The organism is Streptomyces sp. NPDC127068, from assembly GCF_042724695.1.
Lineage (GTDB): Bacteria > Actinomycetota > Actinomycetes > Streptomycetales > Streptomycetaceae > Streptomyces.
The window spans coordinates 43028-99097 of the sequence record NZ_JBHXEN010000001.1 but is presented as its reverse complement, the minus strand read 5'-3'; the positions used below and the strand labels follow the sequence as shown (position 1 = coordinate 99097).

Sequence of the window (56070 nt, the reverse complement as noted above, 5' to 3'; positions counted from 1 at the left end):
TCCGTGAGGTCGAGGCGGCGCAGCAGCGGGAACGGGGCCTGCTGCGGGTGGACCTGGAACGGCACCGGGCGCGCAAGGAGGAGCTGGAGGGGGCGTGCACCCGCCTGCGGGACAAGGTCACCCATCTGGAGAAGCGGCTGCGCGAGGCCGAGCAGGAACGGGACGGCGTACGGGTGCGCTGCAAGTTGCTGGAAGCGGAACTGGCCGTCGCCCAGGAGGCGGCCGAGCGGGAGGAACAGCAACGGCAGGAGCGGCAGGAGCAGCGGCGCCGGGCCGAGGCCGCCGAACGGGCCGACCGGCACCGGGAGGACCTGGAGAGCGCCGAGCGGGAGGCCCGGCTGGTGCGTCAGGCAGCCGCCCGCCAGGCCGCCGCCCAGCTGGAGGAGGCCCGGGCCCGGGCGAACGACCTGGTGCAGGAGGCGACGTTACGGGCCACGAAGGTCCGCCCCACGGTGCTCAAGCGTTCCACCGCATTACGTCAACTGCGGGAAGCCGCCGAGGAGATGGCCGAGCAGCGGCTGCCCGAACTGGCCGAGAAGCTCTCCTGGGCCGAATCCGACGACGTGGACGCCTTCGTGCGTTCCGTCGGCATCCACAGCCAGGACGACGTCGGGCAGGCGGCCCGGGCTTTGGACTCGGTGCACCGCGCCTCGGTGCAGATGGCCGTCGACCAGGCCGTGCTGCGCCGGAACCTCAACACGATGCTCGCCAACCTCTCGCGGCGCTGCCTGGACCTGGTCCGGCGCCAGCTCACGGTGATCTCCGCGCTGGAGTCCCGCGAGGCCGACCCCCGCCAACTCGCCTCGCTGTTCCAACTGGACCACCTTGCGACCCGCATGCGCCGCAACGGCGAGAACCTGCTCGTCCTCGCGGGCGAGGAGCCCGGCCGCTACTGGACCCGTCCGGCGCCACTGGTCGACGTGTTGCGCGCCGCGGCCTCCGAGGTGGAACAGTACGAGCGGATCGCGATGTGGCTGGTACCGGACACCGAGGTCGCCGCGCGCGTCGTCAACGACCTGGTGCACCTGCTCGCCGAACTCCTGGAGAACGCCACCTCGTTCTCCTCGCCGCAGACCAAGGTCAAGGTCACCGGGCACGCCCTGCCCGACGGTCGGGTGCTCATCGAGATCAACGACACCGGCATCGGCCTCTCCCCGGAAGCACTGCTCGCGATCAACGAACGCCTGGCCGCCCCGCCGACCGTGGACGTGTCGGTCTCCCGCCGCATGGGCCTGTTCGTGGTCGGCCGACTGTCCCAACGCCACGGCATCCGCGTCCAGTTGCGCCCCTCGGACTCCGGCGGCACCACGGCCCTGGTGATGCTCCCCGCCGGCGTCATCCGGGCTCGGGGCGACGGGACGGCGACGCGAACCGGCCCTTCCCCGACGGAGGCGTGACCGGGCGCCAAGATCATCTACCCGACAACGCGCATATCGGCGAAGTGTCATAGACCGGCCGTCTGCGGTGGGCATACCGTCCTCGTGGCAGCAGGGACCCGCCCTGCGATCGAGGAGGGACGACATGGCGCGTGAGGAACTGATCCGCCTCACCGGCAACACGGGCGGACCCACCTGTGACGACGATGATTGCCCGAACGTCTACCGGACCAGGAGGGGGTCGTTCGTCGTCCAGGGCGACGCGTCCGACGCGTTCACCCCGTCTGCCGGGGAAGGGCTGGTCGAGATCCCCGAGCACGTCCTGAGGGAGGCCGTCCGTGCTCTTGGCTGGTGAGGACTGGCGTCGCTTCTTCGACGCCTTCGAGCGCGAAGCGTGGCGGTTCGAGGCGCAGCCCACGTACACCATGCCCAACGAGCAGGAGAACGTGGCCCGCTTCCTGCGAGGTGAGGACAAGCCCGCGGACCACAACGCCCGCTGGCACGAACGGGTGCGCGGATACGTGGAATCCGGCAAGCGCATCGGCCGGGTCCGCATCGTGCAGCAGTCGCTCACCGACTACCAGCGGTACCAGTTCGCCTGGGGCATCCCCGGGAACATCGCGGCCGGTGAAGACATTCGTATCCTGGATGTGACGGAAACTGATTTCCGGTTGCCGATCCCTGGGCAGGATTGGTGGATGTTCGATGACGTCCGCATCGCCCACCTGAACTTCCGCCCGGACGGAACCCAGATCAATCGTGAATCATACGAAGGCGATCTCGGGCCCTATCGGGCGTGGCAGCACACGGCCCTGGAGCACGCAGTTCATTTCGAGGAGTACGTGAAGGGTCTTGACGCTTGACCCCAGCCAGCTAGGTCGGTCAAGAGGAGACCTGGCAGAAACACTCCGCAGCATGCGCGAGCGGGCTGGCCGCACCCAGGTCTGGCTCGCTCGCCGCTGCCATTTTCGGAGTGGCAGGGGAAGCGGGCATCCTGGCGCAGAGGTCTGGAGAAACGGCAAGCAGAGCTGGCCGGTCTCGAAGGCGAGGCCACGGTGCTTCGCTACTTCCTGCCCGCGATGGAGGTGCGCCCCTGCCGCGAACGGCAGGGGCGTCATCGTGAGGGTCTGACCTCCGTAGCCCCTTACGGAAGGTTCCGGGCCATGACGATCCGCTGGATCTGATTCGTGCCCTCGTAGATCTGCGTGATCTTCGCGTCCCGCATCATCCGCTCCAGCGGGTAGTCACGGGTGTACCCGTAACCGCCGAGGAGCTGCACCGCGTCCGTGGTGATCTCCATCGCCGCGTCGGAGGCGTAACACTTGGCCGCCGCGCCGAAGAAGGTCAGCTCGTCCTCGGTGCCGCCCAGGGCGACCCGCTCCGACTTGGCCGCCGCCGCGTAGGTGAGTTGGCGGGCGGCCTCCAGCTTCATCGCCATGTCCGCCAGCATGAACTGGACGCCCTGGAAGTCACCGACCGGCTTCCCGAACTGCTTGCGCTCGCGGACGTAGCCCTTCGCGTAGTCCAGGGCGCCCTGGGCGATGCCGAGGGCCTGCGCGGCGATGGTGATGCGGGTGTGGTCCAGGGTCTTCATCGCGGTGGCGAAGCCGGTGCCCTCCTCGCCGATCAGACGGTCGGCGGGGATGCGGACGTTGTCGAGGTACACCTCGCGGGTGGGGGAGCCCTTGATGCCGAGCTTCCGCTCGGGGGCGCCGAAGGAGACGCCCTCGTCGGACTTCTCCACCACGAACGCCGAGATGCCGCGGGTCCGCTGCTCGGGGTCCGTGACCGCCATCACCGTGTAGTACTCGGACACGCCCGCGTTGGTGATCCAGCGCTTCACGCCGTTCAGCACCCAGGAGTCGCCGTCCCGGACCGCCCGGGTCTTCATGCCGGCCGCGTCCGAACCGGCGTCCGGCTCGGACAGGCAGTACGAGAACATCGCGTCGCCCTTGGCCAGGGGGGCGAGGTACTTCCGCTTGAGCTCCTCGGAGCCGGCGAGGATCACCGGCAGCGAACCGAGCTTGTTGACGGCCGGGATCAGGGAGGACGACGCACAGGCGCGGGCGACCTCCTCGATGACGATCACCGTCGCGAGGGCGTCCGCCCCGGCGCCGCCGTAACCCTCCGGTACGTGGATCGCGTGGAGATCGGCGGCGACGAGCGCGTCCAGCGCCTCCCGGGGGAAACGGGCCTCCTCGTCCACTGCGGCGGCGAAGGGGGTGATCTTGGCCTCCGCGAGCGCGCGGACCGTCTCGCGGAGCATGTCGTGCTCTTCGGACGGCCGGTACAGGTCGAATGCCGGGTTGTCTGCCGAGCCAGCCACGGTTCACGCTCCCAGTTTGCTAACTACCGTTAAGTAACTCGTTGAGTACCCCGAATTCTAGGGGCCCGGGAGTGGGGGGACCAGGTGACCTCGGCGACACGTCGTCCCGGCCGTCCACCGCGTGACCTCGACGCGGACGACGGCCCCGTTCGTCGCCCCACTATGCTCGGCCGGGCGTGACCGGCACCCCGGATCGCCGCAGACCACGACCTTCGCTACGTACCGGAGCACTCATGGCCCCCCTCAAGATCACCGTGATCGGCACCGGGTACCTCGGTGCCACCCATGCCGCCGCCATGGCGGAGCTGGGCTTCGAGGTCCTGGGTCTCGACGTCGTCCCCGAGAAGATCGCCCTCCTCGGCGAGGGACGCGTACCGATGTACGAGCCGGGCCTGGAAGAGCTGCTGCGCAAGCACGTGGCCGGGATCGAGGGGTCCACCGGGCGGCTGCGGTTCACCATGGACTGGGCGGAGGTCGCCGCCTTCGGGGACGTGCACTTCGTCTGCGTCAACACCCCGCAGAAGCACGGCGAGTACGCCTGCGACATGTCGTACGTCGACGCCGCCTTCGCCTCGCTCGCCCGACACCTGGAACGGCCCTGCCTGGTGGTCGGCAAGTCGACCGTGCCGGTGGGCAGCGCGGACCGGCTCGCCGCCCGGCTCGCCGAACTGGCGCCCGCCGGGGACGGCGCCGAGCTGGCCTGGAACCCGGAGTTCCTGCGCGAGGGGTTCGCCGTCGGGGACACCCTGCACCCGGACCGGATCGTCGCCGGGGTGCGCAGCGCGTCCGCCGAGAAGCTGCTGCGCGAGGTGTACGCCACCCCCATCGGGGAGGGGGCGCCCTTCGTCGTGACGGACTTCCCCACCGCCGAGTTGGTGAAGACCGCCGCGAACTCGTTCCTCGCGACGAAGATCTCCTTCATCAACGCGATGGCGGAGGTCTGCGAGGCCGCCGGCGGGGACGTCGTCAAGCTCGCCGAGGCCATCGGCTACGACGAGCGGATCGGGAACAAGTTCCTGCGCGCCGGGATCGGGTTCGGCGGCGGCTGCCTGCCGAAGGACATCCGGGCGTTCATGGCGCGCGCCGGTGAGCTGGGCGCCGACCAGGCGCTGACGTTCCTGCGGGAGATCGACTCCATCAACATGCGGCGGCGCGGCCAGATGGTGGAGATGGCCCGCGAAGCGCTGGGCGGCGGGTCGTTCCTCGGACGCCGGGTCGCGGTGCTGGGCGCCACGTTCAAGCCCGACTCGGACGACGTACGGGACTCGCCGGCGCTGAACGTCGCGGGGCAGATCCACCTCCAGGGCGGCCAGGTGACCGTGTACGACCCGAAGGGGATGGACAACGCGCGGCGGCTGTTCCCGACGCTCGGTTACGCACCGACCGCGGTGGACGCGGTGCGCGGGGCGGACGTGGTGCTGCACCTCACGGAGTGGCGGGAGTTCCGCGAGTTGGACCCGGCCGAGTTGGGTGCGGTCGCTCGGGAGCGGGTGGTGCTGGACGGGCGCAACGCGTTGGAGCCTGCGGTGTGGCGCGCTGCGGGGTGGGCGTTCCGGGCGATGGGGCGGCCCGCGGCGTAAGCCTTCGGGCTGCGGCCTTGCGGGGTCAGGTTTGTTCTATGTGTAGGGGGGTGCCGATCACCAGGCGTTGGATTCCTGGGATGCCGGCACGTCTGGTCTGCTGCTGTTGCGCTTCGACCACGGCCACGGTGACCGCGATGCCCCGCACGGTGGGCAACGGGATCTTGTTCTGACCGTTGGTCCGCATGATCGCCTGCCACGCGTACGAGGACGCCCCGCTGAGGTCCCCGCGGACGCGGGCGGAGTCGCCCTCCGCCTTCTCCGTGATGGCCCGGAGCGGATCGACACTGGGGCTGAGCGCGCTGGGCGAGCTGAACGCTCCGGTGGCGTGACGGGCCGCACCCACGAGTACGAGGGCGGCCCCGCCGACGTGACCGGCCACCCAGAACCCCCGCTCCTCCACCAACCGCGCGGCAGGCGTGTCGAAGGAGAAGAAGGGCGGCAGCTGCGCCTCCTCGGTGCTCAGGCATTCGAAGTCCAACGGGGCCGCGTCCTGCACGATCCGCTTCTCCACCCGGCGCACCTCGCTCACCAGGCCCGGGCCGGCGTTGGTGAAGCGGAGTTCGGCTTCGGCGACGGGGGTCTTGAACTTCAGGGCGAGTCCACGGAAGGAATCCAGGACGCTCCTGTCGTACTGCTCGGAAAGGAGTTCCAGCTTGGAGCGGGACACGTACCAGAAGTAGCTCACGTCCGCGTCCTCTCCAGTGCGACGTACTCCTGCCTCGACCCGGCCGCGTCTTGCAGGACGAGGGGGTACTGCTCCAGTGCCGTGCGGTCGGGGGGATCGGTCCGTTCGAACTCCGAGCGGTCGGCGCGCAGGTCGAGGGGCTGGCGGGAGAGGCCGTCGAGGAGGGCCAGCAGGGTCTCCGCGTGATGGGGCCCCAGCCAGGTCGAGGGCGATTCGACCCAGTCCACCGGTTGGTAGAGCCGGTACAGCGCGAGCACGTAGACGAGGTCGTGCACGGTGATGTTCATCCGGAAGAACGGACACGACAGCGAGGCCTTGACGTCGTCCGGGGTGAACGTGCCGGCCAGGACTCCGTACATGATCCGCAGGACTGCGGATTCGTCCAGTTGCGGCCCGACGGGCAACCCGTCCGTCGGGCGAAGCGCGATCAACGACCGTACATGGGGCGGGAGTTCGCTGAGGTCGAGGGCGTCGGCGAGTGCGGGATTGCGGGGCAGGAGCGCTCCCCAGCGGTGCAGCCACTCGGTCTCGCTGAGGTGCCCGCTGCCCAGGAAGTGGCAGTCCGCCGCGAGCAGGTGCTGGACCCTCTCCCAGAAGAGCGTCGTCCTCGTCAGGGCGGCGGGAACGTCCAGGACCCTTTCGAAGGAGAGGGCCCCTTTCCTCCGATGGGTGTTGCTGGCCGGGAGGAGGTAGCGGTCCTCTCGCACCCCGTAGAGCTGAATGGTGGAGAAGGCCACCCGCTGCCCGTCCACGCTGATTTCGAGGTCGTCGTAGAGGTCGTTCGCCACGGCGGACCCGCGGGCGTTGGGGTGCTCGATCAAGGCGTTCACCGGCGGCAGCAGGGGGGTGTCCCGCTCCCACAGCGCGTCCTCCGCGGCCGGTAATCGCATGACGTAGGAGCGCCGCGTCGGCGCGTGCCGACAGAGGAAGACCTCGGCGTCGGCCCCGGAACCGAGGTGCTGCCCGATGCCGAACCACGCGAAGTCCCGGCCGACGTAGTCATCCGCAGTGATCATGGGGAACTCGCAAGGGGCGGGTGGGCGGGGGCGTTTCCCAGCGTTGCAGCGCAGGAGGGAAACGGCAAGGGAGTGCCCCCGCTCCGTACGCGCACCTGGTCCGAACGTCTACGGGCCGTCCAGGTCCTGACGGGTCGCGTGCGAAGGGGCCCGTCGCGCGGCGAGGTCCCGCCCGACCGCCTCGCCGTCCGCCAGGACCCGCACGGAGTTGGACCACGTCAGCTTCGCGAGGTCCGCCCGGGACCACCGCCGCAGCCGCAGCTCCGCGATCAGGTTCGGATAGCCGGACACGTCGGAGAGGCCGTCCGGCGTGAACGCCGTGCCGTCGTAGTCGCCGCCGATGCCGAGGTGGTCGACGCCCGCTACCTCCCGCATGTGGTCGAGGTGGTCCGCGACGTCCGCGACCCGCGCCACGGGCCGGGGCCGCTCCGCCTCGAACGCGCGGTGCGCCCGCATCGCCTCCGGGGAGGTGTCCAGGTGGTGGAAGCCGTGCGCCCGCAGGTTCTCGTCGGCGGCGGCCGTCCACGCGACGGCGGCCGGGAGGACGAACTTCGGCACGAAGGTCACCATCGCCACGCCCCCGTTGGCCGGCAGCCGCTCCAGGACGTCGTCGGGGACGTTGCGGGGGTGGTCGCAGACGGCCCGTGCCGAGGAGTGGGAGAAGATCACCGGCGCGACGCTGGTGTCGAGCGCGTCCCGCATGGTCGTCGCCGCCACGTGCGAGAGGTCCACCAGCATCCCGAGGCGGTTCATCTCGCGGACCACCTCCCGCCCGAACTCCGTGAGGCCGCCCGCCGCGGGAACGTCCGTGGCCGAGTCGGCCCAGGGCACGTTGTCGTTGTGGGTGAGCGTCATGTACCGCACGCCCAGCGCGTACAGGGCCCGCAGGGTGGCGAGCGAACTGTTGATGGAGTGGCCGCCCTCCGCCCCCATGAGGGAGGCGATCCGCCCCTCGCGGCGGGCCCGTTCCAGATCGGCCGCGGTGCTCGCCGGCATCAGATCCGTCGGGTGACGGTCCATCAACTGGCGTACGCAGTCGATCTGTTCGAGCGTGGCGCTGACCGCGCTGTCGCCGGTGAGGTCGGTGCGGACGTACACGGACCAGTACTGGGCGCCGACCCCGCCGGCCCGCAGCCGGGCGAGGTCGGTGTGCAGGTGGGCGCTCTGGTCGGCGGCGAGGTCCCGCGCGTCGAGGTCGTAACGCACCTGCTCGCGCAGCGCCCACGGCAGGTCGTTGTGACCGTCCACCACCGGGAAGTCCGCCAGCAGGGCCCGCGCCTCCTCCCGCGCCCGGGCCCGGGCGTCCGCGTCCGTCCCGTCGGTGGTGCGGGGGGCGGTCACTTGTTGCCCGCGAAGCCGAAGCCGCCGGTGGCCCCGCCCTCGACCTTGGCCCGCAGCCGCTTGCCCTTCTCGGTGGCCTGGTCGTTCAGCTGCTGCTGGAACTCCCGCATGCGGGTGAGGAGTTCCTCGTCGTGCGCGGCGAGGGTGCGGGCCGCGAGCAGCCCGGCGTTGCGGGCGCCCCCGACGGACACCGTCGCGACGGGCACCCCGGCGGGCATCTGGACGATGGAGAGCAGGCTGTCCATGCCGTCGAGGTACTTCAGCGGAACGGGCACGCCGATCACCGGCAGCGGGGTCACGGAGGCCAGCATGCCCGGCAGGTGGGCGGCGCCGCCCGCACCCGCGATGATCGCCTTCAGCCCGCGGTCCGCCGCCTGCTCGCCGTACGCGATCATCTCGTGGGGCATGCGGTGCGCGGAGACCACACCGACCTCGTAGGGGATCTCGAACTCGTCGAGGGCCTGGGCCGCGGCCTCCATGACGGGCCAGTCCGAGTCGGAGCCCATCACGATGCCCACGAGCGGGGCGGTGGACGGACGGCTGAGCGTGGCGGTGGGCGACGGCGGGGTCATTCGGTGATCGTTCCTCTGAGGTAGCCGGCTGCGTGACGGGCGCGTTCCAGTACGTCGGCCAGGTCGTCGCCGTGGGTGTTGACGTGACCGACCTTGCGGCCGGGCTTCACGTCCTTGCCGTACATGTGGATCTTCAGGCCCGGGTCGCGGGCCATGCAGTGCAGGTACGCGGAGTACATGTCCGGGTAGTCGCCGCCGAGGACGTTGCACATGACCGTCCAGGGCGCGCGCGGGCGCGGGTCGCCGAGCGGGAGGTCGAGCACGGCACGGACGTGGTTCGCGAACTGGGAGGTGATCGCGCCGTCCTGGGTCCAGTGCCCGGAGTTGTGGGGCCGCATCGCCAGTTCGTTGACGAGGACCCGGCCGTCGGCGGTCTCGAACAGCTCCACCGCGAGGTGCCCGACCACCTCCAGCTCCTTGGCGATCCGCAGCGCCATCTCCTCGGCGTGCAGGGCGAGCTCGGGCTCCAGGTCGGGCGCGGGGGCGATGACCGTGTCACAGACCCCGTCGACCTGTCGGGACTCCACCACCGGGTAGGCGACGGCCTGGCCGTGCGGGGAGCGCACCACGTTCGCGGCCAGCTCCCGGACGAAGTCGACCTTCTCCTCGGCCAGCACCGGCACCCCGGCACGGAACGGCTCCGCGGCCTCCTCGGCGCTGCGGACCACCCACACGCCCTTGCCGTCGTAGCCGCCGCGCACCGTCTTCAGCACCACGGGGAAGCCGTCGGGGGAGTCCGCCGTGGCGCCCTGCGCGGCGAAGGCCACCACGTCCGCGGGGTCCGCGACGATGCGGTGCCGGGGGCAGGGCACGCCGATCTCGGTGAGCCGGGCGCGCATGACCCCCTTGTCCTGGGCGTGCACCAGCGCGTCCGGGCCGGGGCGCACGGGGATGCCGTCCGCCTCCAGGGCCCGCAGGTGCTCGGTGGGCACGTGCTCGTGGTCGAAGGTGATCACGTCACAACCGCGTGCGAAGTCCCGCAGGGTGTCCAGGTCGCGGTAGTCGCCGATGACGACGTCGCCGACGACCTGGGCCGCGGAATCCTGCGGGGTGTCGCTGAGGAGTTTGAACCTGATGCCGAGCGGGATGCCTGCTTCGTGGGTCATGCGCGCGAGCTGGCCCCCGCCGACCATGCCGACTACCGGGAATGTCACGCCCCCAGGGTATCCGCGTGGCCGAAACGGATGCCCACGGGCGGGTCGGTAGGGAGCTGGTTAGCATGGTGGGGTTGACGAACGTGACGGCGCGACCGACTGAGCGGGGACTGGGCGGCACCATGACCAACGGTGGTACGGGGGCCCCGGCGCGGTCGGAGGGTTCGTTGTGGCGACGGGTGGAACGCCTGCGGCGCGAGTTGTTGAAGTTCGGCGCGGTCGGCGGCGCCGGCATCGTCGTCAACCTGCTCGTCTTCAACCTGGTGCGTGCGGTGTCCGAGCTGCCCGTGGTGCGCGCCGGCATCATCGCGACGATCGTCGCGATCGCGTTCAACTACTTGGGGTTCCGGTACTTCACCTACCGTGACCGCGACAAGAGCGGGCGCACCCGGGAGATGAGCCTGTTCCTGCTGTTCAGCGCGATCGGTCTGGTCATCGAGAACGGCGTGCTCTACGCGGCGACCTACGGCTTCGGCTGGGACACCCCGTTGCAGAGCAACTTCTTCAAGTTCTTCGGCATCGGCGTCGCGACCCTGTTCCGCTTCTGGTCGTACCGCACCTGGGTGTTCCGCGCCCTGCCGACGGGTTCCGCGGTCACCGCGGCGGAACGTTTCCTTGAGGAGCAGCCGGTGCCGGACCCCCGAGCGGCGGGCGGCGTCCGCGGCGCCGGCGCGACCCCGCTGTCCGGCCAGCGCACGCGGTAGCTCACCTGACCTGCTTGTCGCCGCCCCGCGGCGGCCGGGCGACCTGGCTCCGGGACAGGAACAGCCCGAACACCGGCGGCCTGAGCTGGAGCATCTCCAGCCGCCCGCCGTCCGCCTCGGCGAGGTCACGGGCGACCGCGAGGCCGATCCCGGTGGAGTTGTGGCCGCTGATCGTCCGCTCGAAGATGCGCGAGCCGAGGTGCGCCGGGACGCCGGGGCCCTCGTCCGTCACCTCGATGACCGCCTGGTTGCCGGTGACCCTGGTCCGCAGGGCCACCGTGCCCCCGCCGTGCACCAGGGAGTTCTCGATCAGCGCGGCGAGCACCTGGGCGACCGCGCCGGGGGTGCCCACCGCCCGCAGGTGCCGCTTGCCGGAGCTGACGACCGCCCGGCCCTCGCTCCGGTACGCGGGACGCCATTCGGCGAGCTGCTGGGTGATCACCTCGTCCAGCTCGAAGGAGACGGCGGAGCCCGTACGGGGGTCCCGGGAGTTGGTGAGCAGGCGCTCCACCACGTCGGTGAGGCGTTCCACCTGGGCCAGGGCGATGGACGCCTCGTCACGGGCCGTGGTCAGGTCGTCGGTGACGGTGATCTCCTCCAACCGCATCGACAGCGCGGTCAGCGGGGTCCGCAGCTGGTGGGAGGCGTCGGCCGCGAGACGGCGCTCGGCGGTCAGCATCCGGGCGATGCGTTCCGCGCTGGAGTCCAGCACGTCGGCGACCCGGTCCAGCTCGGGGACGCCGTAGCGGCGGTGCCGGGGGCGCGGGTCGCCCGAGCCCAGGCGCTCGGCGGTCTCCGCGAGGTCCGTGAACGGGGAGGTCAGACGGTTGGCCTGGCGCACGGCGAGCAGGACGGCGGCGACGATCGCGAGCAGGGCGACGCCGGCGATGATCACCAGGGTGCGGCCCACCTCGCGGGTCACCGCGGAGCGGGACTCCTTGACGGTGACCGTCTCGCCCTGTTCCCCGTGAGCGGTCTCGGTGATCACGTCGCCCGTGGGGGGCTCGCCGATCTCCACGATGCCCTGGTCGGGGATGTCGATGCGGGCGTAGCGGCCGGAGCCGACCTGGGCGCTGAGGGCTGCGCTGGTGATGCGTTGGTCGCCGAGGAGGCGGCTGTCCACGATGCTCGCGAGTTGGATCGCTTCGGCTCGGACGCGTTCCTGGGCGCTGTCGCTGATCGTTCGGGTCTCGACGATGACCAGGGAGACTCCGAATACCGCGATGACCACGAGGACGACCGCGAGGGTGGAGTGGATCAGCCTTCTGCGCATGCTCGTAACGTAGTGGTTGCGCCTTCCCGTGCGGGTGCGTGGTCGTTTTCGCGCAGTTCCCCGCGCCCCTGATCAGGTGCGTTCACCTGGCGGTGCGTTGTTCGGTGCGGGTGCGCTGGTCTTTCGCGCAGTTCCCCGCGCCCCTATCGGGTCCGTTCGCCTGGCGGTGCGTTGTTCGGTGCGGGTCCGTTGGTCTTTCGCGCAGTTCCCCGCGCCCCTGAAGGGGCACGTCTTCCCCTGCGGGCCACGGGACGGCGCACCCGAGGCCGAACGCACCCGATAGGGGCGCGGGGAACTGCGCAAAACAACAGCGCACCCGCACGGGACGGTGTACCTGAGGCTGAGTGGGCCCGATAGGGGCGCGGGGAACTGCGCGAATCAACAGCGCACCCGCACGGGACGGCGTACCTGAGGCTGAACGCACCTGATCAGGGGCGCGGGGAACTGCGCGAAAGACCAGCGCACCCGCACCGGACAGCGCACCGCAGGGGGGACGTACCGGACGGTCAGCGTAAGGGCCCCGCCGCGGGTAGCGGTCAGTTCTTTTCGAAGCGGAACCCGACCCCCCGAACCGTCGCGATGTACCGCGGATTCGCCGCGTCATCGCCCAGCTTCTTGCGCAGCCAAGAGATGTGCATGTCCAACGTCTTCGTGGAGGACCACCACGTCGTGTCCCAGACCTCCCGCATCAACTGGTCCCGGGTGACGACCCGCCCCGCGTCCCGGACCAGCACCCGCAGCAGATCGAACTCCTTCGCCGTGAGCTGGAGCTCCTCCTCCCCCATCCACGCCCGGTGCGACTCGACGTCGATCCGCACCCCGTGCGTGGACGGCGGCTGCTGCGGCTCGGCCGCGCCCCGCCGCAGCAGCGCCCGGACCCGGGCCAGCAACTCGGCGAGCCGGAACGGCTTGGTGACGTAGTCGTCCGCGCCGGCGTCGAGCCCGACCACGGTGTCCACCTCGTCGGCCCGCGCGGTCAGGATCAGGATCGGCACCGTGTGCCCCTCCGCCCGCAGCCGTCGGGCGACTTCCAGGCCGTCCATCCCGGGGAGCCCCAGGTCCAGGACGACCAGGTCGACGCTGCCCTGCATGCCGGCTTCCAGCGCGGTGGGTCCGTCCTCACGCACTTCGACCTCGTAACCCTCCCGGCGCAGGGCGCGGGCCAGCGGCTCCGAGATGGACGCGTCGTCCTCGGCGAGCAGTACACGGGTCATGACCCGATGGTAGTCCGGTGGGGGGCCGCCCAGGGAGACGCCGGGAGCCGGGGACGGGGCGGGATTTCGGACCTGCGGGTGTGGGGTGGCACTCTGGGTCGGACCTTTGAATGCGTGTCGATAGGGCATGTGCCCCTGTGTTCCATCTCTCAGGTACGGGCATAGGCTTCCGAATTCCCGCAAGTCGTGTCGTATGGTGTGAGAACGCCTGTAGCACGTACTGAGGACCCCGTGGCCGCTATGGCGCGCCCGGGGTCCTTCGTCGTGCGGGTCGACCGCCCGTCGGCCTCGAAAGGAATGACCTGTGGCCGGGCCCCGGTGCGAGAACGCGCGCGGGGCGTGGCTCCCGGTGTCTCCCGTCCTTCGTTCCCGCCGGTCCACCCGGACGACCGGAACGGATCCCCCCTTGGGCGTAAGGGTGGGCGGTGCGGCGCCGGTGCCGGCCAGCCCCCCACCGGGCGCGCTCCCGTTCCACGCCGCGCGTCCCGAACACCAAGGATCGACCCATGGCGTCCAGCCTGACGAAGGAATCACCCGGCATCCCCGGTGAGAAGACCTTCTTCGGCCACCCCCGTGGCCTGGCCACCCTGTTCATGACCGAGATGTGGGAGCGCTTCAGCTTCTACGGCATGAGGGCCCTGCTTCCGCTGTACCTGGTCGCACCCGGAGGTCTGAACCTCAGTGCGACCACCGCGACCGCGATCTACTCGATCTACCTGGCGATGGTGTACCTCCTCGCCATGCCCGGCGGCTGGTTCGGTGACCGCGTCTGGGGTCCCCGCAAGACCGTCGCCGTCGCCGCTTCGGTGATCATGGCCGGGCACATCACCCTGGCCCTGCCGGGCCAGGCCCCGTTCTTCGCCGGTCTGGCGCTCGTCGCGATCGGGTCCGGGCTGCTGAAGGCCAACATCTCCACGATGGTCGGCCATCTGTACGACGGCCCGGACGACCCCCGTCGGGACGGCGGCTTCACGGTCTTCTACATGGGCATCAACCTGGGTGCCTTCGCCGCTCCGCTGATCATCGGCACCATCGGCGAGAGCGTGAACTGGCACCTCGGCTTCGCGCTCGCCGCGCTGGGCATGGCCATCGGCCTGATCCAGTTCCTGCTGGGCACCCGTCACCTGAGCGCGCGTTCCAGCGTGGTGCCGACGCCGCTGACGGACGTCGAGCGCCGGTCGACCCTGCGCAAGGGCCTGATCTTCCTCGCGATCGCCGTCGTCTTCTACGGCGTCGTGGGCGGTGCGGGCCTGTACACCCTGAACTGGGCGCTGGTCCCGATCACCCTCGCCGGTCTGATCATCCCGATCGTGGTCCTCACCCGGATCAAGCGGGACAAGGACCTGTCCGCGACCGAGCAGACCCGGATGACCGGTTTCATCTGGTTCTTCGCGGCGGCCGCGGTGTTCTGGATGATCTACGACCAGGGCGGCTCGACGCTGGCGCTGTTCGCCCGGGAGTCCACCAACACCACGGTGCTCGGCTTCGACTTCCCCGTCTCGTGGTTCCAGTCGATCAACCCGGTGCTGGTGATGGCGCTGGCCCCGGTCCTCGCCTGGTTGTGGCTGGCGTTGAACCGGATGGGCAAGGAGCCCAGTACGGTCGTCAAGTTCTCGTCGGCGCTGATCCTGGTCGGCGCGTCGTTCCTGGTCTTCCTGATCCCGCTGACCATGTCGGGGGACGGGACGAAGGTCGCCGTGTGGTGGATGGTCGCCATCTACTTCGCGCAGACGCTGGGCGAGCTGTGCCTGTCCCCGGTCGGCCTGTCGGTCACCACGAAGATGGCGCCGGAGAAGTACGGCTCCCAGATGATGGGCGTCTGGTTCCTCGCGGTGACCGCGGGCGACTGCACCACCGGCCTGCTGTCGATCGCCGGTGTCGACCTCAACAAGTCCGGGATCGTCGCCCTGGAGGCGACGCTCGCGATCCTCGCCGGCGTGGGCTTCTTCCTGTACCGCAAGCAGGTCAAGACCCTGCTGGGCGGCGTGCGGTAGGACGCGCGGGAGCACGACGTTCCTCCGGGGGCGTGACCGGGACCATCGGGTCGCGGTCACGCCCCCGGCGGCGTTCTCGGGTGGGGGGCGGGTCAGCCCGGTGCGCCGAGTTCCGCCCACACGGTCTTGCCGGAGACGCCGGGGGTGCGGACCACGCCCCAGTCCAGGCAGAGCCGTTGGACGATGAACATGCCGTGTCCGCCCGGCCGTCCGGCGCGGTGCGGGGTGCGCGGTGCGGGCGACCCGCTGCCCCGGTCGACCACCTCGACCCGCAGCACCTTGCCCCGGTGACAGATCGTCATCTCTTCGGGCCCTTCGGCGTGCAGGCACGCGTTGGTGACCAACTCCGAGACGACGAGGAGCACGTCCTCGGCGGCTGCCCGCCGGTCGGCGCCCGAGGCGGGGAGCCACCCCCAGTCGTAGAGGGCCTGTCGGGCGAAGTCCCGGGCCAGCGGTACGACCCCGGGGGCGTCGCGCAGGGCGACCCGGCGCAGACCGGGGGCGCCCGCGTCCGAGGTGCTCGGTGCGGGCGCGCCGGGGGGCGCCGGGGCCGGGGCGGTACCGGACACGGAGTTCCGTGGCTCCGGGCCGCGGTCGCCCGGCGGACGGGGCCGGGTGGTGCTCATCAGCGCTTCACCTCACCGATTCACCGGTTCACCAGTTGCAGCATGTGCCAAGTTCCCAAGTTCCCACATGATCCGGCCGGGTGGCGGGCCTACCGTACGATCCCGCCCCGTCTGCGCGTGTGGCGTCCGGGGCCGAGTGGTCTCCTGCCCGGCGTATCCGTGAGAACACCCACTTTTCCCGCCCACATGGTCATGCCGGGTGTGACTCCGGCAACTTCACGGGGGAAGTGCACGGCGCGGGGGAGGGGGGACACGGGAGGCCGGGGTCGACGGAGACCCGTGCGGTCATTCGCGCAGCGCGTCGTCCACGGTCGCGTGCACCGTGAACACGGCATCGGCTCCGGTGATCTCGAACACCCTCGCCACCACGGGCAGCATGCCGGCGAGGTGCACTCCGCCGCCGGCGGCCTCGGCCCTGAGCCGGGCGCCGAGGAGGACGTTCAGCCCCGTCGAGTCGCAGAACTCCAGGCGGGAGCAGTCCACGACGAGGCGGGTGACGCCCTCGTCGACGAAGGCGTCGAGGGGTTCCTGGAGCAGTTCGGCGGTGTGGTGGTCAAGCTCACCCGCCGGGGTCACGACGGCGCTCGATCCGTGCGTGTGCACGTCCACCAGAAGGCGGTTCGTATGCGCGCTGCCGACCGTCCCGCGGTCCATGCCGTCTCTCTCTTTCGGGCCCTCCGTGATGCGTCCGGGCCCTTGGGGATGGGGGTGGATGTGAGGGGGTGACGCCCTTGCACAGTACGCCCTACGCGACGCACGGAACACCCGAACAACCGCAACAAAAGGGACATTTGCGAATCTAAGAAAACTTGCAAGTGATTCAACAAAGCGGGTAGGGCTAGTAGAGACCGCACTCGAAACGGCCGGCACGGAGGCAAGCCAGACCGCAGGATCGCATGGCACCGGCAGCCTCATGCCCGGACACGATGGAGGACGACATGTCACCCCGGCTCGACGTATCGCAGCCCCTCGAAGCGACGTCGGCATCCCGTCCCGCAGTTCCCGACGACACCGCAACACCCGCTGGACCCGCCGCGACGCGCCCGGCGGCCGTCGCCGTGGCCGACCGGCCCGCCGACGTCCGGCCCGACACCCTGGCGGACCTCCCGCCGATCCCCCCGTTCGACGAGGTCGCCCCGTCCGACGCACGGGCGCTGTCGAAGACCCTGTTCGCCCGGCTGGAGACCCTCGAAGAGGGCACCCACGAACACGCCTACGTCCGCAACACCCTGGTCGAGCTGAACCTCGCCCTGGTGAAGTTCGCCGCCTCGCGCTTCCGCACCCGCAGCGAGCCGATGGAGGACATCATCCAGGTCGGCACGATCGGTCTGATCAAGGCGATCGACCGCTTCGAGCTGAGCCGCGGAGTGGAGTTCCCCACCTTCGCGATGCCGACCATCGTCGGCGAGATCAAGCGTTTCTTCCGGGACACCAGCTGGTCGGTCCGGGTGCCGCGCCGGCTCCAGGAACTCCGGCTCGACCTCGCCAAGGCCGGCGACGAACTGGCGCAGCGACTCGACCGCGCACCCACCGTCGCCGAACTCGCGGCGCACCTGGAGCTGTCCCGCGACGAGGTCGTCGAGGGCATGGCCGCGGCCAACGCCTACACGGCCAGCTCGCTGGACGCCCAGCCCGAGGAGGACGACTCGGAGAGCGCGCTCACCGACCGGATCGGCTACGAGGACCACGGACTCGAAGGCATCGAGTACATCGAGTCCCTGAAGCCGCTGATCGCCGGTCTCCCGCAGCGCGACCGGCAGATCCTCTCGCTGAGGTTCGTGGCGAACATGACCCAGTCGGAGATCGGTGAGGAACTGGGCATCTCCCAGATGCACGTCTCCCGACTGCTCTCCCGGACCCTGGGCCGGCTGCGCAAGGGGCTCACCGCCGAGGGGTAGGCCACGGCAGGACGGTCGTCGTCGCCCGGGCGGTGTCGTCGGGGCGGGCAGCGGAGTGCGCCGCTGCCCGCCGGACGGCACCCCCCGCCCCCGGTGCCCGCCCCGGCCCCGGGGGGGGTACACCCAAACCGGGGCCCCCCCCCCCCCCCAGGGGGTACGGCCCCGCATGGCCGGTCGTGTACCCCGGGGCGGTGAGCTCGGGGCGGCAAGCGGAGTGCGCCGCTGCCCGCCGGACGGCACCGCCCGCGCCGTTGCCCGGCCCGGGCACGTGTCGTGTTCAGACCTTCCGGGCGCCGCGCCGCCACACCTGGGAGACCAAGGGCACCCCCGGCCGGTACGCCAGATGGACGTGGCTGGGCGCGTCGAGGAGCAGCAGATCCGCGTACGCCCCCGGCGCGATCCGTCCCACGTCCTCGCGGCGCAGCGCCCGCGCGCCCCCCGCGGTCGCCGCCCACACCGCCTCGCCCGGGGTCAGGCCCATGTCCCGCACGGCGAGGGCGATGCAGAACGGCACGGACGAGGTGAACGAGGAGCCGGGGTTGCAGTCGGTGGACAACGCCACGGTGACCCCCGCGTCCCACAGCCGCCGGGCGTCCGGCCACTCGGCGCGGGTGGAGAACTCCGCGCCCGGCAGCAGCGTCGCCACCGTGTCGCCCGCAGCGAGCGCGGCCACGTCCGCCTCACTGAGGTACGTGCAGTGGTCCGCGCTGGCCGCACCCGTTTCCACCGCGAGCTGCACCCCGGGCCCGTGGCCGAGCTGGTTGGCGTGCACCCGCGGCACGAGGCCCCGGGCGGCGCCGGCCGTCAGCACGGCCCGGGCCTGGTCCGCGTCGAAGGCGCCCCGCTCGCAGAACACGTCCACCCAACGGGCGTGCGGGGCGCAGGCGTCCAGCATCGGGCCGGTGACCAACGCGACGTAGGCCGCGGGGTCGTCCGCGTACTCGGGCGCCACGACGTGGGCGCCGAGGTAGGTGACCTCGTCGGTGTGGCGGGCGGCGATCCGCAGGGCCCGCTCCTCGTCCGCGACGGTGAGCCCGTACCCGGACTTGGTCTCGAAGGTCGTCGTCCCCTGCCGCAGCGCCTCGCCCAGGTACCGGACGAGGTTGGCCTCCAACTCCGGGTCGGTGGCGGCCCGGGTCGCCGCGACCGTGGTGCGGATGCCGCCGGCGGCGTACGGGCGGCCGGACATCCGGGCGGCGAACTCCTCGGTGCGGTCCCCGGCGAACACCAGGTGCGAGTGGGAGTCCACGAACCCGGGGAGGCCGGCCCGGCCCTGCGCGTCGAACACTTGGTCGGCGTCCGGCGCCCGGTCGGCGGGACCCACCCAGGCGATCCGCTCGCCCTCGACCACGACGGCGGCGTCCCGGAGCAGCCCCAACGGGGACCCGTCGCCCACGCCGGGGTCGTTGGTGACGAGGGAGCCGATACGGGTGATGAGGGTGGTACTCATGGGGTCCTCTCCGGGCAGCCGCGGATCACAGGGCGTCCCCAGGCTCCCACGCCCCGCCAGCCGCAGCCCGGGCCCGTCCCCGGTCAGCGCAACTGCGTCGCCAGGTCGCCCAGCGCGGCGGTCGTCCGGTGCAGCAGACCCGGACCGAAGGTGATCCGGGTGGCGCCGAGTCCGCCCAGCTCCCGGAACGACCCCCGCAGGGCGTCCGTCGGTCCGGTGACCTCCGCGACCGCGTTCAACGGTCCGTCCACACCCGCCCGCAGCACCGGCAGCGCCGAGCGGGGCGCCAGGATCGGGTACACGCAGTCCGCGCCGGCCGCCACGTACGCCCGGGCCCGCTCCACCGCCGCCGCGGGGTCCTCGACGCCCCGGACGAAGGTGTCCACCCGGGCGTTGAGGAACAGCCGGTCGCCGGCCGCCGCCCGGACCTCGGCCAGCCAGTCGGCGTGCTGCCGGGGGTCCCTGAGGGTGCCGTCCGGGCCGGTGTCCTCCAGGTTGCAGCCCACGACTCCGGTCTCCAGGAGCCGTTCGACCAGCTCGGCGGGCGGCAGCCCGTAGCCGCCCTCGACGTCCGCCGAGACGGGCGGCGCACCCAGGGGCCGCACCGCGCGGACGATCCGGGCCACCGCCGCGAACATCTCGGCGGGCGGGGTGCTGCCGTCCTCGTAACCGAGGCTCGCCGCGATCCCGGCGCTGGGGGTGGCCAGCGCCGGGAAGCCCGCGGTGACCAGGGCCCGGGCGCTGGCCGCGTCCCAGGGGCCCGGGAGGACCAGCGGGTCGTCGGCGGAGCGGTCGTGGTGCAGGGCCCGGAAGACGTCCACCGGGCGCGGCGTTCCCCCCGCGGCGGGAGCGCGGTCCGTCGTCGACACCTCAGACGCCCTTGTACTGGCCGGGCGTGTAGTGGCCAGGCGCCACCCGGGCGGTGACGTTGAGCCGGTTCCAGGTGTTGATCACGGCGATGGACGCGATCAGCTGGGACAACTCGACCTCCTCGAAGTGGGCCGCGGCCTTCGCGAACACCTCGTCCGGCACGCCGTCCCGGAGGTCGGTGACCGCCTCGGCCAGTTCCAGCGCCGCCAACTCCTTCTCCGTGTAGAAGTGTCGTGACTCCCGCCAGGCGCTCAGCTGGACCAGCCGCTCCGGGGTCTCCCCGGTGACCAGGGCGTCCTTGGCGTGCATGTCGAGGCAGACCGCGCACTGGTTGAGCTGCGAGGCCCTGATCTTCACCAGCTCCAGCACGACGGGGTCCACGCCCTTCGCGGAGGCTGCGGTCAGCTTGATCATCGTCTTGAAGACCTCGGGGGAGTGCGTCCCCCACCGCAGTCGCGCGGGCTCCTCGGGCGCGTACTCGGTGACGGTGGCTGCGGTCGGCGCTTCGTTCTGTGTCGTCGTCATGAGGACGAGCCTAGGGACGGAGCAGCCCAGGAGTAGGGTCCATTCGGCGCCGGAGATCTTGGGCCACTTTCGTGGTCGGCCCGGCTCGCTGCGGCGACCGCGACGGACCGACGGGAGGGGCGGGACATGGGTACGGAACCGGGGGCGGAGAGGGCGCGGGGCGGCGGGCTCGGCATCGATCTGCACATCGACCCGGCCGGCCCCGGCGGACTCCGCAGGGGCCTCACCGGCGCACTGCGCGAAGCCGTCCGCGGCGGTCGCCTCACCCCGGGCACCCGGCTGCCGTCCTCCCGGACCCTCGCCGCGGACCTCGGCATCGCCCGCAACACCGTCGCCGACGCGTACGCCGACCTCGTCGCCGAGGGCTGGCTCACCGCCCGCCAGGGCTCGGGCACCCGGGTCGCCGACCGGGCCGTACCCCGCCCCGAGACGCCCGTCCGGGGCCGACGCGTCCCCGGGCGCCCCGAGTTCACCCTCCAGCCGGGCACCCCCGACCTGTCCGCCTTCCCCCGGGCCGCATGGCTGCGGGCCGCCCGCCGCGCCCTGGCCCGGGCCCCGCACGACGCCCTCGGTTACGGGGATCCGCGCGGCCGTCCCGAACTGCGGCAGGCCCTCGCCGGGTACCTCGCCCGGGTGCGGGGCGTACGCGCCCACCCCGACCACGTCATCGTCACCGCGGGCTTCGCACAGGCCCTGCTCGTCCTGGGGCGGCTGCTGGCCCGGCGGGGCGTGCGCGAGGTGGCCGTGGAGTCCTACGGGCTCGACTTCCACCGGGACCTGCTGACCGACCCGGGGCTGCGCACCCGCGCCCTGCCCTGGGGGCCGCGCGGCACCGACACGGGTGCGTTGGACGACCTCGCGCCCGGCGCGGTGCTGCTCACCCCGGGCCACCAGTTCCCCATGGGGCTCCCGCTGTCGCCCGAGGGCCGGTCCGCCGCCCTCCGCTGGGCCCGGCGGACCGGCGGACTGCTCCTGGAGGACGACTTCGACGGCGAGTTCCGCTACGACCGGCAGCCGCTGGGAGCGCTCCAGGACCTCGACCCCGACCGGGTGGTGTACCTCGGCTCGGCCAGCAAGGCCCTCGCGCCCGGGCTGCGGCTCGGCTGGATGGTGCTGCCCGGGCGGCTCGTCGCCGAGGTCACCGCGGACAAGGGCCCCGGCTGGGCGTGCGGGGCCCTCGACCAGCTCACCCTCGCGGAGTTCCTTACCTCCGGCGCCTATGACCGGCACGTGCGCGCGATGCGGTTGCGCTACCGCCGCCGGCGGGACCAGCTCGTCGCCGCGCTCGCCGAGCGGGCCCCCGACGTCCGGGTCACCGGGATCGCCGCCGGTTTGCACGCCGTGCTCGAACTGCCGCCGGGCACGGAGCGGTCCGTGCTCCAGGCCGCGGCCCGGCAGGGGCTCTCCCTCTGCGGGCTCGGCATGTTCCGGCACCCGGAGGCCGTGGCCCACCGGCAGCCGGACGCTCTGGTCGTCGGTTACGGCGTCCCCTCCGACAGTGCGTGGCCGGGCACGCTGGACGCGCTGTGCGCGGTGCTGCCCTGACCTCCCGGAGTCCGTTCGTCCTGTGCGGGTGCGTGGGGGGTGCTCGCGCAGTTCCCCGCGCCCCTTGTTGGTGCGACCTGGCGGGCGTGCGCTGTTCCGTGCGGGTGCGCTGGTGTTGTGCGCAGTTCCCCGCGCCCCTATCGGGGCACACCGCGCCCTCGCACCCCCCCGCCCCGACAAGCAGCGCGAGCAACCCCCACCCGCCCCGATAAGGGGCGCGGGGAACTGCGCAACACCCACGACGCACCCGCACAGGACAGCGCACACTCACCAGGCCGCCCCGACAGGGGGCGCGGGGAACTGCGCGAAACACCAGCGCACCCGCACGGGACAGCGCACGTCTGCCAGGTCGCCCCGACAGGGGGCGCGGGGAACTGCGCGAAACACCACGCACCCGCACGGGACATCGCGTCGCTAGCCGACGACCTCCCGCAGACGGTCCAAGCCCCAGTCGAGGTCCTTCTCCGCGATGACCAACGGCGGGGCGATCCGGATGGTCGACCCATGAGTGTCCTTGACCAGGACGCCCTTCGCCAGCAGCCGTTCGGAGATCTCCCGCCCGGTGCCCCGCGCCGGGTCGACGTCGACGCCCGCCCACAGGCCGCGCCCCCGGATCTTCCGCACCCCGCTGCCCGGCTCCCCGACCAGCGCCGCCAGCTCCCGGTGCAGGTGCCCGCCCAACTCCGCGGCCCGCTGCTGGTACTCACCCGTCCGCAGCATCGCGATCACCTCCAGGGCCACCGCGCAGGCCAGCGGGTTCCCCCCGAACGTCGACCCGTGCTCGCCCGGCCGGAACACCCCGAGCACCGCCTCGCTCGACACCACCGCCGACACCGGCACCACCCCGCCGCCCAGCGCCTTGCCCAACAGGTAGACGTCCGGGACCACGCCCTCGTGCTCACAGGCGAAGGTCCGCCCGGTCCGCCCCAGACCCGACTGGATCTCGTCCGCGATCAGCAGCACGTCGCGCTCCCGGGTCAGCTCCCGCACCGCCGGCAGGTACCCGGCCGGTGGCACCAGCACCCCGGCCTCGCCCTGGATCGGTTCGATCAGCACGGCGACCGTGTTCTCCGTCAGCGCGTTCCGCATCGCCGTCGCGTCCCCGTACGGCACGATCTCGAAGCCCGGCGTGTACGGCCCGAAGTCCGCCCGGGCATCGGGGTCGGTGGAGAAGCTCACGATGGTCGTCGTCCGGCCGTGGAAGTTGTCCGCGGCGACCACGATCTTCGCCATGTTGTCGGGCACGCCCTTCACCCGGTAGCCCCACTTGCGGGCCGTCTTCACCGCCGTCTCCACCGCCTCGGCGCCCGTGTTCATCGGGAGCACCGTCTCCATCCCGCACAGCGCGGCGAGCTCGGCGCAGAACCGCCCGAACAGATCGTGGTGGAAGGCCCGCGAGGTGAGGGTCACCCGGTCCAGCTGGGCCTTGGCGGCGTCGATCAGCCGCCGGTTGCCGTGCCCGAAGTTCAGCGCCGAGTACCCGGCGAGCAGATCGAGGTAGCGCCGCCCCTCGACGTCCGTCATCCAGGCGCCCTCGGCGGTGGCGATCACCACGGGCAACGGGTGGTAGTTGTGGGCGCTGTGCGCCTCCGCCGAGGCGAGGAACCGAGCTGTCGGACTTTCGGTGCTGGACACGGGTTCTCCGTTCATCCTGCGGCCGGCGGGCGCGGTGGCACCCCTTCCTGCCGCTTCTTCCCTGTCGACCGGGCGTTCTTCTATCGTCGCGCGGATCGCAGCCGATCAAACCTCCCCGGTCGACACGTGTGCGCCACCCGCTACGCTGGCCCCGGGCACGGCGACTGGCGAACAGGGAACCAACCCTGGGGGAGCCGGGCCCGGTCGGGGCGCCGCGCCCCGCCGCACGAGGTGTCGTCCGCCTGGGCACCCCGGGACCACGACGGATGCAACCGCTCGCCCCGGAGGACACCATGCCGCTCCCGTTGCCCCATCCCGCCCTCACCGCCGCGGACCCGGAACTCGCCGGGCTCATCGCCGCCGAGGAACAGCTCCAGGCCGACACGCTGCGGCTGATCCCCAGCGAGAACTACGTCTCCGGCGCCGTCCTCGAAGCCACCGGCACCGTCCTCCAGAACAAGTACAGCGAGGGCTACCCCGGCCGCCGCTACTACGAGGGCCAGCAGGTCGTCGACCAGGTGGAGCGCCTCGCCACCGACCGGGCCACCGCCCTGTTCGGCGTCGACCACGCCAACGTCCAGCCCTACTCGGGTTCCCCCGCGAACCTCGCCGTGTACCTCGCCTTCGCCGAGCCCGGTGACCCGGTCATGGGCATGGCGCTGCCGATGGGCGGTCACCTCACCCACGGCTGGGGCGTCTCGGCCACCGGCACCTGGTTCCGCGGCGTCCAGTACGGGGTCCGCCAGGACACCGGCCGCATCGACTTCGACCAGGTCCGCGACCTCGCGCTCAAGGAACGCCCCAAGCTGATCTGGTGCGGCGGCACCGCGCTGCCCCGCACCATCGACTTCGCCGCGTTCGCCGAGATCGCCGCGGAGAGCGGGGCCCTCCTCGTCGCCGACATCGCCCACATCGCCGGGCTGATCGCGGGCGGCGCCCACCCCTCGCCCGCCCCCTACGCGGACGTCATCTCGACCACCACCCACAAGACCCTCCGCGGCCCCCGGGGCGCCATGCTGATGTCCCGCGCGGAGCACGCCAAGGCCCTCGACAAGGCGGTCTTCCCCGGTCTCCAGGGCGGCCCCCACAACCACACCACCGCCGCCATCGCGGTCGCCCTGCACGAGGCGGCCCAGCCCGCGTTCCGCAGCTACGCGCACGCCGTCGTCGCGAACGCCCGGGCCCTCGCCGAAGCGCTGCTCGCCCACGGCCACGACCTGGTCTCCGGCGGCACGGACAACCATCTGATCCTGATCGACCTGACCGCGAAGGACGTCCCCGGCAAGCTCGCCGCCCGGGCCCTGGACCGGGCCGGGATCGTCGTCAACTACAACACCGTGCCCTTCGACCCCCGCAAGCCCTTCGACCCCTCCGGCATCCGCATCGGCACCCCGTCGCTCACCTCCCGCGGCCTCACCCCGGAGCACATGCCGACCGTCGCCGCCTGGATCGACCGGGCCGTCACCGCGGCCCGCACCGGTGACGAGCAGACGCTCACCACGATCCGCGCCGAGGTGGCGGAGCTGATGGCCGCCCACCCGGCCCCCGGGCTGCCCACCGGCGACTGAGCAGCCGGGCGGGCCGGTCGGCCACCCCCCGACGGCCGACCGGCCCGCCCCTGGCCCCCGGCGGTACGGGGTCCTCAGCGAGCCCGGCCCGACTCAGAGGTCCCGCAGTTCCTGCCGGGGCTCCCGTGCGCCCCGGGCCCCGGCAGCGGCGCCCGTCGCCGTCGAGGTGCGCAGCCGCCCGGCGAACGAGCGCAGCAGCAGCGCCGACGGCGCCCCCACGGCCACCCCCGCGCCGGCCCACCACCAGGGCCGCGCCGGCCCCGGGCCGGTCGCCGCCACCGGAGCCGTCCGCACACCCTCCCCGGCGGTCGCCGGACCGGTCGTGGTGTCGGCACCGGCCCGTCCCAGCAGCCCCAGGGACTTCAGTGCCGCCAGCAACTCCGCCGGGTACACCGCCCGTTGCCACCGGGCGTGCGCGAGGGAGCCGTCCCAACCCGTCTCGATCCACACGTCCGGGGCGTCGCCCCCGCGGTCCGCCGGCAGGACGTGGACCCGGTCGACGCGCCAGGGGGACACGTCGTGCGCCATCCAGGTGGCGGTGATCTGCCGGGCGCCCTCCCACTCCTCATCGGACAAGGGGCGTTCCCTGCCCCGGCCGGGTGACTGCGGCAGCAGGCCCAGCAGCTGCGCGTACCGTTCGTCCGCCGCGAGCAGGGCCGTCGCCTCCGAAGAGCGCACGGCGACCAGCAGCACGCTGGTGTCTCCGCCCGCCGCCGCCGGTGACACCCCCGGCCCGAGCAGCAGCGCCAGCGCCGCGGCCACCGTCGCGAGGAGCGTCCCCGCCCGTGACCGCGCCGCCGAGACCCCCCAGGGCACCCGCCCCCGACTCGGCCCCCGCCGCCTCCGTGTCCCGTGCACCCCGTGCATCCGCTTCCCCGTCCGCTCCGCCGCGCGGCCTTCCGCGCGGACCCGTCTGAGGTACACCGCCGGGGCGTCCGGGGTTCCCGTTCCCCGCGGACGGGTCGGCGGGCCGGCTACTGGGGGTCCAGCCGAGGTGAGCCCAAAAGGGGCAGTGGGATGATCTTGAGGTGAAGCAGCCCGCCCCCTGATCTCAGAACGTCCTCCTTCCCACTGCCGGGACCGCCAGAATCTTGGTCATGACGAATGACGACAGCCAAGAGCCAGTCGTGGTGAGCCGTATGGTCCCTGGGATCGACGGCCCGGTGACGTTCCATCACGGCCCGGTGGATCGGGAGAGCGCGACGCAGCCCTTCGAGGTCGTGCGGTTCACGGGCGCGGAGGAGAGCGACATCCTCCATGCAGCTGGCTGGTGGCCAGACAAGGGGCCATTTCCCCGCGCTGGCGGACCGCGGCGAGCCATTGAGTGGTGTGCATCGTGAAGTGGCAGGTCACGATGCACACCACTCATAGGGACACCCCCCCGAGGGCTCGTCGGTGTCGGTCAGGCCGACCGTGAGAAGTCGGAGTCTCATTACTGACACGGTGTCAGCAGCGAGGGTGCGGCGGTGCCGTTGTCGCTGGACCGTGACGAGGCCATGGCGCGGCCGGGACGGGGAGTCGGCGGTCGGCGCGCGCACGGGCGGAGCGTCTGTGCGCGCATGCTCCGCCGACGCCACGGCCCTGCGCCCCACCGGCAGGAGCCCTCCCCCCCCCGCACGCGCCCCTCGGAAAAGTCCAGCAGCGGCCCGGAGGGGCGGGCGTCCAGCCGGTGCGCCGCGGTCGACGGACTGCCCGGCACCGGCCCCTGGGTCACTCGGCCGGTGCGCGGGCCGAAGGGCCCGGTCGCTCAGGTTCCGCCGGGTTTGCCCGTCGAGACCAGCAGGAGGACGGACGAGCCCGGTGCCACCGGTTCTGCGCCGCCCCGGGGCTGACTGCTGATCACCTGCCCGGCGGGAGCGTTCCAGTCCGTGTGCCGCATGATCGTGCAGCTCAGTCCGAGTCCGCGCAGCAGGCTTCCGGCCTGTTCGACCGGCATGCCGGCCAGGTCCGGCAGCGCGATGCCCGCTCCCGCGGTCTGCTCCTGCTCCTGTGTCGGAGTCGCATCGGCGCTTCCGCTCTTGGGGGTGCCGGTGGCGAGCGGGGTGCACGCCCCGTTCGCTGGTGGGGACAGGGACGGGGAGGCGCCGGGCGCGGGCGACACGGGCTTCAGCGCGAAGAACCCCACCGTGGCGCACGCCAGCACGCAGCACGCCGCAGCGGTGCCGAGGAGCGCCCGGCGGGTGCGGCTGCGGCTGACGGCTCGCTCGATCCCGGCCGCGTCGACGACCGGCGCCGTCGGCCCGTCGGCGAAGGAGGCCACCGCGGCACGCAGCTCGGCTTCGAGGCCCGGCTCGAACGGGGCCGGTCCGGACGACGTGTTCCTCACTTCGTACCTCCGAAAGCGGCCGACGGCGTGTGCGGCGCCTGGGCGCCCGATACGGAATCGCGCAGCTTGGCCAGGCCGCGGGCGAGCTGGGACCTCACCGCACTCGAAGAGATGTCCAGGACGTCGGCGACCTGCCGGGCGTCCAGATCGTGCAGGTAGTACAGGACCACCACGCTGCGCATGCCCATCGGCAGCCCGAGCAGTGCCTCGATCAGTTCCGCGCGCAGATCCACCTGCCCGAACCGGTCCCGGGGGTCGGCCGTCTCGGGCACCCCCGACAGCCCGGGGCGCTCGCCCCGGCGCGACAGCCGCCGCCAGCGGTCGTTGGCCAGGTTGACCAGCACTTTGCGCACGTACGCCTCCGGCGAGTCCGCCACCGCGACCTTCCGCCACTGTCGGCACGCCCGCTCCAGCGTCTCCTGCACCAGATCCTCGGCCACGTGCACGTCACCGGTCAGCGCATACGCGGTGCGGAACAACGCTCCCGACCGCTGTGCGACGAACTCCGTGAATCCGATGCCCGGACCGCTCCTGCGAAACCTCACCCGCCGACCTCCTCTCCTCGTCCCGTCCCGATCACTGCCCCCATGACGGCGGAACGGGGCCGGGTGCTGCACCGAGCCGCCGGCAGTGACGTGAATCACAGCCGGGACGGAAGGGGGTCCCAGGACCTCGCGCCGCTGCCGCCCGGGGTGCGGGCGGGGCCCGGCGAAGCGGAGGGCCGCCGGGCGGGCGGCCCGCAGTCGGCCGAGAAGAACGGGGGCGCCTCTTGCCAGATACTACGTTCGCCGACGTCGGCGACGCGCTCGGCACCAGCCGACAGGCCGCCGAGCAGCGCTTCGGTCATGTCCGCCACGGCAAGAAGGTGGCCGCGGTGATCTCGCGGCGGGGCCGGGTTCGGGAGGACCCCGCCGACCCGCGCGGCGCGTACGGCGAAGTCGGCGACGCCGGGCAGTACGCGAGCGACCGGGGGATCTGGCCCATTGGCAAGAGGGTCCGTGCTGAGGCCCAGTACGCGATCGTGGCCGTGGACGGCCTCGTGCGCCGCGTCTACGAACTCGACCCGGACGGCTGGAGCGAGGTCGAGTCCAGCAAGTGGGAGTTCACCGCTGTCGGAAACCGCGAGCTGACGAAGGACGAGATCGACGCCGCGTACGAGGCCGGGAACCTGCCGTTGCGGCCTGGAGACGACTGCCCCACCCGCGCGGGCGGCGCCTACCGCCCCCACTGGTTCTGAGGAGGAGCCACGAGGTTGCCTACGCTCTCGCCCACGGCACCGGTCATTCTCACGCCGACCGGCGACCCGACCCCGGTGGAGAAGGCCGTGGTCGACGGCATCGCCGCCGACTTCGGCCCGGAGATGTTCCTGTACACGGTGTTCTACCGGCCGGACGGCTCCTGCCGGATCTGGTACGCCTGGACCGCCGGAGGCCACCAGCTCGGCGACCGCACCGACCAGACCGCACTCGCTGCGGGCTTGGACTGCGCGGACAACTTCTCCATCGCGAGGCGGCACCTCACCGAGCACCAGCGAGGCCGTGTCCGCGTAGAGGCCCATCCGCTCCGGCTGATCATGGCCGACGTCCAGTCCGGGGTCCGTGCGCCCGAGCCCGAGCGCGACAAGGTACGGCGGCTGATCGGCATCGCCGCCGAGGACTCCGGCCAGCCGGAGCTCGCTGACAGGCCCGTGCCCCGCTGGATGGGTGTTGGACCGACCCGGCGCAACCGCTGAGGCCGCCCTTCGGCGCTGACTCGCGGCCGGAAGAGTTTCGGTCGAAACTCTTGGCCCGGGCGTTCGACGGCGAGAGTCATTCCTGGGGCATCCACGCACCGGCGGGCCAGATCCGGGCGAGGATCTCGAACTCGTTGAAGTCCCTGTACTTGCCGGTGGGGCGGCTGCGGGCCGGGCCGGACCGTCCTCCGTCCCCGCCCGGCACCCGGTCGCAGTCGGCGGACAGCGTGGCCAGACGCCGCGGTTCCTCGGCTTCGGCCCGGCGGCGTGCCTCTTCGGCCTCGCGGGCCTCGCGGGCCTGGCGCTAGACGTAGGCGGCTGCTTCGGCGATGTCCTTCGGGGTCGCCCAGACCCATGACCAGCCCGGCCGGGTGGACCAGTCGTCGCGGGCGGGGCAGGTCACCCGGTGCGCGACGAGTTCGCCGGTGAGCACAGCACGCACGAAGTCCGTCAGCCGTGCCGGTGTCCGGCTCTCTGCGGCGGGGGTCCGGCTGCTGATCAGGTACGTCCAGTGGCCCGCGCGTACGGGCCGGGTGGGGCCGGTTTGTGCTTCGGCCTGGATGGTGGGGACGGCGCCCAGCCAGGCGCGGGAGCCGGTGGTGACCCACGCGGCCGGCACACCGGCCTCGGTCATGCGGGCGGTGCGCTCGGTCAGGCCGCGGGGGCCGTCGATGCCGATCGTGGACAGCTGGGCCTCGAAGGCGTACCGGCGGCCGGTCGCGGTGTGGGTGGCGAGGACGTCGGCCCGCCAGGCGCGCTCGGGTCCGGCCTGTTCGAGTTCGGCGCTCCAGCCCGGCACCCGGCGGCAGCACTCGGCGAGGTCGCGCTTGAGCTGGCGGTGCTGCTCGGTCTCCTCCCGCAGCGAGCACTCGGGCGCGTCGGGGTCGTGGGCGAAGTAGCGCAGGCCCGACGGCATGACCGGGCCCCGCCTTTCACGCTGCTGCTGCCTTGTCGTCGTCGCCGAGGACGCTGAAGTCGACGTCCAGGCGGGCGTCGTAGGCGTCGGGGGTGATGCCGAGTTCGTGGGTGGAAGTCTCGCCGAACCGCTTGATGTGCTCGGTCAGGTACGGGGAGACCTGGGCGAGGTCGAGCGGGTCGACCGGGTGGCCCTCGGCCTGGAGGTCGCGGACGACGTCGGCGATGTCCAGGGTGTTGTGGAAGATCACCAGGTTGGCCAGCAGGGAGGTGAACTTGACGTCCTTCTCCTGCTCGACCGGGTCGTTGGCCGCGACCGTGCCGTGTTGGCCGAAGCGCACCCAGTCGGAGAAGCCGTTGAACGCCTCGACCTTGTTGGTCGCCGCCGTCACCCGGGACCTGAGCGGCGCGTCCGAGAGGTAGCGCAGGAGCTGGACGGTGCGGATCACCTTGCCGACCTCGCGGAAGGCGGTGCAGGTGGCGTTACGCCGGGAGCCGGAGCGCAGGCGCCGCAGCAGCAGGACGGAGGAGATGGTGCCCTCGCGGATGGAGATGATGACCCGCATCAGGTCGCGGAAGTGGGTCTCGATCAGGCGCCAGTCGATGACGTTGCGCCCCGCCTCGCCGAACAGGGCGTCGATGTGCTCGTACTGGGCGGTGCGCGAGGGGCGGAAGAACAGCAGGTCCTTCCAGTTGCGGATGCGGGGCATCAGGTCGATGCCGAGCAGGTGGGCGAGGGCGAAGACCGGGTAGCTCTGGCCCTGGGTGTCGGCGTGGATGGTGGTGGGCTTGACCTCGGAGGTGTTCTTCAGGAGGCCCTCGATGATGTAGACGGCCTCCCACACCCCGCAGGGCACGAAGTGCGTGAACAGCGCGATGTACAGGTCGGAGACGTGGTTGCACGCGATGCCGCCGACCGCCCCGTACCGAACGCTGGTCTCGGCGAGCAGCTCGTCGGAGTCCGCGGCCTCCTCCGCCCACGCCCGCTCCTCCTCGGACGGGGTGAAGAACACATGCAGCTCGCGCGCGGTGATCAGCCGCTTGAACCGCGGATACGCAGTCCGCTCGATCGAAGTCATCCCCACCCCACCCGATGCCCAGCCCCTGCCGGACGCGCCGTACACGTCCGCGCGGGATCATCGCGGCGTCAGCGCCGGTGAAGGATCAGAACAGCGGAACCCGGGACAGGGCCAAGCCCTCGGTGGTAGGCCCGGAACGCGGGCTCACGCCTTCAAGATCGTCTCACTGCCCCTTTTGGGCTCACCTTGGCTGGACCCCTACTGCACCGACTCGGCGATGCGCAGCGCCCGGGCCCGGGAGGCGACGCCCTCCAGCCGCAGGGTCGTCCCGTCCGTCGACCACAACAGGGTGGGCCCCGCGATCCGCTCGGCGCGGACCCACTGGTCCTCGGAGCCGTCGCCCAACCAGAACGTCAGCCGGTGGGGCGCCCGGAACCACAGCGCGGGTTCCTGCCCCGTCGAACCGTCCGCCCGGCGCAGCCGGAGCGCCTCGGGCTGGTCGGTGACCGTCTTGAGGAAGCCCGTGTTGAGCGAGGAGGGGAACTGGTCCAGCCGGATCGTGCCCTCGTCGGTGACCCAGCAGAGGCTGATCCGGAAGCTGCCGCGGGGCGCCTTCGCGACCTGGACGCCGTCCGGGCTGCCCAGGGCCTCGGGGACGAGGGGCGTGAAGCGGGCGCGTTCCGCGGCGGTGCGCAGCGGCAGCGCCGCGCCGCATCCGGGGACCGGCTCCGAGGGGGCCGCCGGAGCCGAGGGCGCGTGCTGGACGGTGACCCCGCCGAAGTCGAACCAGTCGCTGACGGCGGCCCGCACCGGCGGCGTCAGCACCGCGACCGCGAGCAGTCCGCACAGCGCGGCGCAGGCCGCCCGCCAGCGGGCCCGGAGCCGGTGACTGAGCCTGCCGGGCCACCCGGCCCGCGCGGGCGCACGCCCCGGGGCGCCCGCGCGGTGCGCGCCGTGCGCGTCGTCGGCCAGGAGGTCGGCGAGGACGCGGGCGGCCATGTCCTCGGCGTCCGCCGCCCGCTCGGGCTCCGCCCGGTCGTACGCCCGGCCCAGCTCCCGCAGTTCCCGGGCCAGGTCAGGGCGCACGTCCCCGCCGGCGCCGCCCGCCCCGTGCCGTTCACGCACGCGCCCCACCCCCCTCCGGCCCGTTCCGACGCGCCCGGTCAGCCCGCTGCTCAGCCTGCCGATCCGTCCGCTGATCTTTCCGTGCGTCCGGCTGCTGATCGGTGGCGGGGCGGTCGTCCTCGGACAGGTCCGGCGGCAGCAGCCGGCCGAGTCTGCGCAGGGCGCGCGCCAAGCGGGACTTCACCGTCCCCCGCGGCCAGCCCAGCGCCTCGGCGGTCTCGGCCTCGTCCATCTCCAGCAGGTAGCGGTACGTCACGACCAGCCGGTGCGGATCGCTGAGCTGGCGCACCGCCGCGCGCAGGGCCCGGTTCCGTTCGCTCGACAGCGCGGCGACGGCCGGGTCCGCCGACTCCGGCACCGGGGGCGCCGCCGTCGACAGCGCCGACTCGCCGTCGTGGACCAGGCGCCGACGGACCGCCCCGCGCACTGTGTTGTTCGTCTCATTGGTCACGATGCGCAGCAGCCACGGCCGGAACGCCCGCCCCGCGTCGAACCGGTCCAGGGAGTAGTACGCCTTGAGGAACGCCTGTTGCACCACGTCCTCCGCGTCGGCCCCGGCGCCCAGGGCCCGGGCCGCGCGCAGGGCGATCGGCGTGTGGGCGCGCACGAGCTCGGCGTATGCCCCCGGATCTCCCGAACGCACCCGCGCGATCACTGCGCGCTCGTCCGGCGCGCGCCCGCCGTCGGCGATGCGGTTCCCCTCCCGCGTCGTGCTCACGTCCTTGCTACACCGCCGGACGCCGGACGGTTCCCCCTTCGACGCGCCCCGGGCGCCCGCGGCCCGCAGGCCGGCCGGATACCGACCGTGCGCCGGCCGGATGTCGCTGTGACACCGTCCGGACGGGCGGCGCGGGGGGTGGACGGGGCGCCCGAACGGAACCGGACGGCGACGCTCTACCGGATCGGTTCCCCCGCCGTCGCGGACACCTGAGAGAATGCTGCGCATGGCTTCAGATCGTCCTCGCGTGCTCTCGGGAATCCAGCCCACGTCGGGCTCGTTCCACCTCGGCAACTACCTCGGCGCCGTGCGCCAGTGGGTGGCCCTCCAGGAGTCCCACGACGCGTTCTACATGGTCGTCGACCTGCACGCGCTCACGATCCACCCGGACCCGAAGGAACTGCGGGCCCGCACCCGGCTCGCCGTGGCGCAGCTCCTCGCCGCCGGGCTCGACCCCGAGCGGTGCACCCTCTTCGTGCAGAGCCACGTGCCGGAGCACACCCAACTCGCCTGGATCATGAACTGCCTGACCGGCTTCGGCGAGGCGGCCCGGATGACCCAGTTCAAGGACAAGTCGGCCAAGCAGGGCGCCGACCGCACCAGCGTCGGGCTGTTCGCGTACCCGATCCTCCAGGTCGCGGACATCCTGCTCTACCAGGCCAACGAGGTGCCGGTCGGCGAGGACCAGCGTCAGCACATCGAGCTGACACGTGATCTTGCCGAGCGCTTCAACGGGCGGTACGGCGACACCTTCACGGTGCCGGCCCCGTACATCCTCAAGGAGACGGCCAAGATCTACGACCTCCAGGAGCCGTCGATCAAGATGAGCAAGTCGGCGTCCGCGCCGAAGGGCCTCGTCAACCTCCTCGACGAGCCCAAGGCGACCGCCAAGAAGGTCAAGAGCGCCGTCACCGACACGGACACCGTGGTCCGCTACGACCTCGTGGACAAGCCCGGTGTGAGCAACCTCCTCACCATCTACTCGACCCTCACCGGGGCGGGCATCGGCGAGCTGGAGCAGCGCTACGAGGGCAAGGGGTACGGTGCGCTGAAGACCGACCTCGCCGAGATCGTGGTCGACTTCGTCACCCCGTTCCGCGAGCGCACCCAGCAGTACTTGGACGACCCCGAGACGCTGGACTCGATCCTCGCCAAGGGAGCGGAGAAAGCACGGGCCGTGGCGGCGGAGACCCTGTCGCAGGCGTACGACAAGGTGGGGCTCCTCCCCGCCAAGCACTGAAGCGGTCCTCCTGAGGCACCCGGGGTCGTCCCCGGGCCGCCCGGAACCGACCGCCCATCGCGACGAACGCACCAGTGACCAGCCATGCCCAGCCACGACGACGGGAGACTGACGTGGGGACCGTAACGATCGGTGTGTCGATCGCGGTCCCGGAGCCCCATGGCAGCCTGCTCCAGGAGCGGCGTGCGGGCTTCGGGGACCCCGTGGCGCACTGCATTCCCACCCATGTGACGCTGCTCCCGCCGACCGAGGTCGACGCCGCCGCGTTGACCGCGATCGAGGCGTACCTGGGGCGGGTGGCGTCCGCGGCCCGGCCCTTCCCCCTGCGGTTGTCGGGGACGGGCACCTTCCGGCCGCTCTCCCCGGTGGTCTTCGTGCAGGTCGTCGAGGGCGCCTCGGCCTGTGCCTGGCTCCAGAAGCGGGTACGGGACGAGTCGGGCCCGCTGGCCCGCGAGCTGCACTTCCCGTACCACCCGCACGTCACCGTCGCGCACGGCATCGACGAGGCCGCGATGGACCGGGCCCACGAGGAGCTGTCCGACTACGAGGCCCAGTGGGCGGTCACCGACTTCTCCCTCTACGAGCAGGGTGCCGACCAGGTGTGGCGCAAGCTCCGCGACTTCGCCTTCGGCGGTCCGACGGTGCCCCAGCAGCCGGCCGCCCCCCACACCCGCGGGACGCTCCCGACCCGGTGATGCGACCGGGCGGGGGCGGCAGCCTCAGCTCAGAGGGCGAGTCGGCGGAAGACGGCGCGCGGTAGGTGGCGCAGCGCCGACATCACCAGGCGCAGCGCGCCGGGCACCCAGACCGATTCCGCGCCCCGGCGCAACGCCGCCTCGATCGCGGTCGCCACGGCCTCCGGGGTGGTCGACAGCGCGGTCCGCTCCGCGCGCGTCCCGGGGGCCCCCGCGACGCGCACCTGACCGGGGCGGACCAGCATCACGTGCACGCCGGTGCCGTGGAGGGCGTCGCCGAGCCCTTGGGTGAAGGTGTCGAGCCCGGCCTTGCTGGAACCGTAGATGAAGTCGGTGCGCCGGGCCCGCTCGGCGGCGACCGAGGACAGCACCACCAGCGAGCCGTGGCCCTGGTTCTGGAGCGCTTGGGCGCAGACGAGACCCGCGGAGACCGCGCCGGTGTAGTTGGTGGCGGCGATGGTGGCGGCGGCCACCGGGTCGCTCTCGTCCCGGGCCTGGTCGCCGGTGAGGCCGAAGGCCAGCAGCACCGTGTCGACGTCCCCCTCCGCGAACACCTTGCCGAGCGTCGACTCGTGGTCGGCGGGGTCGAGGGCGTCGAAGGCGACGGTCCGGGTGTCGGCGCCGAGACCGCGCAGCTGCTCGGCGGCGGCCTCCAGACGGGGTGAGGGGCGGCCGGCCAGCCACACCGTGTGGGTGCGGCGGGTGACGAGCCGTCGGGCCGTGGCGAGGGCGATCTCGGAGGTGCCGCCGAGGATCAACAGGGACTGGGGGAGGCCGGGGGCGTCCTTCATGGGAACCACACTCCGATGGGCGCGGGCGGGACGGTGGGCGGTCGGGGCCGGTTCCGGGGCGTGCCGGGTGACCGGGAAGGCTCGAACGTGCGGTCGAGCCGTGGGGGAAACGTTCCGGGGCGGTCGGCGCGGTGGGGACGGACGGTCGGGGCGGCGGACGGAACGTCAGGTGTGACCGCCCGTTGAGTGGGGAAGGAGACGTGGATGGGCCGGTCACGGGCCGTCAGCCAGCGGTCCTGACGCGATCGGGTCGGTGCGACGCGGTCCCGCGGGGTGCGGTGGGTGGGGGACAAAGCGGTGCGGTGGCCGGGGGAGAATAGCGGGGCGCAAATGCGACCGTATCGGTACGTAATGTGAGCTTTGGGTAACTTTCGAGCGCGGCTCACTGGAATGGGCGACTGGTGGAGTGTCCTCCAATAGGGTCGCCGTCTTTGCCTGTTGCGTAGGGGCGTCAGATGTAGGAACAAAGCTGGGGACCCTGTGCAAGAGTTGGATCAGCGGTTGTTGTCGGCACTGCGTGATTGCGGGCAGTTCCCGCCAGTGTTGACGGCCGCGCGGTTGTTGTCCTGGAGCGGCGAGCACGGCGCGTTGTGGCTCGCCGCCGGGCTGGTGGGAGCCGCGGTGGACAAGGAGCGGAAGGGAGCTTGGCTCCGCGGCACCACGGTGACGTTCGCGGCGCACGCGGTGAGCATGGGAATCAAGATCGTGGTGCGGAGGCCGCGCCCGGGTGAGGCCGCGCCGCTGGTGTGGACCTCCGGGCGGCACTCCTTTCCCAGTTCGCACGCGACGGCCGCGGCAGCCGCCGCGGTCGCCTTCGGCGCCTTCTCGCCGACCGGCGCCGTGGTGCTGCCGCCCCTCGCGGCGGCCATGTGCGTGTCGCGGATGGTGGTCGGCGTGCACTACCCGACGGACGTGGTGGCAGGTGCCGCGCTGGGCGCGGTCACCGCGAAGTTGGGCGCGCCCTGGATGTTCCGGGCGCTGGTGACGGCGGGACCGATGTCGGCGGCGCTCACGTCCGCTCCGGTCACCGCAGCGGTCCGGGGCGCCTCGGAAGCGGGCGCGGCGGTGGCCTCGCGGGCCGGCGCCTCGGTCGTGTCGCGGGCGGCCCGCTGGGTGGACGCCGCGCGGGAGGTCTCGCAGGCGGTACGGCTGTTGAACGCGGCCCGGGAGGTCTCGCAGGCGGTCACCGCGGCGCCGCAGGCGCGCAGGGCGCAGACGGCCACGGCACCGACGGCACCGTCTGCGGCGCCGCGGACGGCCGCGGTGCCGAAGGCGGCCACGGCGGTGGCGTCCGCCGCCGTGACGCGGGTGCGGACCGCGGACGTGCTCGGTCGGGCCGTGCCGAGGACCCGGACGGTCGGCGCGGTGCCGCGACGCCGCCGGCCGGTGCGCAGGACCGCGCCGCGCCTGCTGGCGTGCGCGGTGCTGGTGCCCGTGCTGGGCGCGCTGCTCGGTCCCGTCGCCGGGCCGGTGACGGGCGCGTGTATGGCCCGCATGCGATGACCGCGGTCGACGCGGTGCGGCCACCGGCTGACGGTTCGTCGGCCTGACGCCGTGCCGGTCAGGGGCCCGGGCGCTCGCCGCCCGGGCCCCGCGCGTCGCCCGACGGGCCGGCGCGTCGTCCGACGGCCCGGGCGCCGATGCATCGGGTCGCCGGCCCGCTAGGGGGTCACCTTCGGTGCTGTGGAAGTGAAGGTCCACTTCCCCTGCTCCCGGCGCACTGTTTCGTAGCTTCCTCGCGGGCTGGCTTCGAAAAGTAGGTTCTTTCCGTCCTCGTCCTTGGAGATGGTGCGTGTCTGGGTTTTTCCGGAGTTGACGTTGTAGGAGAGGATGAGCCTGTACTCGCAGGACTTTTCGGATCTACCGCTGAACTTGATGAGTCCGGGGGTCTGTTGCATGCCGATCGAGATGGCGTCGTCAAAGGGAATCATCTTGGGGTCATCCAGGTCGCCATTTGTCGTCATGGCGGTCACCTTTACCCTTTCCTTGAGGTCGAAGTAAATGGTTTTCCACTGTTCCACTCCGCCCACACCGTCCGTCGCCCAGGTCTTCGCCGTCGTGGGTTCCCAGCAGCGAGTGGCTTCGGCTTCCACCTTGGTGACCACGACAGGGTTCTTCCGCTCGCTCGTCAGCTGGAGCTTGTATTCAGCGGCCTCGCCGAGGATTCTTCGCGCGTCGAACTTCCGGAGCAAGCTCGACGCTTCCCTGACAGTTTCTCCGTCGAACTTTTCCAGCTCCCCCCGCTCCTCGTTGGTGAGTTTCCGGTCAAGCACCCAAGAGTCGTGCGGGTCCTTTCCGTTGAGCTCGGGCGTGACCTTGGCGAGGAAGTCCTCTTTCCTGGCGTCGACCTTGTCGCCTGCGGCGTCCTCCGCCGCTACGCGGGAGTCGGTGGACAGAAGGTCGAGCTTCAGTGTGATCACGGCACCCGCAACAAAAAACAAGATGACGAAGAGGGTTTTTGCAACCCTCCATCCCGCCCCCTTGCCGGCCGATTCGGGGATCGCGGCCTCTAAGATCTCGCTCATCCGATTAGCCGGGGGGTGATTCGTCGGCGACCCCGATCCACCGGTAGGGCCACTGGTGGGAACGGGAGGGGGACCCGCAACGCTGCTCGAACCTTCGTTCGGAGGCGTGGAAGCCCGACTTTCCTCATTCCGCGCTGTTTGATCTTCGGATGCGCTCACCAGGACTCCTGCTTTCCGCTCCGTGACCGGAACGGCAACCTACCCGCTGCCGCGCCGAATCTCCCCGTACTCGTGTCGCTTTCGCGGTGGGGGGAATCGCACGGGAAACTCCCTTTACGGGAGTCATCAGCAGCCCCACGGGCCACCGGACGGCTCGGCGTTGCGCACGGTTGGCCGACGGGTGGCTACCGTGGCGCGTTCGCGGGGTACCCGAACGCGGTGGGGTCCGGACGAACCGGACCCGGACGGTGACGCGGCGGAGAGCGGTGAGTGCGGTGGGCGCGGTGAGTGCGGCAGGCGCGGGGTGCGTCCGGCGACGGTGGCCGGCACGGGACGGGGCGCGTCCGACGACGCGCCGGGGAGGTGCCGCGTGGACTGGCTGAAGAACCTCCCCTGGATCGGCCCCGTCGTGGCGCGGTTGATGACCACCCATGCGTGGCGCGCCTACGAACGGTTGGAGGAGGTCGCCTGGACCCGGCTCGCGGCGGCCATGACCTTCCTGAGCTTCCTGGCGCTGTTCCCCCTGATCACCGTTGCCGCGGCGGTCGCCGCGGCGACCCTGGACAGCGAGGGGCAGCACAAGCTGGAGGAGAAGATCGCCGAGCAGGTGCCGGGCATCTCCGGTCAGCTCGACATCGCCGGACTCGTCGCCAACGCCGGGACCGTCGGACTGATCGCGGGAGCCCTGCTGCTGTTCACCGGCATCGGGTGGGTCGGCGCGATGCGGGACTGTCTGCGCGCGGTGTGGAAGTTGCCCGACGTCGAGGAGAACCCCGTCCTGCGCAAGGTGAAGGACGCGGGGGTGCTGGCCGGGCTCGGGGGCGCGGGGCTGGTCTCGCTGGTGGCCTCCACGCTCGCCTCCACGGCCGTCGGCTGGGGCGCGCGGCTGATCGGGGTCGAGGAGTCGGGGGCCGGCGGGGCGGTGCTCCAGGCGCTCGCGTTCACGGTGGCGGTGCTCGCCGACTTCCTCGTCCTCCTGTACGTCCTGACGCTGTTGCCCGGGGTGCAGCCCGCCCGCCGCGACCTGGTGATCGCGGGGCTCCTGGGGGCCGCCGGGTTCGAGCTGCTGAAGATGCTGATCGGCAGTTACATGAAGGACGTCGCCGGACGCAGCATGTACGGGGCGTTCGGGGTGCCGGTGGCGCTGATGCTGTGGATCAACTTCACGGCGAAGCTGTTGCTCTACTGCGCGGCCTGGACCGCGACCCGCCGGCAGGCGGCCCCGGCTTCCGGAACGCACGACGACTCCGGGGGGCCGCCCGCGACACGGCCCGGCGCCGAGGCGCCGGGCCGGTAGGGACGCGTGGGCGGGGTGGACCTCAGCGGCCCCGGGCGGGCCAGCGGCGGTTGATCAGGAAGACCGTGCCGGCGAGGAGGATCAGGACGCCGCCCGCGATGCCCAGTGCGATGCCCATGCCGCCGGAGGACTGCTCGGAGGCGACCTTGGCGGTGGTGCCCTTGCCGGACGGGTCGGCGGAGCCCGGCTGTCCGGCCTGTCCCGCCCCGGAGTCGGCGTTCTTGCCGTCCGTCGGGTCCACGCCCTTCGGCGGGACCAGTTCACCGACCGGGGTGACCTTGCCGTGGGAGGCGAAACCCCAGTCCAGGAGGCGGGCGGTCTCCTGGTAGACGGCGTGGGACTCCTTGGAGGAGGGGTTCATCACGGTGACCAGCAGTACCCGGCCGTCGCGTTCGGCGACCCCGGTGAAGGTGGCGCCCGCATTGGTGGTGTTGCCGTTCTTGACCCCCGCGATGCCCCGGTAGGGCTTGAGCCCGTAGGCGCCGCTGAGCAGCCGGTTGGTGTTCTGGATCTCGAACGTCGGACGCTTCTTGGTCTTCTTGCCCTTCTTGGGCTTCACGGCCTCGCCGGGGAACTTGGCCCGCAGCGTCGCGCTGTACTCGCGGAAGTCCTTCTTCTGGAGGCCCGACCGGGCGATCAGGGTGAGGTCGTAGGCGGAGGACACCTGCCCGGCCGCGTCGTACCCGTCCGGCGAGACGACCTTCGTGTCCAGCGCCTGGAGCTCCTCGGCGTGCCGCTGCATGTCGGCGACGGTCCGCGGGATGCCGCCGTTCATCGCGGCGAGGACCCGCACGGCGTCGTTGCCGGAGCGGAGGAAGACCCCGAGCCACAGGTCGTTGACGGTGTAGGTCTGGTCCTCCTTGATGCCGACCAGGCTCGACCCCGATCCGATGCCCGCGAGGTCGGACGGCACCACCTTGTGGGTCCGGTTCTTGGGGAACCGCGGCATCAGGGTGTCCGCGAACAGCATCTTCAACGTGCTCGCGGGCGCCAGCCTCCAGTGCGCGTTGTGCGCGGCCAGCACGTCACCCGACTCGGCGTCCGCGACGATCCAGGACCGGCCCGACAGGTCCTTGGGCAGGACGGGCGCGCCCGAGCCCAGGTCCACCTGCGTGCCGGGCGTGCCGAGCCGCGCGCCGCCCACCGTCGACATCGCGCTCGGCGGACGTATCTCCTTCTCCGCCCCCTTCTTGTCCTTCGGTTTCTCGTCGGCGTACGCGGCGGGAGCCAGGGCGGACACGGACAGGGCGGTGGCGACCAACACGGCGGCCACTCGCCTGGTGGGGGAGAGGAAGGCGGACACGGACGAGAAGGTACCGGCCCTTCCTGGGAATCCCGTGAGCGAGGTCCCCACGGAACGCCCCGCACGCCCCGTACCACCCGCACGCCCCGCATCACCCGCTCGCTCCGCACGACCCGCGCGAGGGGACCGTCGACCCGGGCGCGATACTGAACCCATGAAGCTCAGCCGCCCCGTGTCCTGGTTCCTGCTCGCCTTCGGGGTGTGGAGTTGGGTCATCTGGATCACTTTCGCCAAGAACCTGTGGAAGGACGGCAGCGGACTCGCCTTCGACGACGCGGGTGACCCCACCGGCTACTTCTGGGTCCACCTGCTGCTCGCGATCGTCTCCTTTGTTCTGGGGACGGTCGTGGGAGTGATCGGGTTGCGTGGCGTCCGCGCCCTGCGCGCCGGCTCCTGACCGGCCGGCCCCCGCGACGGTGCGGTTCCCCGGGCGGGAGCGGTACGCGGCGGGGTGCGTGTTGCACGCATCACACCAACTGGTCCTGGGCGCCCCGGTCGTCCGGGTGTTCCGCGCGGGTGCCGCGGGCGCCTGCGGACTCGTCGTCCGCGACGGCTGAAGCCCCGTCACGTCCCCCGACGTTCGGAGCGGTTGCGGGCTGCGGCCCCCCGGAGGGTGAAGGCGAGTAGCCCGCCCAGCACGGAGGCGACACCCGCGTCCCCGGAGAGGCCCGCGGTGGCCAGCGCGACGAGCAGCGCGAGACCGGGCGCGCCGCCGATCTGCTGGGAGGTGGAGGCCAGCGCGGAGGCGATCCCGGCCTCCTGCGGGGCGACCCCGGTCGCGGCGCAGACGAACACGGCGGGGAAGGTGATGCCGCCGCCGACGCCCCAGACGATCAGGCCCGAGACCAGGGCCCAGAAGGAGGCGTGCGCGGACATGGCGAGTGCCAGCACGATCATGCCGACGCCGTTGACGGACATGCCGGTGAAGAGGGTGGCCCGCGGCCCCCACCGGCCGAGCAGCACCCCGGCGAGCTTCAGCGAGGCGGCCATCGAGACGACGGCCAGCGGGACGAAGGCCAGGCCGGCCGCCAAGGCGTCGTACGACAGCACGCTCTGGAGGTAGTGGGTGAAGAGGTAGTACGAGCCGCCCAGGGCGCTCTGGAAGACCAGGATGGTCAGGACGGCCGTCACCAGGCGGCGGTTCCCGAACAGCCGCAGGGGGACGAGCGGGCTCCGGGTCCGCTTCTCGACCAGGGCGAACACCGCCAGGATCAGCACGCCGGCGACGAGCGAACCGGCGCCGCGCAAGGAGCCCCAGCCGGCCTCCGGGCCGCTGACCAGACCGAGCACGAGCAGCGAGGAACCGGCGGTGGCCAGGACGGCACCGAGGGCGTCGAAGCTTCCGCAGGCGCCGGCCGGGCGCGCGTCGGGGGGCGAGCGTGCCGGGAGCCGCGACGGCCGCGAGCAGGGCCAGCGGGACGAGGACGAACAGTACCCACTCCCAGCCCCAGGCCTGGGTGAGCACGCCGCCGAGCAGCGCGCCGGGCCTTCGGCGAACCGGGTGTTGATCAGGGTCAGGGTGGCGGGGGTGAGCAGCGCGGCGCCGAAGCCCTGGACCGCCCGGGCGGCGACGAGGAGGCCGGGGCTCTCGGCGAAGCCGCCGAGGAGGTCCGACTTCGACCCGCACCTGGTGGCCCTGGTGCGCGAGCAGTTCCCCGGCCTGCCCCCCCGCGGCGGTCGCGCTCGCCCTGCGGGTGTGGGGGCGTCTCCACGGACTGGTCGCCCTTGAGGTGTACGGACACTTGCGCCATCAGACGCGGGAGCCCGAGAAGGTCTACCGCGAGGAGCTGCTCGACCTGCTCGCGTCGCTGGGACTCACACCGCGGGGGTAGGACCTCGTCCGCGAGGCTCGCGGCCCCCGGCCCGCTGCCCCGAGCGCTGCCCCGCCCGGAGACCCTCCCGAAGCGGCCCCGAAGCGGCCCCGAAGCGGCCCGGGACCGCTCGGCCCGGCGCGTACCCTTGACGGCGTTCATCAGGAACTCGAAAGGGTGTTACACATGGCTAGGGCTACCGCGCGCCACATCTTGGTCAAGACCGAGACCCAGGCGCTGGAGTTGAAGACCCAGATCGAAGGCGGAGCCGACTTCGCCGAGCTCGCCCGGCAGCACTCCTCCTGCCCCTCGTCGCGCGACGGCGGCAACCTGGGGTCGTTCGGCCCGGGGCAGATGGTTCCCGAGTTCGACCAGGTCGTCTTCTCCGCCCCGGTCGGCACGGTGCAGGGCCCGGTGCGGACCCAGTTCGGTCAGCACCTCATCGAGGTCACCGGCCGCCAGGACTGACCCGCAGCGACGGGCCGCGTCGTCGGGGCGGCGCCGCGTGGTCCGCGGGGGTCGACGCCCCTGCGGACTCAGCCGCTCCGACGCCGACGGCGGTAGTAGGCGACGGTGACCACGGCCAGCAGCGGGCCCCAGGCCAGTAGGGGCAGATAGCTGGCGGTCATCACCCAGTAGTGGACGCCTTCGGGGGCTCCGGGGCCACTCATGTTGTCGGTGTCGTTCCAGCCGAACGCCCCGACGACGGTGATGAGGGTGACGAGCGCCGCGCCGATCGAGGCGGGGACCACCGCCGCCAGCACGGGTATCCGCCGGCCGCCCAGGACCGGTACCCAGCGGGGCAGTTCCTCGCCCCACCGGTGGATCAGGCCCAGGGTGAGCAGTCCGATCGCCTCGGCGAACAGGCTCAAGCCGATGAGGTAGAAGGATTCGAGGCTGGGGAAGTTCTCCGGCCGCAGGTACTCGTCGGTGAAGCCGGAGTCCCAGCCCAGGGCGATGGCGACGCGCCACAGCCCCGACGGCACCAGGGTCAGCGCGGCGGCGTGCGCCGCCAGCCGCACGGACCGGGGCACCCGGGGCACTCGGGGTGCGGCGGCCGGGGCTGCGGGAGCGGAACCGGTACGGACGGCTCCGGCGAGGTCGGCGGCGGCTGCCGCGGTGCCGATCGTGGTGCTGCGCATGCTGAACTCCCGGATTCCGGAGGGGGGCTGTGCTGCCGTGGTCGGTCGAACAGCTCAAGCTTCGCTCCGGGAGCCCCCGCCCTCCCATCCGCCGATCGGCACAGAAATCGCACCGCCGCTCGGCCCTCCTACGCCGGTCGGCAGAGGCCACGCCGCTTCCCGGACCCCCTCGCGGAGCAGGTCGGCGCCGGACTCGGCGAGCCAGTCCGCCAGCGTGCGCAGCCCGGGACGGATGACGCGCAGCGCCTCGATGTCGGCGTGCCAGCGCGACCCCGCCGCCCACTGCTCCCGGACCCGGGCGATCTCGGGGCTGAGCGCGGCGGCCTCGGAGCGGGTCAGCTGCTCGTAGCGCACCGGGGCACCGATCGCCCTGCTGATCGCCGCGGCGGCCTCGGTCGGGGTGGGCGCGTCGCCGGCCAGCTCCAGGCTGCGCCCCGCGAACCGGTCCGGCCGGTCGAAGGCGAGCGCGGCGAACTCGGCGACGTCCTCCACCGCGATGAGCTGGACGGGTGCGTCCGGCGAGAAGACGTGCCGGTGCACGCCCCGGACGATCCCGTCGAGACCGACACCCGTCCCACCGAGGTAGTTCGACATGAACCGCACCGGACGCAACACGGTCACCGCCCCGATCCGCTCGCGCAGGTGCTCCTCGATGCGGGTCTTGCCCTCGGAGCCGGGCAGGCGGCGACCCGACGTGGACGCGATGCCCGTGAACACGACGTGCGCGACGCCCACCGCGGCGGCGGCGTCGACCAGCGCCCGGCCGCGGGCGAACTCCCGCTCCGTGTCGGAGCCCGCCGGTCCGAACACCACGGGCGGCACGGCGAACAGTCCCGCTGCTCCGTCCAGCGCGGCGGGCAGGCTCGACCCGTCGTCGAAGTCACCGCGCACCAACTCCGCTCCCGCGGCTTCCAGCGCCCTGGCGGCGGGCGCGGCCGGGTCCCGTACCAGTGCGCGCACCGGCCGGCCGGCCGCCAGCAGCCGTCGTGCGGTGGCGCCGCCCTGTCGACCGGTCGCACCGGTCACGACGATCAAGCCGTCCGTGCTCATGTCGTCCTCCACCCCCCGGGGTGGCCGGTGGTCACGAGGGGGTTGGGCCCGGGGGTGATGTGGAATGCTCCACCCGGTTGAGCGACACGGACAAGGGATTACGTGACATGACCGCAGCTCCCCGGGACGCCGGTAGGGCGGACGCCCGTCGCAATCGCGCGAAGGTGCTCGCCGCCGCTGCACGGGCGTTCGACGAACACGACCTGGAGGTCTCGCTCAGTGCGATCGCCCGGCGGGCGGGGGTCGGCGCCGGCACGGTGTACCGGCACTTCCCCAGCAAGGAGATCCTGCTGGAGGCCGTGCTCGTGCAGCGGGTCGACGCCCTGGTGGACACCGCGCGGCAGCGGGCGGCCCGCGCCGAACCCGTCGCCGCGCTCCTCGGCTTCCTCCTGGAGGTCGTCGAGACGTCCCACGGCCGCCAGCCCGTGTGCGACGCCCTGACCGCCCAGACGCACTGGCCGCGCCCCGGCCTGGCCGCGGCGGCCCGACGGTTCCACCAGGCGCTCGGCGCGCTGCTCGGCGCGGCCCAGCAGGTCGGCGGGGTCCGCGCCGATCTCAGCACCGACGACGTCGCCGCGCTCACCGTGGGGTGCGCGGCGATGCGGGCCGCCCACCCCGATCGGCACGGCGCCACCCGGATGGTGCGGCTGGCCCTGGACGGCCTGCGCAGCCCGCGGACTCCCGTATCTGTCACGCAAGGGCAGGCTTTTCGTGACGCGCCGGGACTGCTCGACACGGTGTCGTGGTGCGAGTGGTGCGGGGACCGACTCCCGGCCCGCAGCACCGGCCGGCCGGCCCGCTACTGCGGAGCGACCTGCCGGCAGCGGGCGCACCGGCGCCGCCTCGGTACGGCGACGACGACGTCCCCGGGTCCGGTGTGACGCTCCGGATGTCGCGCGCGTCACACCGATTGCCGGGAACGTCTCGGGCGTTCGGGGAACTCAGGTGCTCGGTGACGCAGTTACCCCTTCCGTAATCAGTGCAGCGAAGGGGCGGTGCGATGGTCGTCGCGATTCTGGTCGGCCTGGTCGCCCTCACGGTGATCGCCGCTCTCCAGTGGTACGTGTGGAGACGCGTGGTGCGGGACACCACCCTCCGGGGCACGGTCGCCCGTCGGGTCGGCACGACGGTGTTCCTCGTGGGGCCCGCGCTGATGGTCGCGGGCCTCACCAGCGGACGGGCCGGCGCGCCCTTCTGGCTGGAGCGGGTGCTCGCCTGGCCGGGCTACCTGTGGCTGGCCCTGATGCTGTACCTGGTGCTCGCCCTGGCCGTGGGGGAACCCGTCCGCCCCCTGCTACGACGGTTCCTCGCCCGACGTGACCAGCGGAAACAGAACGACCAGCAGGCGGCGCCCGGTCCGGACGCCGACCCCGGCGCGTCGGACGGCGCGCCCGCGGCCCCCCTGTCGGCGGCGCTCGGCCCGGTGCCGGAGGCCATCGCGCCCGAGCACCCCACGCCGGAGGTCACCACACCCGAGCACCCCACACCCGAGCACCCCACGCCGGAGGGCCCCGCGCCGCACGGGGCGTCCGCGCCGCTCACCCCGTCGCGACGGCTGTTCCTGTCCCGGGCGGTCGCCGGGACCGCCGTGGCCGCCGCCACGGCAACGGTCGGAGCGGGTGCGTACAGCGTGCTGAACGGTCCCGCGGTGAAGCGGGTGACCGTGCCGCTCGCCAAGCTGCCCCGGGCGGCGCACGGCTTCCGCATCGCGGTGGTCAGCGACATCCACCTCGGCCCGATCCTCGGCAGGTCCTTCGCCCAGCGACTGGTGCGCACGATCAACTCCACGCAGCCCGACCTGATCGCCATCGTGGGCGACATGGTCGACGGCGACGTGGCGGACCTCGGCCCGGCGGCCGAGCCGCTGGCGCGCCTGCGGGCGAAACACGGGACGTACTTCGTCACGGGCAACCACGAGTACTTCTCCGGCGCCCAGCAGTGGGTGGACGAGGTGCGCGACCTGGGACTGCACCCGATGGAGAACAGTCGCGTCGAACTGCCGGCCTTCGACCTCGCCGGGGTCAACGACCCGGCGGGCGAGGCCGAGGGGGAGGGCCCCGACTTCGTGCGGGCGCTCGGCGACCGCGACCCCCGGCGGGCCTCGGTGCTCCTCGCCCACCAGCCGATCGTGATCCACGACGCCGTACGGCACGGAGTGGGCCTCCAACTGTCCGGCCACACCCACGGCGGCCAGCTGTGGCCCGTCAACTACCTCGCCGGACTCCAGAACCCGACCCTGGCCGGCCTGGAGCGCTACGGGGACACCCAGCTGTACGTCACCCGCGGGGCCGGGGCGTGGGGGCCGCCGGTGCGGGTGGGCGCCGAGTCCGACATCACCGTGGTCGAACTCGCCTCCCTCCAGGCGTGACCCCACAGCTCCCCAACACCCCTTCCCTCACAGGAATCCCCTGTGGTTGAGTGACGCACCTCACCGGGGAGGGGCGCGTGGATGCGATCGGTTCGGCTGCGGGTCCTGGCGTCGACAGCGGCGCTGATCACCGCCGGGGCGGGGGCCTGGAGCCTCCTCCCGGAGCGCGAGGAGACCGCGGGGTCGGTCACGGTCGGGACCTCGGACCAGGTCATCTCGCTCGATCCGGCCGGCGCCCATGACGCGGGCTCCTGGGCGCTGCACGGCAACCTCTTCCAGTCGCTGTTGACCTTCCGGCCCGGTGAAGTGGAACCGGTGCCGGACGCGGCGAGCCGGTGCGACTTCATCGGGCCGGAGCTGCGGACCTACCAGTGCGAGTTGCGGCCGGGGCTCACGTTCCCCAGCGGTCGCACGGTCACCGGGGCGGACGTGAAGCACTCCATCGACCGGGTGCGGACCATCAGGGCGAAGGTCGGTCCGGCCGCCCTGTTCGCCGGCCTGGACGCGGTGGAGGCGAACGGCCGCACGGTCACCTTCCGGCTCGCCCGCCCGGACGCCACCTTCCCGTACCGGATCGCCACCGCCGCGGGCTCCATCGTCGACTCCACCCGGTACCCGGCGGACGCGCTGCGCACCGGGGACCGGGCCGACGGCTCCGGGCACTACACGCTCACCTCGTACCGGCCGGGCAGCGCCGCGAAGCTCTCGCCCAACGTCCGCTACCGGGGCGCCGTCCCCGCGGGCGGCCGGCCCGTCGTGCTGCGGTACTACGCGGACCCCGAGGCGTTGGACGCGGCGTGGCGCGGCCGGCAGATCGACGTCGCCGCCCGGCAGTTGCCGCCCGCGGCCCTCGCCGCGCTGCGGCCCTCCGCCACCGACCACCGGCTGAGCGAGGCGGCGAGTGCCGAGACCCGCAACCTGGTCCTCAACGTGCGCCCGGGATCGGGGCTCGCCGACCGGCAGGTGCGGCGGGCGGTCGCGGCCGTCCTCGACCGGGAGGCGTTGGCGGCGGTCACCTACCGGGGCACCGTCACCCCGCTGTACTCGCTGATCCCGCGCGGCATCCACGGTCACACCACCTCGTTCTTCGACGAGTACCCCGAGGTCGACGTCCGGCGGGCGCGGAAGCTGCTGCGGGACGCGGGTGTGGAGGTGCCGCTCGCCTTCCACTACGGACACGCCCGCGGTTCGTCCGCTGCGGACGAAGCCGCCGAGGTCAAACGCCAGTTGGAGGCGACCGGGCTGTTCCGGATGCGGATCACGGCCTACGAGTGGGGGGAGTTCCGGCGGACGTACGCGGAGGGCCGGCTCGACGCGTACGCCGTGTCGTGGGTGCCCGACTACCCCGATCCGGACACCTACACGGCGCAGTTGGTGGGCAGCGGGGCGATCGTGCGCAACGGGTACGCGGAACCCGAGGCGCAGCGACTGGTCCGGGACGCCCAACGGTTCGAGGACCGGGCCGGGGCCGCGGGCGCCCTGCGCGCACTCCAGACGGTCGTCGCGCGGGACGTCCCGGTGATCCCGCTCTGGCAGCGCAAGGAGTACGTGCTCACCCGGGCCGGCATCACGGGCGGCCAGTACCTCACCGACGGCACCGGACTGCTACGGCTCTGGACGCTCGCCCGGGTCTGACGGCGCACCCGCCGCCCGGTTCGCCCCCGTTCGGTGCCCCGCTGAGCGGACACGGCCGGATCGGCACGGATACGTGACGCTCATCGAGCTCCCGGCGACCCCGTGAGCCTGCATCATGTGTCGGACCCGTGGGAACCATGGGAGTTCCGTGCCGTATGTGGTGGAGGAGGGGAGATGCCGCGTCGCATCGCGTTCCGGCTGCCCCGACATCCGGCGTCCGTCGCCCTGGCCCGGCACCGGGTGCGCGAGCACCTCATCGCCTGGGGACGGACCGAGGGCGACGGCCCGCTCGACGACACGGTGCTGCTCGTCTCCGAACTCGTCACCGAAGCGGTGCGCCACGGGCCCCTGTTGGAGCGGGAGTTCGAGGTCGCGGTCACCGTGCTCGCCGACGGCGGCTGCTTCATCGAGGTCACCGACGAGAACGGGACCGTACCCGGCGCGGCGAACCGGGTCGACGGTCCCGGCGCCGGCCCCGCGCGCGGGAGGCGACTGCTGGAAGCCCTCACCGAAGTGTGGGGCGTCTGGCACGGGGGGCGGCGCGGAACGACGGTGTGGGCCCTGGTCCCCGCCCGCCAACTCCCCTTGCCCACGGCCCCGGAGGGTAGTGACGACGGCGATGACGAGGGAGACCAGGGCGACGGCACCGGTCACGGTGTCGGTGGCGTGAGCGAGGACGGCGGCCCGGGTCCGGCATCCGGAACGGGTGCGGGACCGCCCGTCGAGGAACCGCCCGACGTCTCGTCCCGGTAGCCCGTGCCGCCGGGCCCCGCGGGCAGGGCGACCACGACCGCGAGCCCGCCCCCGGAGCGTCTGCGCACCGTGACCCGTCCCCCGTGCGCGTCGACCACCCCCCGGACGATCGCCAACCCCAGCCCGCTGCCCGCCCCGCCGCCCGCCCGGAAGAACCGGTCGAAGACCCGTACGGCGTCCTCCTCGGCGAGCCCCGGACCGCGGTCCTCCACCGTCACCGTCACCGTCTCGTCCGTCCGGCGGACCGACAGTTCGACGGGCGCGTCCCGCGGAGTGTGCACCCGCACGTTGCCCACCAGGTTCCCCAGCACCTGGCGCAGCCCGGACTCGTCCGCGTGCACCAACAGCACCCCGTCGGCCCGTACCGTCACGGGCCGCTCCGGCTGCTGGGCCCGGAGGTCGGCCGCCGCGTCCCGCACCAGGGCGCACACATCGGTGTTCCGCAGGCGCAGTTCGGCGCGTTGGTCCAGCCGGGCGAGCATCAGCAGCTCGTCCACCAGCCGGTGCATGCGGTCCACCTCGGAGTTGATCCGCGACCAGGCCCGCTCCCGGTCGTCGGGCGCGTTCAACATCCCCCGGTCGAAGAGCTGGAGGTAGCCGCGGATCGCCGACAGCGGGGTGCGCAACTCGTGCGAGGCGTCCGCGACGAACTGCCGCAACTGTTCGGCGCTGCGCTCCCGGGTCGAGTAGGCCGTCTCCACCTGCTGGAGCATCGAGTTCAGCGCGAGCCGCAACTGCTCCACCTCGGTGGCCGTATGACGGCTGGACGGCACCCGCCGGGTCAGGTCCCCGTCGGCTATCGCGGACGCCGTCTCGACCATGTCCTCCAGGGGCCGCAGCCGGTGGTGCACGCCGATCATCGTGAGCACCGCGAGCAGCCCCAGCAGGACCGTGCTCATCCCGAGGTCGAACTTCACCGCCTTGCGGATGTTGGTGTGGATGAACCCCGTGGACCCGGCCAGCACCACCGTCGTCCCGTCGTCCAGGGTCGCCGCCGTCGCACGGAACGGCTCGCCGTCCAAGGTGACGTCCACCGGCCCGTCGGAGCGGGCCAGCCGCGCCGCGTCGTCCACGGCCGCCGCGAGAGCGTGTTGCCGGCCGGTCGGCTCCAGTCCGGCGACCCGGATCGCCGCGCCGGACGGGTCGATGGCGACGAACTGGAAGTCCGAGTGCGGCAGCAGCCCCCGGTCGTCGCTGTCGGGCGACAGTTCGTCGAGGGCGATGCCCAGGGTGCTCAGCGCCTCGATCTGCTGCACGGTGAGGCTGGACCCCGCGATCGAGTCGCGCGTCGAGGCCAGTTGTTTGTCGATGGTGTCGAGGAAGAAGTGACGCATCCCCATCAGACTCACCACGCACGCCACCGCGATGGCGCACATCAACAGCGCCACGTTGACCAGGGTCAGCTTCGCCCGCAGCGAGTGCGCTCCCCGGTGCGGGAACCGTCGCCAGGAGGAACAGTAGGTCACCGCCGGGCCCTCAGGTGAGCCCGTAGCCGACGCCGCGCCGGGTCGTGATCAGCGGCGGCCCCAGGGTCCCGAGCTTGCGCCGCAGATAGCTGATGTACGTCTCGACGACGGTCGACTCGGCCGGGTGCTGGTACTGCCACACATGACGCAGCAGGTCCTCCTTCGGCACGATCTGCCCGGCGTTGCGGACCAGGAAGCGCAGCAGGGCGTACTCGGTCGGGGTGAGCTGGGCACTGCGGGCGCCCCGGCGCACCGTGTACGTCGTCTCGTCCAACTCCAGGTCGCCGTGGCGCAGCGGTGCGCGCCGGGGCAGCACGTCCGCGGGGCGGGTGCGGCGCAGCACGGCGGTGATCCGGGCGACGACCTCGTCGATGTGGAACGGCTTGGTGATGTAGTCGTCGCCGAAGCCCAGCGCGCCGACGACCTCGGCGGGTGCGTCCCGCGCGGTGACGAAGACGATGCCCGCCTCGGGCAGCGCCGACCGCAGTTCGCGCCCCAGTTCGCGGCCGTCGCCGTCCGGCAGCATCACGTCGAGCAGGACCGCGTCCGGGCGGACGTGTTCGGCGAGGTGGCGTGCCTGGCGGACGGTCGCGGCGGTCGACACGTCGAAGCCGTGGAAGCGCAGGGCGATGGACAGGACGTCGGCGATGCTCGGCTCGTCCTCCACGACGAGGACCCGCGCCCCTCGCACGTCCCCGCGGGGCGACTGGCTTGACTCGGTCATTCCCTCAGTATCGGTGGGCACCGCGCCGTGCGGGCGGGTCGAAGCTGGGAGTTCCTTGTGAACCCTGTCAGCCGGCTGGGAGCCCTGGGGATCGGCTGGGAGCCCTGGGAGTTGCCTGGGAGCCCTGGGAGTTGGCTGGGGATCACCGCTGCGACCTCCCCGCCGGGGCGCCGCCCGCCCGATGCTGGCCCCTGACCCGGGGGAACGGAACACCTTCCGGGCGACGGTCGGGGGCGCCGCACGGGCACCGACGGCCGCCGCCCGGACGACAGAAGGAGCGGACGACGTGACGGCATTGGCGCGCTGGTGCTACCGGCACCGGCTGGTGGTCCTGGTGCTGTGGGTGGGGGTGTTGTTCGGCGTGGGGGCCGTCGGTACCTCGGCGGGGAGCGACTACTCCAACGACTTCGCCCTCCCCGGGACGGACTCCACCCGGGCGAACGAACTGTTGGAGAAGGCCCGTCCGGGCGGCGCCGGGGACGCCGGCACGGTGGTGTGGCGGGTCGCCGACGGCTCGGTGCGCGACGCGGACGTACGGTCCCGGATCGAGCCGGCGCTGCGCGAGATCGCCGGCATGGACGGCATCGGAGCGGTCAACGGCCCCTACGGGGACGAACCGGGTGCCGCCGCCCGGATCAGCGAGGACGGCCGCACCGCCTACGCCGAGGTGGCGTTCGCCGAGCGGGCGAACTCGGTGCCGACGGAACTGGCCGAGGCCGTCGTCGACACCGCGGGGGCAGCCGCGGGCGACGGCCTCCGGGTCGAAGTGGGCGGAGAGGCCATCGCCCGCATCCAGCAGGCCACGGGCGGGACGTCCGAACTCGTCGGCATCGCCGCCGCCGCGGTCGTCCTGTTCCTCGCCTTCGGCTCGTTCTTCGCGATGCTGCTGCCGATCGTGGTCGCCGTGTTCGGCGTCGGCATCGGGCTGTTCAGCACGATGCTCCTCAGCCACGGCACGGGCATACCCGACCTCGCCCCGCTGCTGGGCTCCCTCGTCGGACTCGGGGTCGGCATCGACTACGCCCTGTTCATCGTGACCCGGCACCGGCGGGCGCTGCTGCACGGCGAGGACCCGGTGACCTCGGTGGGGGTGGCCCTCAACACCGCGGGGCGCGCGGTCGTCTTCGCGGGCGCCACGGTCTGCATCGCGCTCGCGGGCATGCTCGTGATGAACCTGCGCTTCCTGGACGGGGTCGTCATCGCGACGACCCTGACCGTGGTGCTGAGCGTGCTGGCCGCCGTCACCCTGCTCCCCGCGCTGCTCGGGTTCCTCGGACCCCGGGTGCTCAGCCGCCGCCAGCGCCGCCGCCTCGCCGAACAGGGACCCGAGCGGGGGGCCACCAGCGGGCTCGCCGTGCGCTGGTCCGCCCAGGTGCAACGGCGGCCGAGGTCCCTGATCGCCCTCGCCGTGGTGGCGCTGACCGTGCTGGCGCTGCCGGTGCTGTCGCTACGGCTCGGCGCCACCGACCACGGCAACCACCCGGAGGACCAGACCACGCGCCAGGCGTACGACCTGCTGGCGGACGGGTTCGGTCCGGGCTTCAACGGTCCGCTCGTCGTCGTCGCCGAGGACGCGCGGCCGGACGCGGTGCGACGGTTGACGGCGCGGGTCGAGGGCGACGAGGGCGTGGCGCGGGTCGTCGCCCTGCCTCCCGCGGGCGGCGTGTCCCTCGTCCAGATCGTGCCCACCACCTCACCGCAGTCCTTGGACACGGACCGGCTGATCGACCGGCTGCGCGACGACCACCTGCCGCAGGCCGGCGTGGACGGCCACGTCGGCGGGGTGACGGCCGTGTTCAAGGACTTCGCCGAGAAGACGGGGGAGCGGCTGCCGTACTTCGTCGCCGCGATCGTCGGTCTCGGTTTCTTCCTGCTGCTGATCGCGTTCCGGTCCCTGCTCGTCCCGCTCACCGCCGCGGTGATGAACCTCGTCGCGGCGGCGGCCTCCTTCGGGGTGGTGGTCGCCGTCTTCCAGTGGGGCTGGGGCCTGGAACTCATCGGGCTCGACCGCTCGGGGCCCATCTCGGCCTTCCTGCCGGTCATCATGCTCTCGCTGCTGTTCGGCCTGTCGATGGACTACCAGGTGTTCCTGGTCAGCCGGATGCACGAGGAGTGGATGCACACCAAGGACAACGCGCGGGCGGTACGGGTCGGGCTCGCGGAGACCAGCCGGGTCATCAACTCCGCCGCGCTCATCATGATCTGCGTGTTCCTCGCGTTCGTGCTGAGCGGCGACATGCAGGCGGTGGTGGCGGGCGCCGGGCTCGCGGTGGCCGTGGCCGTCGACGCGTTCATCCTGCGCACGGCGCTGGTCCCCGCGTTGATGCACCTGCTGGGGCGGTCCAACTGGTGGCTGCCCGGCTGGCTGGACCGGCGGCTGCCGCACCTGGCGGTGGAGGGCTCCGAGGTGCCGTCGGGCACCGGTCCGGCGGGCGCCGGTCGATCGGGTGCTGCTGCGGTGACCGGGGGCAGCGCGGTGCACGGTTTCGTCCGGACGGTGGAGGGCGGACCGGTGGCCGGCGCGGTGGTGACCCTGCGGTCGATCGACGGCGCCGCGCTCGACCGGGTGCGGTCCCTGGCGGACGGCTCCTACGTGCTCGCCGCGCCCGCACCCGGTGCGTATCTGCTCGGCGTGACGGAGGAGGGCGGGGCGGAACACACCCGGCGGGTGACGACCGGTGACGGTCCGCTCGTCCAGGACGTGGAGCTGGCGGAGGACGGCGCGGACGTGCACTGAACGCCCGCCGCCGGGCGATCGACGGGGCGGCGGGTTTCCCCCGCCGCCCCGTAGGCCCCGTAGGCCCGGTACGTTCGGTCAGGCGCCCGACGTCGGCTCCGGGCCCTTGCCCGCCGCGGGCCCGTCGAACGGGGGCCCGAAGTCCGTGAACAGCTCGTGGACCTCGCGGACCAGGGGCCGCAGCAGCCGGAAGCGGGCCAGTCCCACCGTCCGCGCGGTCAGCCGGGAACCCCGCGCGGCCAGCCGCCGGCTCCGCTCGCGCCCCTCGGAACGGTCGAACACCCAGTACAGGACCAGCCCCATCTGGGAGAGCCACAGCAGCTCCGGCAGGACGTCGGCCAGATCCTCCGGGACCTTGGTCTTCGACCCGGCGAGCACCTGCCGGTGGGTCTCGATCGCGGCGTCCCGGGCCGCGCGGGACTCCGGCGAGAAGGGGCTGAGCGGACTCTGCGGGTCGGCCGCGTTCTTGAAGAACTGCGCCGCGAACTCGTGGTACGGCTCGGCGATGTCCACCCAGGCGGTCAGCACGCCCGCCAGCCGGGCGTGCAGGTCGGTCTCCCGGGCCAGGATCGGCCGGATGGCGGCCTTGTGTTCCGCGGAGATCCGGTCGTAGACCCCCTGGACCAGGTGTTCCTTGCCGTCGAAGTAGTAGTACGCATTGCCGACGGAGACTCCGGCTTCCTTGGCGATGGCCCGCATGGTCGTCTTGTCGTAACCGCGCTCCTCGAACAGTCGGAGCGCGGTCTCCAGGATGAGCGCGCGGGTCTGCTCGCTCTTCACCGTCCGCTCCGGGTTCTTCTCCGCGTGCGGGGTTCCCCCGTCGCCCCCCGGGGCGGGGGCGACGGACGGCTGCTTCGTCGGACGATCGTTGTCTGCGGACACGGTGTCAGAGCCTAGTCAGTGGAGCAGGTGCCATCGGCACAGGTGGGCGGCGCGGGGGCCGGCGGCACGGCCCCCGGACCTGCCGGGTTCGCCCCCCGGCCGGACGGGTCCCCCACGTGCACCCAACCCGCGTCGTTGCGGTACTCCCAGCCGGCCATGGTGGTGCGGGCGGGCCCGGCCCCGCGCACGGACCCGGTCCGCCCGGCCGCGCCGCCGGCCCAGGCGTACCCGGGGCGTGCGGGCCGCCCCCCGGGCGGGCGGAAGCCCCCCCGCCGCCGCCCCGTGGGGGAGAGGGGCTCCCG

At 72.5% G+C, this 56070-nt stretch carries 50 protein-coding genes and 3 pseudogenes; 22 read left to right on the top strand and 31 right to left on the bottom strand.

Annotated features, from left to right (window positions below; genetic code table 11):
• Positions 1–311: 311 nt before the first annotated feature.
• The 3 genes and pseudogenes from ACFWIA_RS00415 to ACFWIA_RS00405 form a co-directional block, all read left to right on the top strand.
• A pseudogene (locus tag ACFWIA_RS00415) lies at positions 312–1337 on the top strand (sensor histidine kinase); the annotation flags it as partial.
• Positions 1338–1521: 184 nt separating this feature from the next.
• Positions 1522–1731, top strand: coding sequence for a hypothetical protein (locus ACFWIA_RS00410; protein ID WP_386998834.1), 210 nt, complete (start codon positions 1522–1524; stop codon positions 1729–1731).
• A complete protein-coding gene (locus ACFWIA_RS00405) occupies positions 1715–2239 on the top strand; it encodes a DUF6879 family protein (protein WP_386998832.1) in 525 nt (174 codons plus the stop codon). Before ACFWIA_RS00410 ends, ACFWIA_RS00405 begins: the two co-directional genes overlap by 17 nt.
• Before the next feature lie 281 nt (positions 2240–2520).
• On the opposite strand, the gene ACFWIA_RS00400 is transcribed toward ACFWIA_RS00405, so the two are convergent.
• A complete protein-coding gene (locus ACFWIA_RS00400) occupies positions 2521–3702 on the bottom strand; it encodes an acyl-CoA dehydrogenase family protein (protein WP_386998830.1) in 1182 nt (393 codons plus the stop codon).
• A gap of 233 nt (positions 3703–3935) precedes the next feature.
• On the opposite strand from ACFWIA_RS00400, the gene ACFWIA_RS00395 reads away from it, so the two are divergent.
• Positions 3936–5282 (top strand): UDP-glucose dehydrogenase family protein, encoded by a 1347-nt coding sequence (locus ACFWIA_RS00395; protein WP_386998828.1) that lies wholly within the window; start codon positions 3936–3938, stop codon positions 5280–5282.
• Positions 5283–5307: 25 nt separating this feature from the next.
• Here ACFWIA_RS00395 and ACFWIA_RS00390 read toward each other — a convergent pair whose 3' ends face one another.
• From ACFWIA_RS00390 to ACFWIA_RS00370, 5 genes are all read right to left on the bottom strand, one after another.
• Complete coding sequence (locus ACFWIA_RS00390) at positions 5308–5970, bottom strand: DUF7019 family protein (protein WP_386998825.1); 663 nt, start codon at positions 5968–5970, stop codon at positions 5308–5310.
• Entirely contained in the window at positions 5967–6986 is a 1020-nt protein-coding gene (locus ACFWIA_RS00385; protein WP_386998823.1) for a hypothetical protein, read from the bottom strand. The genes ACFWIA_RS00390 and ACFWIA_RS00385 overlap by 4 nt, the downstream gene beginning before the upstream one ends.
• Positions 6987–7094: 108 nt before the next feature.
• A complete protein-coding gene (locus tag ACFWIA_RS00380; protein WP_386998822.1) occupies positions 7095–8327 on the bottom strand; it encodes a dipeptidase in 1233 nt (410 codons plus the stop codon).
• On the bottom strand, positions 8324–8899 hold the full coding sequence (gene purE / locus ACFWIA_RS00375) for a 5-(carboxyamino)imidazole ribonucleotide mutase (RefSeq protein WP_386998820.1): 576 nt from the start codon (positions 8897–8899) through the stop codon (positions 8324–8326). The genes ACFWIA_RS00380 and purE overlap by 4 nt, the downstream gene beginning before the upstream one ends.
• Entirely contained in the window at positions 8896–10053 is a 1158-nt protein-coding gene (locus ACFWIA_RS00370; protein WP_385486480.1) for a 5-(carboxyamino)imidazole ribonucleotide synthase, read from the bottom strand. Before ACFWIA_RS00370 ends, purE begins: the two co-directional genes overlap by 4 nt.
• 122 nt (positions 10054–10175) lie before the next feature.
• On the opposite strand from ACFWIA_RS00370, the gene ACFWIA_RS00365 reads away from it, so the two are divergent.
• The gene (locus ACFWIA_RS00365; RefSeq protein WP_386999176.1) at positions 10176–10757 is read left to right on the top strand and encodes a GtrA family protein; all 582 of its coding nucleotides are present in this window, start codon (positions 10176–10178) and stop codon (positions 10755–10757) included.
• A 1-nt stretch (position 10758) separates the two neighbouring features.
• On the opposite strand, the gene ACFWIA_RS00360 is transcribed toward ACFWIA_RS00365, so the two are convergent.
• Both ACFWIA_RS00360 and ACFWIA_RS00355 read right to left on the bottom strand, forming a co-directional pair.
• Positions 10759–12030, bottom strand: a complete 1272-nt coding sequence (locus ACFWIA_RS00360) for an ATP-binding protein (protein WP_386998818.1) — start codon at positions 12028–12030, stop codon at positions 10759–10761.
• Positions 12031–12566: 536 nt separating this feature from the next.
• A complete protein-coding gene (locus ACFWIA_RS00355) occupies positions 12567–13244 on the bottom strand; it encodes a response regulator transcription factor (protein ID WP_385486476.1) in 678 nt (225 codons plus the stop codon).
• 506 nt (positions 13245–13750) lie between these two features.
• Between ACFWIA_RS00355 and ACFWIA_RS00350 the strand changes: the two genes are divergently transcribed.
• Positions 13751–15238 carry a peptide MFS transporter gene (locus ACFWIA_RS00350; protein ID WP_386998815.1) on the top strand — a complete coding sequence of 496 codons (1488 nt, stop codon included), beginning with the start codon at positions 13751–13753 and terminating at the stop codon, positions 15236–15238.
• 92 nt (positions 15239–15330) lie between these two features.
• Here ACFWIA_RS00350 and ACFWIA_RS00345 read toward each other — a convergent pair whose 3' ends face one another.
• Entirely contained in the window at positions 15331–15864 is a 534-nt protein-coding gene (locus ACFWIA_RS00345) for an ATP-binding protein (protein WP_386998813.1), read from the bottom strand.
• Between the two features lie 285 nt (positions 15865–16149).
• A complete protein-coding gene (locus ACFWIA_RS00340) occupies positions 16150–16518 on the bottom strand; it encodes an STAS domain-containing protein (RefSeq protein WP_385486470.1) in 369 nt (122 codons plus the stop codon).
• 272 nt (positions 16519–16790) lie between these two features.
• Here ACFWIA_RS00340 and ACFWIA_RS00335 point away from each other — a divergent pair, with 272 nt between their 5' ends.
• Positions 16791–17762: an RNA polymerase sigma factor SigF gene (locus ACFWIA_RS00335; RefSeq protein WP_386999174.1), complete on the top strand. Its 972-nt coding sequence runs from the start codon at positions 16791–16793 to the stop codon at positions 17760–17762.
• 277 nt (positions 17763–18039) lie between these two features.
• Here ACFWIA_RS00335 and hutI read toward each other — a convergent pair whose 3' ends face one another.
• From hutI to ACFWIA_RS00320, 3 genes are all read right to left on the bottom strand, one after another.
• Positions 18040–19212 (bottom strand): imidazolonepropionase, encoded by a 1173-nt coding sequence (hutI, locus tag ACFWIA_RS00330; protein WP_386998811.1) that lies wholly within the window; start codon positions 19210–19212, stop codon positions 18040–18042.
• Positions 19213–19295: 83 nt separating this feature from the next.
• Positions 19296–20081, bottom strand: coding sequence for an isocitrate lyase/phosphoenolpyruvate mutase family protein (locus ACFWIA_RS00325; protein ID WP_386998809.1), 786 nt, complete (start codon positions 20079–20081; stop codon positions 19296–19298).
• Between the two features lies 1 nt (position 20082).
• The gene (locus ACFWIA_RS00320; protein WP_386998807.1) at positions 20083–20607 is read right to left on the bottom strand and encodes a carboxymuconolactone decarboxylase family protein; all 525 of its coding nucleotides are present in this window, start codon (positions 20605–20607) and stop codon (positions 20083–20085) included.
• 126 nt (positions 20608–20733) lie between these two features.
• Between ACFWIA_RS00320 and ACFWIA_RS00315 the strand changes: the two genes are divergently transcribed.
• Positions 20734–22152 (top strand): PLP-dependent aminotransferase family protein, encoded by a 1419-nt coding sequence (locus ACFWIA_RS00315; RefSeq protein ID WP_386998805.1) that lies wholly within the window; start codon positions 20734–20736, stop codon positions 22150–22152.
• Between the two features lie 414 nt (positions 22153–22566).
• Here ACFWIA_RS00315 and rocD read toward each other — a convergent pair whose 3' ends face one another.
• Entirely contained in the window at positions 22567–23802 is a 1236-nt protein-coding gene (gene rocD / locus ACFWIA_RS00310) for an ornithine--oxo-acid transaminase (RefSeq protein ID WP_386998803.1), read from the bottom strand.
• Between the two features lie 278 nt (positions 23803–24080).
• Between rocD and glyA the strand changes: the two genes are divergently transcribed.
• Positions 24081–25355: a serine hydroxymethyltransferase gene (gene glyA, locus ACFWIA_RS00305; RefSeq protein WP_386999172.1), complete on the top strand. Its 1275-nt coding sequence runs from the start codon at positions 24081–24083 to the stop codon at positions 25353–25355.
• A gap of 93 nt (positions 25356–25448) precedes the next feature.
• Here glyA and ACFWIA_RS00300 read toward each other — a convergent pair whose 3' ends face one another.
• From ACFWIA_RS00300 to ACFWIA_RS00290, 3 genes are all read right to left on the bottom strand, one after another.
• Positions 25449–26171, bottom strand: a complete 723-nt coding sequence (locus tag ACFWIA_RS00300; RefSeq protein WP_386998801.1) for a hypothetical protein — start codon at positions 26169–26171, stop codon at positions 25449–25451.
• A 931-nt stretch (positions 26172–27102) separates the two neighbouring features.
• Positions 27103–27681 carry a PASTA domain-containing protein gene (locus tag ACFWIA_RS00295; RefSeq protein ID WP_386998799.1) on the bottom strand — a complete coding sequence of 193 codons (579 nt, stop codon included), beginning with the start codon at positions 27679–27681 and terminating at the stop codon, positions 27103–27105.
• On the bottom strand, positions 27678–28199 hold the full coding sequence (locus ACFWIA_RS00290) for a SigE family RNA polymerase sigma factor (protein WP_073785247.1): 522 nt from the start codon (positions 28197–28199) through the stop codon (positions 27678–27680). Before ACFWIA_RS00290 ends, ACFWIA_RS00295 begins: the two co-directional genes overlap by 4 nt.
• 251 nt (positions 28200–28450) lie before the next feature.
• Here ACFWIA_RS00290 and ACFWIA_RS00285 point away from each other — a divergent pair, with 251 nt between their 5' ends.
• Both ACFWIA_RS00285 and ACFWIA_RS00280 read left to right on the top strand, forming a co-directional pair.
• A complete protein-coding gene (locus tag ACFWIA_RS00285) occupies positions 28451–28918 on the top strand; it encodes a hypothetical protein (RefSeq protein ID WP_386998797.1) in 468 nt (155 codons plus the stop codon).
• 15 nt (positions 28919–28933) lie between these two features.
• Positions 28934–29413: a hypothetical protein gene (locus ACFWIA_RS00280; protein ID WP_386998795.1), complete on the top strand. Its 480-nt coding sequence runs from the start codon at positions 28934–28936 to the stop codon at positions 29411–29413.
• A 304-nt stretch (positions 29414–29717) separates the two neighbouring features.
• Here the strand turns inward: ACFWIA_RS00280 and ACFWIA_RS00275 are convergent, their stop codons facing one another.
• The 4 genes from ACFWIA_RS00275 to ACFWIA_RS00260 form a co-directional block, all read right to left on the bottom strand.
• Entirely contained in the window at positions 29718–30329 is a 612-nt protein-coding gene (locus tag ACFWIA_RS00275) for a hypothetical protein (RefSeq protein ID WP_386998793.1), read from the bottom strand.
• 16 nt (positions 30330–30345) lie between these two features.
• Positions 30346–31407, bottom strand: a complete 1062-nt coding sequence (locus ACFWIA_RS00270) for a Tn3 family transposase (protein ID WP_386998791.1) — start codon at positions 31405–31407, stop codon at positions 30346–30348.
• Positions 31408–31605: 198 nt separating this feature from the next.
• Positions 31606–32472, bottom strand: coding sequence for a hypothetical protein (locus ACFWIA_RS00265; RefSeq protein ID WP_386998789.1), 867 nt, complete (start codon positions 32470–32472; stop codon positions 31606–31608).
• Positions 32465–33127 (bottom strand): RNA polymerase sigma factor, encoded by a 663-nt coding sequence (locus ACFWIA_RS00260; protein ID WP_386999169.1) that lies wholly within the window; start codon positions 33125–33127, stop codon positions 32465–32467. The genes ACFWIA_RS00265 and ACFWIA_RS00260 overlap by 8 nt, the downstream gene beginning before the upstream one ends.
• A 289-nt stretch (positions 33128–33416) precedes the next feature.
• Between ACFWIA_RS00260 and trpS the strand changes: the two genes are divergently transcribed.
• Together trpS and ACFWIA_RS00250 are read left to right on the top strand one after the other, a co-directional pair.
• The gene (gene trpS / locus ACFWIA_RS00255) at positions 33417–34430 is read left to right on the top strand and encodes a tryptophan--tRNA ligase (RefSeq protein WP_386998787.1); all 1014 of its coding nucleotides are present in this window, start codon (positions 33417–33419) and stop codon (positions 34428–34430) included.
• A 113-nt stretch (positions 34431–34543) separates the two neighbouring features.
• Entirely contained in the window at positions 34544–35125 is a 582-nt protein-coding gene (locus tag ACFWIA_RS00250; protein ID WP_386998784.1) for a 2'-5' RNA ligase family protein, read from the top strand.
• Between the two features lie 29 nt (positions 35126–35154).
• On the opposite strand, the gene ACFWIA_RS00245 is transcribed toward ACFWIA_RS00250, so the two are convergent.
• On the bottom strand, positions 35155–35916 hold the full coding sequence (locus tag ACFWIA_RS00245; protein ID WP_386998782.1) for an SDR family NAD(P)-dependent oxidoreductase: 762 nt from the start codon (positions 35914–35916) through the stop codon (positions 35155–35157).
• Positions 35917–36396: 480 nt separating this feature from the next.
• Between ACFWIA_RS00245 and ACFWIA_RS00240 the strand changes: the two are divergent.
• Positions 36397–36885: pseudogene (locus tag ACFWIA_RS00240) on the top strand (phosphatase PAP2 family protein); the annotation flags it as partial.
• Between the two features lie 692 nt (positions 36886–37577).
• On the opposite strand, the gene ACFWIA_RS00235 reads toward ACFWIA_RS00240, so the two are convergent.
• The gene (locus ACFWIA_RS00235; RefSeq protein ID WP_386998780.1) at positions 37578–38441 is read right to left on the bottom strand and encodes a hypothetical protein; all 864 of its coding nucleotides are present in this window, start codon (positions 38439–38441) and stop codon (positions 37578–37580) included.
• Positions 38442–38970: 529 nt separating this feature from the next.
• On the opposite strand from ACFWIA_RS00235, the gene ACFWIA_RS00230 reads away from it, so the two are divergent.
• Positions 38971–39897: a YihY/virulence factor BrkB family protein gene (locus ACFWIA_RS00230; protein ID WP_386998778.1), complete on the top strand. Its 927-nt coding sequence runs from the start codon at positions 38971–38973 to the stop codon at positions 39895–39897.
• A gap of 22 nt (positions 39898–39919) precedes the next feature.
• Here the strand turns inward: ACFWIA_RS00230 and ACFWIA_RS00225 are convergent, their stop codons facing one another.
• On the bottom strand, positions 39920–41200 hold the full coding sequence (locus tag ACFWIA_RS00225; protein ID WP_386998776.1) for a D-alanyl-D-alanine carboxypeptidase family protein: 1281 nt from the start codon (positions 41198–41200) through the stop codon (positions 39920–39922).
• A gap of 154 nt (positions 41201–41354) precedes the next feature.
• Here ACFWIA_RS00225 and ACFWIA_RS00220 point away from each other — a divergent pair, with 154 nt between their 5' ends.
• Positions 41355–41597: an SCO4848 family membrane protein gene (locus ACFWIA_RS00220; RefSeq protein WP_386998774.1), complete on the top strand. Its 243-nt coding sequence runs from the start codon at positions 41355–41357 to the stop codon at positions 41595–41597.
• 167 nt (positions 41598–41764) lie between these two features.
• Here ACFWIA_RS00220 and ACFWIA_RS00215 read toward each other — a convergent pair whose 3' ends face one another.
• The gene (locus ACFWIA_RS00215; protein WP_386999167.1) at positions 41765–42709 is read right to left on the bottom strand and encodes an MFS transporter; all 945 of its coding nucleotides are present in this window, start codon (positions 42707–42709) and stop codon (positions 41765–41767) included.
• A gap of 488 nt (positions 42710–43197) precedes the next feature.
• Here ACFWIA_RS00215 and ACFWIA_RS00210 point away from each other — a divergent pair, with 488 nt between their 5' ends.
• Positions 43198–43479 carry a peptidylprolyl isomerase gene (locus tag ACFWIA_RS00210; RefSeq protein WP_385486434.1) on the top strand — a complete coding sequence of 94 codons (282 nt, stop codon included), beginning with the start codon at positions 43198–43200 and terminating at the stop codon, positions 43477–43479.
• Positions 43480–43547: 68 nt separating this feature from the next.
• On the opposite strand, the gene ACFWIA_RS00205 is transcribed toward ACFWIA_RS00210, so the two are convergent.
• On the bottom strand, positions 43548–44153 hold the full coding sequence (locus tag ACFWIA_RS00205; protein WP_386998772.1) for a hypothetical protein: 606 nt from the start codon (positions 44151–44153) through the stop codon (positions 43548–43550).
• 54 nt (positions 44154–44207) lie between these two features.
• Positions 44208–45203, bottom strand: coding sequence for an NmrA family NAD(P)-binding protein (locus tag ACFWIA_RS00200; protein ID WP_386998770.1), 996 nt, complete (start codon positions 45201–45203; stop codon positions 44208–44210).
• 107 nt (positions 45204–45310) lie between these two features.
• On the opposite strand from ACFWIA_RS00200, the gene ACFWIA_RS00195 reads away from it, so the two are divergent.
• The 4 genes from ACFWIA_RS00195 (at position 45311) to ACFWIA_RS00180 (ending at position 49959) form a co-directional block, all read left to right on the top strand.
• On the top strand, positions 45311–46084 hold the full coding sequence (locus tag ACFWIA_RS00195) for a TetR/AcrR family transcriptional regulator (protein ID WP_386998769.1): 774 nt from the start codon (positions 45311–45313) through the stop codon (positions 46082–46084).
• Between the two features lie 119 nt (positions 46085–46203).
• Positions 46204–47571, top strand: coding sequence for a metallophosphoesterase (locus tag ACFWIA_RS00190; RefSeq protein WP_386998767.1), 1368 nt, complete (start codon positions 46204–46206; stop codon positions 47569–47571).
• A gap of 81 nt (positions 47572–47652) precedes the next feature.
• A complete protein-coding gene (locus ACFWIA_RS00185) occupies positions 47653–49206 on the top strand; it encodes an ABC transporter substrate-binding protein (protein ID WP_386998765.1) in 1554 nt (517 codons plus the stop codon).
• 174 nt (positions 49207–49380) lie between these two features.
• Positions 49381–49959 carry an ATP-binding protein gene (locus tag ACFWIA_RS00180; protein ID WP_386998763.1) on the top strand — a complete coding sequence of 193 codons (579 nt, stop codon included), beginning with the start codon at positions 49381–49383 and terminating at the stop codon, positions 49957–49959.
• On the opposite strand, the gene ACFWIA_RS00175 is transcribed toward ACFWIA_RS00180, so the two are convergent.
• Positions 49857–51425 (bottom strand): sensor histidine kinase, encoded by a 1569-nt coding sequence (locus ACFWIA_RS00175; protein ID WP_386998762.1) that lies wholly within the window; start codon positions 51423–51425, stop codon positions 49857–49859. The two genes, ACFWIA_RS00180 and ACFWIA_RS00175, sit on opposite strands and share 103 nt — an antisense overlap.
• Positions 51426–51435: 10 nt before the next feature.
• Entirely contained in the window at positions 51436–52149 is a 714-nt protein-coding gene (locus ACFWIA_RS00170) for a response regulator transcription factor (RefSeq protein WP_386998760.1), read from the bottom strand.
• A 295-nt stretch (positions 52150–52444) separates the two neighbouring features.
• Here ACFWIA_RS00170 and ACFWIA_RS00165 point away from each other — a divergent pair, with 295 nt between their 5' ends.
• Positions 52445–54886 carry an MMPL family transporter gene (locus tag ACFWIA_RS00165; RefSeq protein WP_386999164.1) on the top strand — a complete coding sequence of 814 codons (2442 nt, stop codon included), beginning with the start codon at positions 52445–52447 and terminating at the stop codon, positions 54884–54886.
• 78 nt (positions 54887–54964) lie between these two features.
• Here the strand turns inward: ACFWIA_RS00165 and ACFWIA_RS00160 are convergent, their stop codons facing one another.
• Positions 54965–55768 carry a TetR family transcriptional regulator gene (locus ACFWIA_RS00160; RefSeq protein ID WP_386998758.1) on the bottom strand — a complete coding sequence of 268 codons (804 nt, stop codon included), beginning with the start codon at positions 55766–55768 and terminating at the stop codon, positions 54965–54967.
• Between the two features lie 11 nt (positions 55769–55779).
• Positions 55780–56070 (bottom strand): annotated as a pseudogene (locus tag ACFWIA_RS00155) (hypothetical protein); the annotation flags it as partial.

Excerpts from the sequence above, each read along its gene's own strand:
- ACFWIA_RS00410 (WP_386998834.1), top strand. The coding sequence starts at position 1,522 with ATGGCGCGTGAGGAACTGATCCGCCTCACCGGCAACACGGGCGGACCC.
- trpS (WP_386998787.1), top strand. The coding sequence starts at position 33,417 with ATGGCTTCAGATCGTCCTCGCGTGCTCTCGGGAATCCAGCCCACGTCG.
- ACFWIA_RS00200 (WP_386998770.1), bottom strand. The coding sequence starts at position 45,203 with ATGAGCACGGACGGCTTGATCGTCGTGACCGGTGCGACCGGTCGACAG.
- ACFWIA_RS00245 (WP_386998782.1), bottom strand. The coding sequence starts at position 35,916 with ATGAAGGACGCCCCCGGCCTCCCCCAGTCCCTGTTGATCCTCGGCGGC.
- rocD (WP_386998803.1), bottom strand. The coding sequence starts at position 23,802 with ATGAACGGAGAACCCGTGTCCAGCACCGAAAGTCCGACAGCTCGGTTC.
- ACFWIA_RS00205 (WP_386998772.1), bottom strand. The coding sequence starts at position 44,153 with ATGCGCAGCACCACGATCGGCACCGCGGCAGCCGCCGCCGACCTCGCC.
- ACFWIA_RS00270 (WP_386998791.1), bottom strand. The coding sequence starts at position 31,407 with ATGACTTCGATCGAGCGGACTGCGTATCCGCGGTTCAAGCGGCTGATC.
- ACFWIA_RS00190 (WP_386998767.1), top strand. The coding sequence starts at position 46,204 with ATGGTCGTCGCGATTCTGGTCGGCCTGGTCGCCCTCACGGTGATCGCC.
- ACFWIA_RS00275 (WP_386998793.1), bottom strand. The coding sequence starts at position 30,329 with ATGCCGTCGGGCCTGCGCTACTTCGCCCACGACCCCGACGCGCCCGAG.
- ACFWIA_RS00360 (WP_386998818.1), bottom strand. The coding sequence starts at position 12,030 with ATGCGCAGAAGGCTGATCCACTCCACCCTCGCGGTCGTCCTCGTGGTC.
- purE (WP_386998820.1), bottom strand. The coding sequence starts at position 8,899 with ATGACCCCGCCGTCGCCCACCGCCACGCTCAGCCGTCCGTCCACCGCC.
- ACFWIA_RS00355 (WP_385486476.1), bottom strand. The coding sequence starts at position 13,244 with ATGACCCGTGTACTGCTCGCCGAGGACGACGCGTCCATCTCGGAGCCG.
- ACFWIA_RS00365 (WP_386999176.1), top strand. The coding sequence starts at position 10,176 with ATGACCAACGGTGGTACGGGGGCCCCGGCGCGGTCGGAGGGTTCGTTG.
- ACFWIA_RS00320 (WP_386998807.1), bottom strand. The coding sequence starts at position 20,607 with ATGACGACGACACAGAACGAAGCGCCGACCGCAGCCACCGTCACCGAG.
- ACFWIA_RS00350 (WP_386998815.1), top strand. The coding sequence starts at position 13,751 with ATGGCGTCCAGCCTGACGAAGGAATCACCCGGCATCCCCGGTGAGAAG.
- ACFWIA_RS00395 (WP_386998828.1), top strand. The coding sequence starts at position 3,936 with ATGGCCCCCCTCAAGATCACCGTGATCGGCACCGGGTACCTCGGTGCC.
- ACFWIA_RS00235 (WP_386998780.1), bottom strand. The coding sequence starts at position 38,441 with ATGAGCGAGATCTTAGAGGCCGCGATCCCCGAATCGGCCGGCAAGGGG.
- ACFWIA_RS00385 (WP_386998823.1), bottom strand. The coding sequence starts at position 6,986 with ATGATCACTGCGGATGACTACGTCGGCCGGGACTTCGCGTGGTTCGGC.
- hutI (WP_386998811.1), bottom strand. The coding sequence starts at position 19,212 with ATGAGTACCACCCTCATCACCCGTATCGGCTCCCTCGTCACCAACGAC.
- ACFWIA_RS00220 (WP_386998774.1), top strand. The coding sequence starts at position 41,355 with ATGAAGCTCAGCCGCCCCGTGTCCTGGTTCCTGCTCGCCTTCGGGGTG.
- ACFWIA_RS00345 (WP_386998813.1), bottom strand. The coding sequence starts at position 15,864 with ATGAGCACCACCCGGCCCCGTCCGCCGGGCGACCGCGGCCCGGAGCCA.
- ACFWIA_RS00315 (WP_386998805.1), top strand. The coding sequence starts at position 20,734 with ATGGGTACGGAACCGGGGGCGGAGAGGGCGCGGGGCGGCGGGCTCGGC.
- ACFWIA_RS00180 (WP_386998763.1), top strand. The coding sequence starts at position 49,381 with ATGCCGCGTCGCATCGCGTTCCGGCTGCCCCGACATCCGGCGTCCGTC.
- ACFWIA_RS00170 (WP_386998760.1), bottom strand. The coding sequence starts at position 52,149 with ATGACCGAGTCAAGCCAGTCGCCCCGCGGGGACGTGCGAGGGGCGCGG.
- ACFWIA_RS00335 (WP_386999174.1), top strand. The coding sequence starts at position 16,791 with ATGGAGGACGACATGTCACCCCGGCTCGACGTATCGCAGCCCCTCGAA.
- ACFWIA_RS00210 (WP_385486434.1), top strand. The coding sequence starts at position 43,198 with ATGGCTAGGGCTACCGCGCGCCACATCTTGGTCAAGACCGAGACCCAG.
- glyA (WP_386999172.1), top strand. The coding sequence starts at position 24,081 with ATGCCGCTCCCGTTGCCCCATCCCGCCCTCACCGCCGCGGACCCGGAA.
- ACFWIA_RS00340 (WP_385486470.1), bottom strand. The coding sequence starts at position 16,518 with ATGGACCGCGGGACGGTCGGCAGCGCGCATACGAACCGCCTTCTGGTG.
- ACFWIA_RS00195 (WP_386998769.1), top strand. The coding sequence starts at position 45,311 with ATGACCGCAGCTCCCCGGGACGCCGGTAGGGCGGACGCCCGTCGCAAT.
- ACFWIA_RS00185 (WP_386998765.1), top strand. The coding sequence starts at position 47,653 with ATGCGATCGGTTCGGCTGCGGGTCCTGGCGTCGACAGCGGCGCTGATC.